General features: G+C 69.9%; 46 protein-coding genes and 2 pseudogenes (2 of these 48 running past the window's edge). 19 read left to right on the forward strand and 29 right to left on the reverse strand.

Annotation, left to right across the window (positions count from 1 at the left end; all coding sequences use genetic code 11):
• From AB0I98_RS07455 to AB0I98_RS07470, 4 genes are all read left to right on the forward strand, one after another.
• Positions 1-209 carry the final stretch of a fumarylacetoacetate hydrolase family protein gene (locus AB0I98_RS07455; protein WP_362936656.1) on the forward strand. 769 nt of this gene lie to the left of the window's left edge, so 209 of the gene's 978 nt are visible here — the last part of the coding sequence; the start codon falls outside the window, past its left edge; the stop codon is at positions 207-209.
• On the forward strand, positions 206-1,159 hold the full coding sequence (locus tag AB0I98_RS07460) for a VOC family protein (RefSeq protein ID WP_362936659.1): 954 nt from the start codon (positions 206-208) through the stop codon (positions 1,157-1,159). The genes AB0I98_RS07455 and AB0I98_RS07460 overlap by 4 nt, the downstream gene beginning before the upstream one ends.
• Before the next feature lie 85 nt (positions 1,160-1,244).
• Positions 1,245-2,537 (forward strand): histidinol dehydrogenase, encoded by a 1,293-nt coding sequence (hisD, locus tag AB0I98_RS07465; protein WP_362937142.1) that lies wholly within the window; start codon positions 1,245-1,247, stop codon positions 2,535-2,537.
• The gene (locus tag AB0I98_RS07470; protein ID WP_362936662.1) at positions 2,534-3,313 is read left to right on the forward strand and encodes an SDR family oxidoreductase; all 780 of its coding nucleotides are present in this window, start codon (positions 2,534-2,536) and stop codon (positions 3,311-3,313) included. Before hisD ends, AB0I98_RS07470 begins: the two co-directional genes overlap by 4 nt.
• A gap of 281 nt (positions 3,314-3,594) precedes the next feature.
• Here the strand turns inward: AB0I98_RS07470 and AB0I98_RS07475 are convergent, their stop codons facing one another.
• Entirely contained in the window at positions 3,595-4,893 is a 1,299-nt protein-coding gene (locus AB0I98_RS07475) for an IS701 family transposase (protein ID WP_362937145.1), read from the reverse strand.
• 656 nt (positions 4,894-5,549) lie between these two features.
• Between AB0I98_RS07475 and AB0I98_RS07480 the strand changes: the two genes are divergently transcribed.
• Complete coding sequence (locus AB0I98_RS07480) at positions 5,550-5,912, forward strand: hypothetical protein (RefSeq protein WP_362936665.1); 363 nt, start codon at positions 5,550-5,552, stop codon at positions 5,910-5,912.
• Positions 5,913-5,973: 61 nt separating this feature from the next.
• Here the strand turns inward: AB0I98_RS07480 and AB0I98_RS07485 are convergent, their stop codons facing one another.
• Both AB0I98_RS07485 and AB0I98_RS07490 read right to left on the reverse strand, forming a co-directional pair.
• Positions 5,974-6,543: a hypothetical protein gene (locus AB0I98_RS07485; RefSeq protein WP_362936668.1), complete on the reverse strand. Its 570-nt coding sequence runs from the start codon at positions 6,541-6,543 to the stop codon at positions 5,974-5,976.
• Between the two features lie 153 nt (positions 6,544-6,696).
• The gene (locus tag AB0I98_RS07490) at positions 6,697-7,437 is read right to left on the reverse strand and encodes a class I SAM-dependent methyltransferase (protein WP_362936671.1); all 741 of its coding nucleotides are present in this window, start codon (positions 7,435-7,437) and stop codon (positions 6,697-6,699) included.
• Between AB0I98_RS07490 and AB0I98_RS07495 the strand changes: the two genes are divergently transcribed.
• Positions 7,427-7,636, forward strand: coding sequence for a hypothetical protein (locus tag AB0I98_RS07495; RefSeq protein WP_362936674.1), 210 nt, complete (start codon positions 7,427-7,429; stop codon positions 7,634-7,636). The genes AB0I98_RS07490 and AB0I98_RS07495 overlap by 11 nt on opposite strands.
• A 645-nt stretch (positions 7,637-8,281) precedes the next feature.
• Here the strand turns inward: AB0I98_RS07495 and AB0I98_RS07500 are convergent.
• The 7 genes from AB0I98_RS07500 to AB0I98_RS07530 all read right to left on the reverse strand — a co-directional run bounded on the left by AB0I98_RS07500 (position 8,282) and on the right by AB0I98_RS07530 (position 17,536).
• Complete coding sequence (locus AB0I98_RS07500) at positions 8,282-9,913, reverse strand: MFS transporter (protein WP_362936677.1); 1,632 nt, start codon at positions 9,911-9,913, stop codon at positions 8,282-8,284.
• Between the two features lie 94 nt (positions 9,914-10,007).
• Positions 10,008-11,051 (reverse strand): NAD(P)/FAD-dependent oxidoreductase, encoded by a 1,044-nt coding sequence (locus AB0I98_RS07505; RefSeq protein ID WP_362936680.1) that lies wholly within the window; start codon positions 11,049-11,051, stop codon positions 10,008-10,010.
• An 801-nt stretch (positions 11,052-11,852) separates the two neighbouring features.
• Positions 11,853-12,368: a DUF302 domain-containing protein gene (locus AB0I98_RS07510; protein WP_362936683.1), complete on the reverse strand. Its 516-nt coding sequence runs from the start codon at positions 12,366-12,368 to the stop codon at positions 11,853-11,855.
• A 59-nt stretch (positions 12,369-12,427) separates the two neighbouring features.
• On the reverse strand, positions 12,428-13,306 hold the full coding sequence (locus AB0I98_RS07515) for an alpha/beta hydrolase (RefSeq protein WP_362936686.1): 879 nt from the start codon (positions 13,304-13,306) through the stop codon (positions 12,428-12,430).
• A 191-nt stretch (positions 13,307-13,497) separates the two neighbouring features.
• Positions 13,498-14,970: an ATP-binding protein gene (locus tag AB0I98_RS07520; protein WP_362936689.1), complete on the reverse strand. Its 1,473-nt coding sequence runs from the start codon at positions 14,968-14,970 to the stop codon at positions 13,498-13,500.
• Positions 14,967-16,607 (reverse strand): FAD-dependent oxidoreductase, encoded by a 1,641-nt coding sequence (locus tag AB0I98_RS07525; RefSeq protein WP_362936692.1) that lies wholly within the window; start codon positions 16,605-16,607, stop codon positions 14,967-14,969. The genes AB0I98_RS07520 and AB0I98_RS07525 overlap by 4 nt, the downstream gene beginning before the upstream one ends.
• A 113-nt stretch (positions 16,608-16,720) precedes the next feature.
• Positions 16,721-17,536: an oxidoreductase gene (locus tag AB0I98_RS07530; protein WP_362936695.1), complete on the reverse strand. Its 816-nt coding sequence runs from the start codon at positions 17,534-17,536 to the stop codon at positions 16,721-16,723.
• A 204-nt stretch (positions 17,537-17,740) separates the two neighbouring features.
• On the opposite strand from AB0I98_RS07530, the gene AB0I98_RS07535 reads away from it, so the two are divergent.
• Entirely contained in the window at positions 17,741-18,364 is a 624-nt protein-coding gene (locus AB0I98_RS07535; RefSeq protein ID WP_362936698.1) for a TetR/AcrR family transcriptional regulator, read from the forward strand.
• A gap of 155 nt (positions 18,365-18,519) precedes the next feature.
• On the opposite strand, the gene AB0I98_RS07540 is transcribed toward AB0I98_RS07535, so the two are convergent.
• A complete protein-coding gene (locus AB0I98_RS07540; RefSeq protein WP_362937148.1) occupies positions 18,520-18,720 on the reverse strand; it encodes a helix-turn-helix transcriptional regulator in 201 nt (66 codons plus the stop codon).
• A gap of 446 nt (positions 18,721-19,166) precedes the next feature.
• Here AB0I98_RS07540 and AB0I98_RS07545 point away from each other — a divergent pair.
• Positions 19,167-19,283, forward strand: a pseudogene (locus AB0I98_RS07545) (ABC transporter ATP-binding protein); the annotation flags it as partial.
• Positions 19,284-19,398: 115 nt separating this feature from the next.
• On the opposite strand, the gene AB0I98_RS07550 reads toward AB0I98_RS07545, so the two are convergent.
• The 4 genes from AB0I98_RS07550 to AB0I98_RS07565 form a co-directional block, all read right to left on the reverse strand.
• Entirely contained in the window at positions 19,399-19,797 is a 399-nt protein-coding gene (locus AB0I98_RS07550; protein WP_355737139.1) for a PIN domain-containing protein, read from the reverse strand.
• Positions 19,785-20,036 (reverse strand): type II toxin-antitoxin system Phd/YefM family antitoxin, encoded by a 252-nt coding sequence (locus AB0I98_RS07555; protein ID WP_079662466.1) that lies wholly within the window; start codon positions 20,034-20,036, stop codon positions 19,785-19,787. Before AB0I98_RS07555 ends, AB0I98_RS07550 begins: the two co-directional genes overlap by 13 nt.
• A 933-nt stretch (positions 20,037-20,969) precedes the next feature.
• Entirely contained in the window at positions 20,970-21,485 is a 516-nt protein-coding gene (locus AB0I98_RS07560; RefSeq protein ID WP_362936701.1) for a hypothetical protein, read from the reverse strand.
• 69 nt (positions 21,486-21,554) lie between these two features.
• Entirely contained in the window at positions 21,555-22,562 is a 1,008-nt protein-coding gene (locus tag AB0I98_RS07565; protein WP_362936704.1) for a hypothetical protein, read from the reverse strand.
• A 260-nt stretch (positions 22,563-22,822) separates the two neighbouring features.
• On the opposite strand from AB0I98_RS07565, the pseudogene pglW reads away from it, so the two are divergent.
• A pseudogene (pglW, locus tag AB0I98_RS07570) lies at positions 22,823-27,562 on the forward strand (BREX system serine/threonine kinase PglW).
• A gap of 78 nt (positions 27,563-27,640) precedes the next feature.
• Here pglW and AB0I98_RS07575 read toward each other — a convergent pair.
• On the reverse strand, positions 27,641-28,468 hold the full coding sequence (locus AB0I98_RS07575; protein ID WP_362936707.1) for a GntR family transcriptional regulator: 828 nt from the start codon (positions 28,466-28,468) through the stop codon (positions 27,641-27,643).
• A 166-nt stretch (positions 28,469-28,634) separates the two neighbouring features.
• On the opposite strand from AB0I98_RS07575, the gene AB0I98_RS07580 reads away from it, so the two are divergent.
• Both AB0I98_RS07580 and AB0I98_RS07585 read left to right on the forward strand, forming a co-directional pair.
• Positions 28,635-29,483: a (2Fe-2S)-binding protein gene (locus tag AB0I98_RS07580; protein WP_362936710.1), complete on the forward strand. Its 849-nt coding sequence runs from the start codon at positions 28,635-28,637 to the stop codon at positions 29,481-29,483.
• A 305-nt stretch (positions 29,484-29,788) separates the two neighbouring features.
• A complete protein-coding gene (locus tag AB0I98_RS07585) occupies positions 29,789-30,838 on the forward strand; it encodes a DUF2637 domain-containing protein (RefSeq protein WP_362936713.1) in 1,050 nt (349 codons plus the stop codon).
• A 65-nt stretch (positions 30,839-30,903) separates the two neighbouring features.
• Here the strand turns inward: AB0I98_RS07585 and AB0I98_RS07590 are convergent, their stop codons facing one another.
• Both AB0I98_RS07590 and AB0I98_RS07595 read right to left on the reverse strand, forming a co-directional pair.
• Complete coding sequence (locus AB0I98_RS07590; RefSeq protein WP_362937151.1) at positions 30,904-31,320, reverse strand: ATP-binding protein; 417 nt, start codon at positions 31,318-31,320, stop codon at positions 30,904-30,906.
• Positions 31,321-31,743: 423 nt separating this feature from the next.
• Positions 31,744-32,349 (reverse strand): hypothetical protein, encoded by a 606-nt coding sequence (locus AB0I98_RS07595; protein ID WP_362936716.1) that lies wholly within the window; start codon positions 32,347-32,349, stop codon positions 31,744-31,746.
• Positions 32,350-32,566: 217 nt separating this feature from the next.
• Between AB0I98_RS07595 and AB0I98_RS07600 the strand changes: the two genes are divergently transcribed.
• Positions 32,567-33,910 carry a helix-turn-helix transcriptional regulator gene (locus tag AB0I98_RS07600; protein ID WP_362936719.1) on the forward strand — a complete coding sequence of 448 codons (1,344 nt, stop codon included), beginning with the start codon at positions 32,567-32,569 and terminating at the stop codon, positions 33,908-33,910.
• Between the two features lie 30 nt (positions 33,911-33,940).
• Here AB0I98_RS07600 and AB0I98_RS07605 read toward each other — a convergent pair whose 3' ends face one another.
• The gene (locus AB0I98_RS07605; RefSeq protein ID WP_362936722.1) at positions 33,941-35,635 is read right to left on the reverse strand and encodes a protein phosphatase 2C domain-containing protein; all 1,695 of its coding nucleotides are present in this window, start codon (positions 35,633-35,635) and stop codon (positions 33,941-33,943) included.
• A 396-nt stretch (positions 35,636-36,031) separates the two neighbouring features.
• On the opposite strand from AB0I98_RS07605, the gene AB0I98_RS07610 reads away from it, so the two are divergent.
• The 3 genes from AB0I98_RS07610 (at position 36,032) to AB0I98_RS07620 (ending at position 39,488) form a co-directional block, all read left to right on the forward strand.
• Positions 36,032-36,514 carry a DUF456 domain-containing protein gene (locus AB0I98_RS07610; protein ID WP_362936725.1) on the forward strand — a complete coding sequence of 161 codons (483 nt, stop codon included), beginning with the start codon at positions 36,032-36,034 and terminating at the stop codon, positions 36,512-36,514.
• Between the two features lie 168 nt (positions 36,515-36,682).
• On the forward strand, positions 36,683-39,013 hold the full coding sequence (locus AB0I98_RS07615) for a glycoside hydrolase family 95-like protein (RefSeq protein WP_362936728.1): 2,331 nt from the start codon (positions 36,683-36,685) through the stop codon (positions 39,011-39,013).
• 103 nt (positions 39,014-39,116) lie between these two features.
• Positions 39,117-39,488 (forward strand): PPOX class F420-dependent oxidoreductase, encoded by a 372-nt coding sequence (locus tag AB0I98_RS07620; RefSeq protein WP_362936731.1) that lies wholly within the window; start codon positions 39,117-39,119, stop codon positions 39,486-39,488.
• A 66-nt stretch (positions 39,489-39,554) separates the two neighbouring features.
• On the opposite strand, the gene AB0I98_RS07625 is transcribed toward AB0I98_RS07620, so the two are convergent.
• The 4 genes from AB0I98_RS07625 to AB0I98_RS07640 form a co-directional block, all read right to left on the reverse strand.
• A complete protein-coding gene (locus AB0I98_RS07625; protein ID WP_362936734.1) occupies positions 39,555-40,034 on the reverse strand; it encodes a methylated-DNA--[protein]-cysteine S-methyltransferase in 480 nt (159 codons plus the stop codon).
• The gene (locus AB0I98_RS07630) at positions 40,031-41,407 is read right to left on the reverse strand and encodes an AlkA N-terminal domain-containing protein (RefSeq protein WP_362936737.1); all 1,377 of its coding nucleotides are present in this window, start codon (positions 41,405-41,407) and stop codon (positions 40,031-40,033) included. Before AB0I98_RS07630 ends, AB0I98_RS07625 begins: the two co-directional genes overlap by 4 nt.
• A gap of 67 nt (positions 41,408-41,474) precedes the next feature.
• Positions 41,475-42,566 carry a ribosome small subunit-dependent GTPase A gene (rsgA, locus tag AB0I98_RS07635; protein ID WP_362936740.1) on the reverse strand — a complete coding sequence of 364 codons (1,092 nt, stop codon included), beginning with the start codon at positions 42,564-42,566 and terminating at the stop codon, positions 41,475-41,477.
• Between the two features lie 261 nt (positions 42,567-42,827).
• A complete protein-coding gene (locus AB0I98_RS07640) occupies positions 42,828-44,300 on the reverse strand; it encodes an ATP-binding protein (protein WP_362936743.1) in 1,473 nt (490 codons plus the stop codon).
• Between the two features lie 254 nt (positions 44,301-44,554).
• Here AB0I98_RS07640 and AB0I98_RS07645 point away from each other — a divergent pair, with 254 nt between their 5' ends.
• The gene (locus tag AB0I98_RS07645) at positions 44,555-46,270 is read left to right on the forward strand and encodes a hypothetical protein (RefSeq protein WP_362936746.1); all 1,716 of its coding nucleotides are present in this window, start codon (positions 44,555-44,557) and stop codon (positions 46,268-46,270) included.
• A 15-nt stretch (positions 46,271-46,285) separates the two neighbouring features.
• Here AB0I98_RS07645 and AB0I98_RS07650 read toward each other — a convergent pair whose 3' ends face one another.
• From AB0I98_RS07650 to AB0I98_RS07675, 6 genes are all read right to left on the reverse strand, one after another.
• The gene (locus AB0I98_RS07650; protein WP_362936749.1) at positions 46,286-48,289 is read right to left on the reverse strand and encodes a hypothetical protein; all 2,004 of its coding nucleotides are present in this window, start codon (positions 48,287-48,289) and stop codon (positions 46,286-46,288) included.
• A 185-nt stretch (positions 48,290-48,474) separates the two neighbouring features.
• The gene (locus AB0I98_RS07655; protein WP_362936752.1) at positions 48,475-48,927 is read right to left on the reverse strand and encodes a hypothetical protein; all 453 of its coding nucleotides are present in this window, start codon (positions 48,925-48,927) and stop codon (positions 48,475-48,477) included.
• A 188-nt stretch (positions 48,928-49,115) separates the two neighbouring features.
• Complete coding sequence (locus tag AB0I98_RS07660) at positions 49,116-50,597, reverse strand: cellulose-binding domain-containing protein (protein ID WP_362936755.1); 1,482 nt, start codon at positions 50,595-50,597, stop codon at positions 49,116-49,118.
• Positions 50,598-50,742: 145 nt separating this feature from the next.
• A complete protein-coding gene (locus AB0I98_RS07665) occupies positions 50,743-51,468 on the reverse strand; it encodes a hypothetical protein (protein ID WP_362936757.1) in 726 nt (241 codons plus the stop codon).
• On the reverse strand, positions 51,465-52,028 hold the full coding sequence (locus tag AB0I98_RS07670) for a sigma-70 family RNA polymerase sigma factor (RefSeq protein ID WP_362936759.1): 564 nt from the start codon (positions 52,026-52,028) through the stop codon (positions 51,465-51,467). Before AB0I98_RS07670 ends, AB0I98_RS07665 begins: the two co-directional genes overlap by 4 nt.
• Before the next feature lie 63 nt (positions 52,029-52,091).
• The gene (locus AB0I98_RS07675) at positions 52,092-53,411 is read right to left on the reverse strand and encodes a radical SAM protein (protein WP_362936762.1); all 1,320 of its coding nucleotides are present in this window, start codon (positions 53,409-53,411) and stop codon (positions 52,092-52,094) included.
• A gap of 178 nt (positions 53,412-53,589) precedes the next feature.
• On the opposite strand from AB0I98_RS07675, the gene AB0I98_RS07680 reads away from it, so the two are divergent.
• The 3 genes from AB0I98_RS07680 to AB0I98_RS07690 all read left to right on the forward strand — a co-directional run.
• Positions 53,590-54,834 carry an FAD-binding protein gene (locus AB0I98_RS07680; protein ID WP_362936765.1) on the forward strand — a complete coding sequence of 415 codons (1,245 nt, stop codon included), beginning with the start codon at positions 53,590-53,592 and terminating at the stop codon, positions 54,832-54,834.
• A 125-nt stretch (positions 54,835-54,959) separates the two neighbouring features.
• Positions 54,960-56,207 carry an ROK family transcriptional regulator gene (locus tag AB0I98_RS07685; protein WP_362936768.1) on the forward strand — a complete coding sequence of 416 codons (1,248 nt, stop codon included), beginning with the start codon at positions 54,960-54,962 and terminating at the stop codon, positions 56,205-56,207.
• Between the two features lie 11 nt (positions 56,208-56,218).
• On the forward strand, positions 56,219-57,671 hold the 5' portion of the coding sequence (locus AB0I98_RS07690; protein WP_362936771.1) for a glycoside hydrolase. The gene runs 404 nt beyond the window's last position; 1,453 of the gene's 1,857 nt are visible here — the first part of the coding sequence; its start codon is at positions 56,219-56,221; the stop codon falls past the right edge of the window.

The following is a 57,671-nucleotide window of genomic DNA, read 5'->3' on the forward strand; positions in this document are numbered from 1 at the left end:
AGTCGACGAAGGACATGATCTTCGACATTCCCCGGCTCATCGCGTACGCCTCGACCACCAGCACACTGCGCCCCGGTGACCTGCTGCTCACCGGCTCACCCGCCGGCAACGGCGCCCACTGGGGCGTGTTCCTGTCGCCCGGCGACGTCCTTGAGGCCGAGGTCACCGGCCTCGGCCACCAGCGCAACACCGTCAGGAGCATCCGATGACCTCGACCTCTTCCGACGCCTTCCAGCCCATCACCCATCTGCGTCACTTCGACCTGGCCGTGCCCGACTTCGACCAGCAGCGCACCTTCTACTCCGAGGTGTGGGGACTGACCGAGATCGCAGGCGACAGCGGCATCGCGTTCTTCGCGGCCGAGGGCAGCCCCGAGCAGTACGTCGTCCGCATCCGCAAGGACCAGCGCAAGCGCATGGATCTGGTCGCCTTCGGTGCCGCGTCGGTGGCCGATGTCGACGAGCTGGCCGCGCGGCTGGGCACCGCGGACGTCCCGCTGGTCAGCGAACCGGGCGCCATGGACACACCGGGAGGCGGCTACGGCTTTCGGTTCTTCGACCCCGACGGCAGGGTCGTCGAGGTCTCCGCGGACGTGGAGAACAGGGTCCACCGCAAGATCGAGGAGAGGGAGGCGGTCCCGGTCCGGCTCTCGCACTGCGTGGTGAACTCCACCGATCCGGCGGGACTTCGAGACTTCTACGCCCGGCACCTGGGCTTCCGGCTCTCCGACACCCTGTTCTCGCAGCACATGGGTGACCTCATGTATTTCATGCGGTGCAACCCGCTGCACCACTCCTTCGCCATCGCGCGCGGCCCCCATGTCTCCCTGCACCACGCGTCGTTCGAGATGCGCGGAGTGGAGGAGTACATGCGCAGCACCGGACGGGCGCTGCGCGCCGGGACACGGCTGACCTGGGGGCCCGGCCGCCACCTGGCGGGCGACAACACCTTCGCCTACTTCCACGACCCGCACGGCAACACCGTCGAGTACACCACGGAACTCGCCGTCCTGGAGGAGGACCTGTGGCACCCCGGACGGCACGACGTGGACGATCCGCAGACGCAGGACCAGTGGGGCACCGCCGACCCGATGAGCGAGTCGGTGGCCAAGGAACAGTTCAACGACCCCGACGTGCTGTTCGAGGCCCCGCCCGTGTGACCGGGACATGATCAGCACCCGCCGCCCCCTCTGGCCAAACGCCCCCGAAGCATCCGAGAAAGGCGCCACCGTGGCGAAGACATTCCTGAAGACCGCCGTTTCCAAGGAACAGGTCGCCGTCGACCTGAACGCCGTGCGCGCCACGGTCACCGACGTCATCGCGGACATCCGCGAACGCGGCGACACGGCAGTGCGCGAGTACTCCGAGAAGTTCGACGGATGGAGCCCGGAGTCCTTCCGGCTGTCACCGGAGCAGATCGAGGAGATCGTCTCCTCGGTGCCCGCCCAGGTCATCGAGGACATCCACTTCGTGCAGGAGCAGGTGCGCACGTTCGCCCGCCACCAACTCGACTCCCTGGGCGAGTTCGAGGTGGAGACCCTGCCCGGCGTGAAGCTCGGCCAGAAGCACATCCCCGTCCAGGCCGCGGGCGCCTACATCCCCGGCGGCCGCTACCCGCTGACCGCCTCCGCCCACATGACCATCGTCACGGCGAAGGTCGCGGGCGTGCCCCGGGTCGTCGCCTGCACCCCGCCGATCCGCGGCGAGGTCCCCGCCGCGACCGTCGCCGCCGCGCACCTGGCGGGCGCCGACGAGATCTGGCTGCTCGGCGGTGTCCAGGCCGTCGCCGCGATGGCCGCCGGTACCGACACCATGCGACCGGTGGACCTGATCGCCGGGCCGGGCAACGCGTACGTCGCCGAGGCCAAGCGGCAGCTGTTCGGCGAGATCGGCATCGACCTGTTCGCCGGCCCCACCGAGATCCTGGTGCTGGCCGACGCCGATGCCGACCCGTTCGTCTGCGCCGTCGACCTGCTCTCCCAGGCCGAGCACGGCCCCGACTCCCCCGCCGTGCTGATCACCACCTCCCGCGAGGTGGGCGAGCGGACCATCGCCGAGGTGGAGCGGCTGCTGCCCGGCATGCCGACGAAGGACTTCGCGCAGCCGGCGTGGCGGGACCACGGCCAGGTGATCGTGGTGGACTCCGTGGACGAGCTGTACACGCTGGCCGACGAGTTCGCCTACGAGCACGTGGAGGTGCTCACCGCCGACCCGCGCGAGGCACTGGAGCGAATGACCCAGTACGGTGCGCTGTTCCTCGGCGAGGGCACCTGCGTGTCCTTCGGCGACAAGGTCATCGGCACCAACCACGTGCTGCCCACGCGCGGCGCCGCCCGCTACACCGGCGGTCTGTGGGTCGGCAAGTACCTCAAGACGGTGACCTACCAGGAGGTCACGGACACCGAGTCGCAGGCCCTGCTGGGCCGGCTCTGCGGCCGGGCCGCCCGGATCGAGCTGTTCGAGGGACACGCCCGGTCCGGCGACGTACGGGCCGCCAAGGCCGCGGGAGACGAACTGCCCTGGGCGGTGCGGGCATGACCACCCTGCCCCTGCGGGACCGTACGGCACTGGTCACCGGCGGAGGGGGCCCGCTCGGGCGGGCCTTCTCCCTCGCCCTCGCACAGGCCGGGGCCCGGGTGATCCTCGTCGGCCGCAACGCGCAGGCCCTCTCCGGTGCGGCTCGCCGTGTGGCCATGGAGGGTGGCACGGCCCGCACCGCGGTGTGCGACGTGTCGGACCCGGCGTCGGTCACGGCACTCACCGACACGCTCGCCGACGAGGACATCTCCGTCCTGGTCAACAACGCGGGCGTCGCGGGCCCGGTGAAGCCTCTCACCGAGGTCGAACCCGACGAGTGGGACGGGGTTTTCTCCGCGAACGTACGCGGCGTCTACCTGATGTGCCGGGCCTTCCTTCCCTCGATGATCGGGGCCGGCCGCGGTGACATCGTCAACATCGCCTCGGTCAGCGGCAAACGCCCCCTCCTCAACCGCACCCCCTACACGGCCTCCAAGATGGCCCTGCTGGGCCTGACCCGCACCCTCGCCGCTGAGGTCGGACCCCACGGTGTCGCCGTAAACTCCCTCTCTCCCGGCCCGGTGCGCGGCCCGCGCATGGACCGCAACTTCCGGCTGGAGGCCGAACTGACGGGCAGCACACCGGAAGAGGCCGAGCGGGCGTTCGCGTCCCGGGCGGCCCTGGGCAGACTGGTGGAGGAGGACGAAGTGGCGAAGGCCCTGGTGGCGATGCTCGCCATGCCCGGACTCTGCGGCGCGGACATCGACCTCTCGGCCGGCATGATCGCCCCCTCGTGACCCACGGCTCCGGCCCCGCCGTACGTACGTGGCCCCGTCCTGCCCGACGCGGAACGCATCGTCCTCAACCTGCACCGCGCCTACGCCGAGACCACCGGCCACCCCTTCGACCTGCCCCAGGCACTCACCGACGCGATCACCTACGACTCGCACCCCCTCCACACCCAGGTCTGACCGGCGTCGGCCTACCTCACGACGCGCGCATTGCCCCACCACCATTCGAGCCCCCTTCCCGAGCTGGCTGGCACCCCTCCGTCGTGCGGGCCTCAGGTGAGCGCCTATCAGGAATTAGTACTCCGGCGATTTGGTGAGCTATCCCGCGGTTCGCCGGCACTTCGTCGTCGGTAGTGGCTGCGTCGGGCTGCCGCCTGGTGGCGTCGGCGCCAGTTGGACCAGTGCAGCAGCCTGGCCACGGTCACGGCTGGTGGGGCGAAGACGGCGACGAGTAAGTGTCGGATCTCCGGGACGGTCAGCGTGATCGGATCGCGGCTGCGGATGAAGTGGTTCGTGTCTGCGGGCCGGTCGGGGGTCGCGCCGGCGGCGAGGGCGGTGAGGAAGGCCAGGGCGAGCATGGCGAGGGTGATGTGCCGGTGCCATGAGGTCCAGTGCCTGACCTGGTAGTGGTCGAGTCCGACCTGGCTCTTGGCGGCCTGGAAGCACTCCTCGACGCTCCAGCGGGCACCGGCGACCCGGACCAGTTCGGACAGGGGCACTTCGGTGGGTGACCAGCACAGGTAGAAGGCGAGTTCGCCGGTGGACCGGTTACGTCGGATGAGCAGGTGCCGATGACTGCTGGTGCCGATGTGGATCCAGGCCCAGTCGTAGTATCGCGGGCCTTTCGCGCCATTTCCGGCACTCTGACGGTGCCAGGCGGTGGCGGGCAGACGGCTGGCGACGGTATCGGCGCGGACGGGAGTACGGCCGTTGTTGATCTTCACCCGCATCGAGCAGGCGACGGCCAGGACGTAGCCGGTGCCGCGTGCCTCAAGGGCGGCGCGGAGCTGGGGGTCCTGCCCGTAGGCTTCGTCGCCGGTCACCCAGGAGGCGGTGATCCCGGCGTCCAGCGCAGCGGCGATCATCTCCGAGGCCAGACGGGGCTTGGTGGCGAACTGCACCGTCTCGGGTATCCCGGCCCCGGTGCGGCGTTCTGGGTCATTGGACCAGGAGTGTTCGGGGAGGTAGAGGCGCCGGTCGATCAGGGTCCGTCCCCGGCGGGTGGCCAGGGCGAGGAACACGCCGACCTGGGCGTTTTCGATGCGTCCCGCGGTGCCGGTGTACCGTCTTTGCACTCCTGCCGAAGACCGGCCCTTCTTCAGGAAGCCGGTCTCGTCGACAACGAGAACGCTGCCGTCAGTACCGAGGTGTTCGGCGGCGTAGGCGCGCAAGTCGTCGCGGACAGCATCGGCGTCCCAGCGGGCGTAGCGCAGCAGACGCTGCATCGGCCCAGGCCGCGTATGGCCCGCCTGCTCGGCCAGTTGCCAGCAGTTCTTGCGTTCGACGCTCGACAGCAGCCCGAGCAGGTAGGCGCGGGCCGCGGCCCGGGGCTCAACTCGCTTGAATTTGCCCGCGATCCGAGCCATGGCCTGGTCGAACATCGCCTGCCAGCGGGCAGGGTCTACGCTATGGCCTGCGGCCATTACACGATCTTCAGGAGTCCACACAACCCCCGATGATCACGCGGTGGCCGCCCCTGTTCCCAGCTGGGTCCGCGACAAGATCGCGAAGTGAGACTGGAGTACTAACGGCACCCCGAAGTCAGTATCTATCGCCGACCAGGAGCGCCCCGACATCGTCGGTCCCGCGTTCTCCGTCATCCAGTCCGCGGTCTGCGCGAGCGTCAGCTTCTCCTCGAGCAGACGCTTGGCCGCGGCCGCCAGATAGGCGGCCTCCTCCGGGACGGCTGTGCTTGCCCGATTGTCATCACAACAACAGGTCATGTCCCGTGAACGAGCTGCCGCCTGGGGCTGTGTGGCCGGGACCCCTCCCGCTCGGGTCCGCTACAAAACGAGTCATGAAACGATCCGTGCTTCTGGCCGCTGGCGCAGCCGTAGTCGTGTTGGCTATCGGCGGCTGCTCCGACAGCGGCGGTTCCGTTGACGACAACAGATCTGCGGCTGCCACATCGTCTGCCACATCCACGCCCACGTCGGGAGAACGATCGTCCGCCACGCCGAGTCCGAGCAGCCCGAGCCCTCCCCCGCGGGACGTCAGTGTTGAGGACCTTGCCGGTGGCTGGATGCCGGTAGGCACGAGCGACGGCGTCTACACCCTCATCATCGACAAGAACGGAGACGCCGACTCGGTCGGCAGCCCCGACCCCTACTCCCTTGGCGGGGAGAGTGAACTCTGCTTCGGCTCCCTCGATGGCAAGGGCAAGGGCCGAATCAGGCTGGAGCTGGACTGCCACAGCACCGCCGACCTCAAAGGTTCCGGAGACCCGTACAAGGGCACGGTCACGCTCGAGCCTCCCCAGTCGATCAGTTCCTTCATGGACTGCGACAAGGGCCCTGGCGTGTTGGTCATCACATGGGACGACGGAGACCAGGATGACCTGTGCTGGATCGGTGACGGTGAAGCCACCCCGGAGTCAGGGAGTTAGCTCAGCCCCTTCTCCTGTCGGCTGACGACGTCCAGCTCAGTCACGACGTTGCTTCCTTCGGTCAGGAGCCGAGACCATCGTCCGCCAACGCGGCCGACGCCTCGTTGAGAAATGACACGAGGTGATGGTGCACGGCCAACAGCGCATCCTCTGCCGCACGTTCGTGTTCCTCCGTGGCGGTTCCTTGCCGCAGAACCCGGATCCAGCGGTACACCTCGCCCCGGGAAACGAGCAGTGCGCCTTCCGCCTCGAACGCGGCCGCCGTAAGGGCAGATGGCCCTTCCACCGTCACCGCCGACTGCCGTAGCTGAAGTTCGCCGTGCAGCCGTTCACCGGCCCGCGCGTAAGCTTCGTCGGCGGCGTTCAGCAGCCTGCTTCGGTCCGGTTCCTCAGCCGCCGTCATCTCGGACGCGGACTTCGCCGCCTCCGAGTGGAGGGCGTGCACTTCCTGGAAGCATTGGGCGAACGCGACATATGCAGACCGCCGCGGCTCGCGCAGCAACCGCACGTGCTCGGCGCGCAGCTGTGTCCGAGCCTGTCCACGGCCCAATAGCCCGGTCGCCAGAGCGGCACCGCCGGTGCCCAGCGCCCCCACGGCCGCGCCGAGCAGCGCAGCCAGTCCCGCATCCATGACCCGGCAGCTTAGGGCCTGCTACGACGGCGGAACGAACGAAACGAACGGGACCGACGGCCCCCAGGATCGTCCGCCGCGACAACTGCACGCACCAGACCCCGCTCGGCCTGCCCGGCGAGGGGATGCCTTCACGTCTCGGCGCGGCGGAACTTACGGTTTGTGGGTTACCCAGAGCAGTTCCGCCGGCCAGCGGTGTGCCCAGTCGGGTGGGTCGGTTTCGTTGTAGCCGTTGGGTGCTCCGAGTTCGGGCCGCGGCTCGATGAGGTCGTCGATGATGAGACCCGCGCCGCGCAGGACCTTGACCCAATCGCCATAGGTGAGCTGATAGCTGGTCGCGCCGTCGTCTTCGGCGATGGTGTTCAGCCCGAAGTAGTTCTGCTGCAGCGTCGTGGTCACGCGGCCGGCGGCTTCGTCGTAGCAAGCTTCGAACCATGGGCTGGCGACGTTGAACACCAGGCGCCCACCTCGGCCCAAGACGCGTGCGGCCTGCGGGACGGCCAGGTGCGGGGGCGCCCAGCTGAGCCCACCGAAGTCGCAGAACACCAGGTCGAAGCTGTCGGCGGCGAAGGGGAGCTGTTCCGCGGCGCCTTGCACCAGCGGGTAGCGGGCCGCTCCCATCGCCCGGGCCGCTGCGGCGAGTTGGGCTTCGGACAGGTCGAGCCCGACCACGGTGGCGCCCTCGGCGGCGAGCGCCCTGGACCACTGGCCGGCGCCGCAGCCGAGTTCGAGGACGCGCTTGCCGGTGACGTCACCCAGGGCGTGCAGGTGCGCGTCGGGGATGGAGTACATGCCCCACAGCCGGGGTGTGGCGCCGATTTGCGGGTCGTGCTCGTGCTGGTAGGCGCTGCTGATCCGGTTCCAGAGCCGCCGGTTGGCGGGGATGCTGTCCACGTGCCGACTCCAGCACTGCCTGCCGGGGGCGGTCAACACGATCAGGGCACTGGCCGGCCCACCCGCCCTCCTGCTGGAGTGGACGGCACGGCAGGACAAGGAACGGGAGACCCTCAGTACCCAGGGCAAGTGGATCGAGACCGGCCGCGTCTTCCGGGGTCTGCACGTCGTCAAGGACGACGAACAGAGCGCGGCGTAGCCGCACCATGCCAGGAGGTCCCCGGGGACCATACCGGGTTTCCCCCGACGTTCCCCCGGCCGAGTACAAAACGGACGAAACGACGAGCCGCGGTCCCTGAAGCAGGTCCAGGTGCCGCAGTCTTGATCTACGTGATTCGAGTTCCCGCAGGCCACATCGTTTCTGCGCGAAGTGTGCGAGGTGGGGCGGGTGGGACTCGAACCCACGGCCGACGGATTATGAGTCCTTTGAGGATCTTGGCGACCCTTGTCGATCAATGCTCATCTTGGCCGTTTTCCCAGGTCAGGCGGGTTTCGGTACCTCACTCCTTCTCGGCCCTTGTCTGTCTTTTCCGATCCTTGTGTCCAACCTGCGTCCAGAATGCGTTCTGGACGGACACGTGAAGCCGGCTTCCGAGGCGATCGCTCCAGCTCGGCAATGGGCCTTGGACGCGCGAGCAGCGGATTCGCCTTCCACCGCGCATACCCCGCGCCGGCCCCGAGGGGTATCCGTGGCCGTGGACCGTGGACCACGCCCGCGCCCTGCGCGTCTCGCGCCGCCGGGCTCCTGGCCGACGCGCCTGGCGGGTGATCCGGCGGAGGCGGTGCCACTCGCTCCGGCGGGCGGGCGCGTCCCCGTCGATCCGGTGGACGCCCCGCCGGCGATCTAGCGGGGGGACCCGGTGTGCTCCCGCACAGTCGCCGCCTCGCTCGCCGTCGTCCCGGCCCCCGGCTCGGCGCTCTTCTTCGCGAACCCGCGCCGGCCCGGCAGGACCGCGAGGACGATCAGGGTTCCGGCGGCCATGATGATCCCGCCGATGAAGCTGGTCTGGGCGACTCCGTGGGCGAATGCCTGGTGGACGGCGTCCACGGCGGCCTGGGCCTGCTGGGGCCCGACGGAGGGATCCTGCGCGACCCGCTCCGCGACGGCCAGGCCGGCGCCGACCGAGTCCTTGGCGGTCTCCATCGCCTCCGCCGGGAGCCGGTTGCCCACCAGGTCGGTCAGTTCGTCCCGGTAGGCCGTGCCCAGCAGCGAGCCCAGCACCGCGATGCCCAGCGCCCCGCCCAGCTCCAGCGCGGTGTCGTTGACACCGCCGCCGACGCCCAGCTCGGACTCGGGGAAGGAACCCATGATCGTGTCGGTCGCCGGGGAGATGGCCAGTCCGAGCGCGAGGCCCAGCATCATCAGCGGCACCAGGAAGTCCCCGTACGTCGACCCCTTGTCGATCTGGGTGAGCAGGAACATGCCCGCCGTGCCGATGGCCATGCCGGTCACGGCCATCACCCTCACCCCCAGCTTCGGGGCGAGCACCCCGGTCACCGCGGACCCGAGGAACACCGCACCGCCCAGCGGCAGCAGCCGTACACCCGTCTCCAGGGCGCCGTAGCCGAGGACGAACTGCAGGAACTGCGTCGCGTAGTAGATCACGGCGAACATGCCGAAGAAGAAGAACATCACCGCGAGCATCGAGCCGCTGAAGGGCCGCAGCGCGAACTTCCGGACGTCCAGCATCGGGTGCGGGTGCCGCAGCTCCCAGGCGACGAAGGCGACCAGACCGACGCCGGCGACCACGGCGGCGGCGACGGGGCCGACGCCCCAGCCGGAGTGCGGGCCCTCGATGGCGGCGTAGATCAGGGAGCCGACGGTGACGATCGACAGCAGACCACCGACGTAGTCGATCCGGCCCATGCCCTCCGCCTTGGACGGCGGTACCAGGGCGAGCGCGCCGACCACGGCGAGGAGGGCGATCGGCACGTTGATCAGGAAGGTCGAGCCCCAGGCGTGGTCCTCGAGCAGCCAGCCGGAGACCAGCGGGCCGACGGCTACGGCTACCCCGGAGGTCGCGGCCCAGGCGGTGATGGCCTTGGCCCGCTCGCTCCGGGGGAAGGTCGCGACCACCAGGGACAGCGTGGCCGGCATCACGACCGCGGCACCGATACCCATGATCGCGCGGGCCGCAATGACCAGCGAGGTCTCGTCGACCAGGCTCCCCATCACCGAACCGGCGGCGAAGATCAGCAGACCCAGCACCAGCGCGCCGCGCCGGCTGTACTTGTCGCCGATCGCGCCCAGCACCAGCATCAGCGCCGCGTACGGAACGGTGTAGCTGTCGACGACCCACTGCAGATCACTGCTGCTCAGGCCCAGGTCGGTGGTCATGTCGGGGGCGGCGACGATCAGCGACGTGTTCGCCATCACCGTGATCAGCAGGCTCAGGCACAGCACGAGCAGCGCCCACCAGCGCCGCGCGTACGGCCCGGGCATCTTCTCCACGGGGGTATTTGCAAGGAAGGGCATCAGTAGCTCCTGAGAGGGACGGGGCGGACGAGCGGAATCACTTGACTGCCCGTGCGACGAGCGGATGACGGGCTGAGATCTCCGGGCTTCAAGATCACGCTGTGGCCCCTTGTCGGCTTCCCTCGGCGATCCCCTGGAGGGCCGCATCGGTGTCCGCGATGGCCAGCACCTTGTTGATGTCGATGCCGGCCAGCGCGCCGGCCGCTGCGGAGGCCCCGACCTGGGCAACCGGATCGGTGACGTTGCCGGCCACCCACACACCCGGCACCTCGGTGGTGCCGTCGACACCGGAGGCGAAAGTGCGGCCCGTCGGCAGGTCCCGCACCGGCAGGCCCAGACCTTCCAGGCCATGGGTGCGGGCCTGCATCTGCGGGGCGACCGCGAGGACGCGGCGGGCCACGACCTGGCCGTCGGCCAGGCGCACCCCGGCAAGGGCACCGTCCTCGTCGTCGACGACCTCGGTGACCGGGGTGTCGATGACACGGATGCCGCGGGCGGCGAAGCGGGCGCGGCTGTCCTCGTCCAGGTCGGTGCCGTGGGTGAAGTAGGTCAGGTCCTCGGTCAGCTGACGGAACAGAAACGCGTGGCCGATGGATGCCGGGCCGGTGGCGAGGATGCCGATGGGCTCATCGCGCACCTCCCAGCCGTGGCAGTACGGGCAGTGCACCACACTGTGTCCCCAGTGCTCGGCGAGCCCGGGCACCTCGGGCAGCACATCCTTCAGGCCGGTGGCCACCAGGACGCGGCGGGCGGTGACGCTGCGGCCGTCGGCCAGGGTGACGGTGAACCGCAGGTCCCCGTCCGCCGACGGGGCGGCGGACTCGGCCGAGACCACCTCACCGAACACGACGCGTCCGCCGTACTGGCGCACCTGCTCCCGGCCCCGTCGAAGGATCTCGGACGGCGGGGTGCCGTCCAGGGCGATGAGGCCGTGCACGGCCTCCGCGGGCGCGTTGCGCGGGGAACCGCTGTCGATCACGACGACCGAGCGGCGGGAGCGGGCGAGGATCAGTGCACCGTTCAGCCCCGCGGCGCCCCCGCCGATCACCACCGCGTCGACGGCCCCCTCGGGCAGAGCGTCGCTCGCGTACGGAGGAGTCGCCGCAGCCACGGCCTCCTGCCTTTCCTGATCAGTCATGGTTCGGTCAATCCTTCGAGTTCTGGGTGGTTGGAGGGGGCAGCCGTTCAGGAAGCACAGGACGCGGGCGGCGACCGTCTTGGGCTGTTGTGAAGAGTCCGGCCCCGGTTTGCTGGGGTCGTTCGTGATGTACAGATCCAGTACGTCGATGAACGCCGTCGCCAGGATCGCGAGGATCAGACCGTGCCTTGTCGGCCTGGAGGGCATCGCAACGCCAGGCGTGCACGCAGCCTGTCCGGTGAGCTCAGGACCGTTGTGTACTGAACAGTCAGAAACCTAAGCGGTTCTGTACTAAGTTGTCAAGTACGGCAGGTCGACCCTCGCTCACCACAACGGCAGCAGCAATGCACCGATCAGGGCGGGGCCCGCGAAGGCGGCGTTCACGTACATCACCCACCGCCACGACGCCGTTCGGTGAGCATGCCGCCGGGCAGCAGCCCGAACCGCTCGACGGCTTCGGGCCCGTGGCCGCCTCCGAGGACCTTGCCAGTCACGCAGCGCAGCCAGCCCCTGCACCGCGTGCCATTCAGCCCGGCGTCAGCGAAGGCGACATGGCCGAACTCGGCGCCCCGCCCCAGGTCAGTTCGCCTGAGCCGTGTGCTCGGACAACGGGCCCGCACGGCTGTGGGGGGACCCCCGCAGCAATGGGGCGGTCCTACCCGAGCAGGCTGCGCCGGCGGCGATGCCTCTCATCGGAGGGGCGGTCCGGCAAGACCGTCCCTGACGGGCCACCAGCCCACTACACTCCCGACGATGCCTCTGACCAGGTCAGACAGCGAAACGGCGCTGGAGTGCCAAGGGTCAGGCCGTGATCAGCTCCGGTGGTACCGGCAGTGTCATGAGGCGGAGCAGTTCAGCGACTTTGGCGTCGAGTTGTGCTCCGACCTCGGCAATCCGGGGATCGCCGAAGCCGGCGAATTTGCTCGACGGTTGGTCGATGCTGAACTGCACGCGGCCGGAGGCGGTCTCGTAGATCGCGGTGCGCAGCGGGGCGTACAAGATGATGCCGGGGTCGTGCCGGAACATGGTTTCCGCGATGACGTTGTTTCCCATCATGTAGGTGACGGCGCGGTGTTGATGTCCCGAAAGCCGCATCACCGGCATAGGGTCCAGGGTCCAGAAGACGGCGAAGGAATGGGGTGTGCGGTCGGCGGTGTATGCCTGCACCCGTGCGAGGTCAACTGTTGCGATCACTTCGACGAGTTCGGAGAAATCGATGGCGGGTACCAGCGATTCGTAGCGCCGGCGGACGTCATCGAAGGAGTCGTCGGTGTCGATGACAAGGCGGTTGACGAGGTGGGGGACGGCCTGAGTCATGGCACTTCCTCATGTCCTGACGGAGATGGGCGGCGGGTACCGATAGCTGCCGGGTCAGGTCAGGCCGCGTCGAGCAGGATCCGCGCCATCTCGTCGGGACGCTCCAAGGCGGAGAAGTGGCCGGTGCGGGGCACGGTGATGCGGTGGACGTCCGCCAGCGCGTTGGCCACTCGGTCTCGTTCGGCGGGCCGGGACCAGTCGTTCTCGCTGTAGACGAGGGTGACGGGTGCCGACACGCGCGGGTAGCGTTCGCGGGCCCGGTCGAATCCCTTGAGGCTGCGGAAGATACCTCGGGACACCTTGTCGTAGCCCTTGCGGCGGCCGCTCCTCAGCAGCTCGGTGATGAAGTCCTCGGGCAGCTTGGTCTTGTCGACGTAGCCGCCCTGCAGAATTGCGCGAAAGACGGGCCGCGGCTCTTGGGTGGCGAAGAAGGGGCCCAGCACGGGCATCCGCACGCTGGAGATGATGAGGCGGGCGATCCAGTTTCCCCGCTCCCCGCCCTGGGGGTAGTCGTAGCTGTTGAACGCCACGACCCGGCTGACCCGGTCTTTGAGGTCGATGGATGCCGACAGGGACAGGGCGCCGCCGAGTGATTCGCCCGACAGGGTGACGTCGTGCAGGTCCAGTCCGCGGACGAATTCGACGACCGCGGCCCGCAGCTGCGGCTCCTCGTACTGTGCGCCGGGGACGATGTCGGACCATCCCATCCCGGGCAGATCCAGCGCGTAGACCGTGTAGTGGTCCCACAACAGCGGGGTCACCCGCTGGAAGTAGTCGAGCTGGCCGCGCACGGTGTGCATCAGAACGAGGGCGGGGCCGGTGCCCACGGTGTAGTAGCGCAGCCGCGAGCCGTCGGCTCGGGTGAAGAACCGCACCTCGCCGCGGCCGTTGCTCCAGGTTCTCGCGTACGTCGCGTCGGGAGACTCGTCGCGTTCCATGGTTCTGTCCTCTTCGGTGAGGAGAATGCCGCAATACGGGCATTCAATTTATTTCTCTGGTCTGTGAAGTTGATCAGGTGCAAAGAGGTTCGGTCGCCCGAAGTGTCCTGTCTCAGAGAGCACCGCCTGCGCTCTGGAGTCGACGTCCTGGCCGACGTCACCCCCGCTGCGGTCGATGCCGGTGCCCTTGGTCACGAGGGCTCCTGGGCCGGGTCGGGGACGGTGTCGGGGTCGGTGGCGGTGAGGGGGAGCAGCACCTGGAAGCGGGTGTCGCCGGGTACGGACTCGACCTTCAGGTCACCGTGGTGCTTGTTGACGACGATCCGCCAGGAGATGTCGAGCCCCAGCCCGGTGCCCTCGCCCACCGGTTTGGTGGTGAAGAACGGGTCGAAGATCCGGCCGCGGATCTCGGCCGGCACTCCCGGGCCCGTGTCGCGGAACTCCACCAGCAGCCGGTCGTGCACCACAGCGGTGCGTACGGTCAACGTCCCTTCGCCGCCCGCGCCCTTGATGGCGAAGACCGCGTTGTCGATCAGGTTGGTCCACACCTGGTTCAGTTCGGCCGGGTAGGCCGGAATCCTCGGCACCGAACGGTCGTACTCCTTCACGACCTTGACCTGTGGACCGATCTTGCCCGACAGCATCAGCAGCGTGCTGTCGAGGAGTTCGTGGACATCGGCGACCTGGTAGGGCGCGCGGTCCAGCTGCGAGTACTGCTTGGCGGCGTCGACGAGGTGCGAGATACGGGTGGTGGAGTCCTCGATCTCGGACATCAACAACTCGGCCTCGACCGTGTAGGTGAGCCACCCGATGGCACTCGGCAAGATTTCCTGCTCGTCGACGGCCGCCGCGATCTGCTCCAGCCAGTCGACGTCGAGACCGCCCTGCACGACGGCCGGCGCGATCTGCCAGCCGTTCTGGACACCGTGGTCGTCCAGCCAGTCGGCGAGTTCGTCCTCCCGGTCGGACGCTTCGAGCGGGCTCAGTGCCGGCGCCTTGGAGACCCGTTCGGCCGTACGCTCCTGGAGGTCGACCAGGGCCTTCAGGGCGTCGCCGTGGTAGGGGCCCGAGGCGATGACGCCGAGCTTGTTGCGCATGTGCGCGACCCGGTCCCTGAGCGACGAGGTGGCCCGTACGGCCGCCGCGGCTGGGTTGTTGAGCTCATGGGTGAGACCTGCGGACAACGAGCCCAGCGCCAGCAGTCGTTCGCGCTGCCCGACGGCACGCTGAAAGGTCTGCGAACCGAGGAAGAGCCCCTCCAGGAGATGGATGGCCATCGGAAACCACTCGTGCATGAAGTTCGCGAACGATTCGGCGGGCAGCACGAAGAACCGCGTCGGCTCCGACACTCGCAGCGAGTTCATGTACCGCTGCGGTTTCCCGTCCCCGACGTACGCCATCACGGCCCCCGCGTACACCCCTGGCTGGGACGTGCGGCTCACCTCGATGTCGTCGCTGCCCACCCGGCGTGACATGACGACCGCGCCCTCGATCATCACGTAGAAGCAACTCGCCGGGTCACCTTCGGCGAACACCGGCCCCGGGTCGAACAGTTCGATCCGACCCTCGCTGCACAGCCTGCCGAGCTGCTCGGAGCTCAGCTTCTCGAACAGGAACAGCGAACTGATCTCCGCCGCACTGCACGGCATCACCCGCCCGCTCACGACTGCTCCAGATACCGGTGTACGAGCATCACGGCCATGGCTCCCTCTCCGACGGCGGACGCGACCCGCTTGGCGGACTCCGCGCGCGCGTCCCCGGCGACGAACACGCCGGGGATGTTGGTCTCCAGGTGGTACGGCGGCCGGTCCAACTCCCAGCCCACCGGCGGCCGCCCGTCGGCGGTCAGGTCGGGTCCGGCGAGGATGAACCCGCGCTCGTCCCGCGACACCGTGCCGTCCAGCCAGTCGGTCAGCGGGGCCGCGCCGATGAACACGAACAGCCACTGCGCGTCGACGAGTTCGGTCTGACCGCTCGTCGTGTCGCGCAGCATCAGCTGTTCCAGTTGGTTTTCGCCGTGCGCGGCCTCGACGACCGTGTGGGCCCGTACGAAGATGTTCGGCGACTCGGCGATCTGCTGGATCAGGTAGTGCGACATCGACGCGGTGAGGTCCGCGCCGCGCACCAGCAGGGTGACCGACTTGGCGCCCCGCGACAGGTACATCGCCGCCTGCCCGGCCGAGTTGGCGCCGCCGACGATGTACACGTCGTGGCCCTGGCAGGCGGCGGCCTCGGTGAGCGCGGACCCGTAGAACACCCCGCGGCCCGACAACTCGTCGGCACCCGGCGCCTCCAGCTGCCGGTACGACACACCGGTCGCCAGGATCACGCTGTGCGCCGCGATCTGCGACCCGTCCGCGAACCGTACGAGCCGGGCCGCCCCGCTGCTCTCCAGACCGGTCACCTCCCGCGCGGAGAGGATCTCGGCGCCGAACTTCGTGGCCTGGCGTCGCGCCCGGTCGGTGAGCTGGCCGCCGGACACCCCGTCCGGGAAGCCCAGGTAGTTCTCGATCCGTGAACTCTGACCGGCCTGCCCGCCGGTCGCCGACCGCTCCACGAGCACCGTACGCAGACCCTCCGAGGCCCCGTACACGGCCGCGCCGAGCCCGGCCGGGCCGCCGCCGATGACGACCAGGTCGTAGAAGTCGGCCGTGGGTGTCGTCGCCAGCCCCACGTGTGCGGCCAGGTCGGGCACCTCCGGCTCGACGAGCGCCGTACCGTCCGCCGTGATCACCACCGGCAGCCGCTGCCCGTCCTGCCCCGCGGCCGCCAGCAGCCGCTGCCCCTCGGGCTCGTCGGTGGAGTACCAGCGGTACGGCACCTGGTTGCGGGCCAGGAACTCCCGTACGTCCGACGAGCGCGCCGACCACCGGTGACCGACGACCTTGGTGCTCGGCATCGGCCGGAAGTCACTGCACCGCCACGCCTCGAGCAGGTCGTCGAGCACCGGGTAGAGCTTCTCCTCCGGCGGGTCCCACGGCTTGAGGAGGTAGTGGTCGAGGTCGACGACGTTGATCGCGTCGATCGCCGCGTTCGAGTCCGCGTACGCGGTCAGCAGCACGCGCCGGGCGCCCGGATAGACGTCCAGGGCCTGTTCGAGGAACTCGATTCCGTTCATCTGGGGCATCCGGTGGTCGGCCAGGATCACCGCCACGAGGTCGCCGCGCAGCTTCAGCTCCCGCAGCGCCTCCAGCGCGGACTCGCCGGACTCCGCCCGCACGATCCGGTACGAGGCGCCGTAGTGCCGCCGCAGGTCACGGGCGACGGCCCGGGACACCCCGGGATCGTCGTCCACGGTCATGATGACGGTCCGCGCAGCGTCCAACAGCGGTCGGACGGGAGATGCCGATGCTGGCTTCGGTGTCTCTGGTTTGGACATGTGCGTCTCCTCGGGCGCCGCCCCTTACTGCGGGGTCAGCCGGCCAGTCGGTTGAGCTTGCGGATCTGTCCGTCGAAGGCGCGCGAGGGCACGATCCGGCGCAGGACGCTGACGCGTGCGGCCATCGCGCCGGCGGTGTACCGGAGCTTGGGCTTGGAATCGGTGGCGGCCGCGACGATCACCTTCGCGACGACGTCCGGGCCGTCGGCGTTGCGCACGGCCGTGGCCAGCACGTCTCGGGAGACCTCCCGCTGTGCGGCGTAGATCGGCAGAGGCGAGTCGGGTGCCATGCTGCTCGCCTCGAAACTCGTGCTTGTGTAGGCCGGCTCGACCAGCAGCATCCGGACGCCGTGCTCGCGAAGCTCGTGGTCGACGGACTCGGCGTAGCCCTCGACCGCATGCTTGGTGGCGGCGTAGACGGCCATGAAGGGGGCTGGGATCAGACCCAGTACCGAGGAGACGTTGACCACGCGGCCACTGCCCTGGGCGCGCATGTGGGGCATCACTGCGTTGGTCATCCGGATGAGGCCGAAGACGTTGATGTCGAAGACCTCCTTGGCCTGGTCGATCGAGCTCTCCTCGCCGGCGCCGACCGCGCCCACGCCCGCGTTGTTGACCAGGACGTCGATCCGGCCGAACCGATCGATCACCTCCCCGACCAGCGAGCGGACCGACTCGTCGCTGGCCACGTCGAGATCGAGGAACGTCACCCCGGCGAGCGGCTCGGCGTTCGCCGCGTTGCGGCTCGTGCCGACCACCGCGAAGCCGGCGCCCACGAGGGCAAGCGCCGCCGCCCGCCCGATCCCGGAGGAGGCGCCCGTCACGAGGGCCACTCGTGGAGCTGTCTGCATGGTGGTTCCTTCGGTTGTGGGCATGGCTTCGTCGGGCGCTGCGCGGGATCGCCCGCGCTGAGGCCGACACGGTCCGCACCGGTCCTGCAAGCCCGGACCAAGCCTGTCCGGCGAGCTCAGGACGGTTGTTTACTGAACAGTCCGAAACCTAGGCAGTTCTGTACTAACTTGTCAAGAAGGGCGGGTCGGCTTTACCGTCTTTGTATGGCCAGACCACGCAGCTTCGACCGCGACCACGTCCTCCATGCCGCCGAGCGACAGTTCCGCACCTCGGGCTACAACGGCACGAGCGTCGACGACATCAGTGCCGCCACCGGCCTGGGCCGCGGCAGTCTCTACGGCGCGTTCGACGGCAAGCACGGCGTGCTGCTGGAGGCGATGGCCGGCTACTTCGCCCGGCTGGCGCAGGGTCCGCGCAAGATGCTCGCCGGACCGGACGAGGGCGCCCTGGAACGACTGCACGCATACCTGCTCCGCGCCGTCCACGGGGTGCCACTCGCCGCCGACGTACCCCCCGCCTCTGACCGCGCGGGGGCGGCCTGCTTCGCCGCCAAGATGGCCCTGGAGATCGGCGCCTCCGACCCCGAGGTGAAACGCCTGGCCAACGACTGCTTCTCCGTTGTCGCGGCGGCGGTGGCCGAGTGCGTGCGAGCGGCGCAGCGCAACGGCGACATCGACCCCGACGCGGATCCCGACGACCTCGCGTACCTACTGCTGACGATCATTCGCGGGAGCGATGTCGTGGGCGCGTACGGCCACGGCCCCGACCGCCTGACCTCGGTAGCGGAGAGCGCGTTCGCCTTGCTGCCTCGCCCGCGCCACCCCTGAGAAGGGCACGGCCGGCCTCGTTGCACAGGCATCTGACCGTGAGCGTGGCTGCTGGCTCCTGACAAACGCACGGGTCGGTCGCGGGACGACCAGTGCGGGTGGCGGTAAGGCGGGCCCTCGGGCGATGGCTGGGCGCCCATCGGCCCGGGGGGCCACTACGCCCACCCTGGGGAAGCAACGTCTATCGACGTGCGGGCGACCACCGCCTCGAAGCAGGGGTGCGCTCCCAGCTTGCGCAGCGCGCTGCGCAGATACGACTTGACCGTTTCGGGCAGCAGCGAGAGCTTGCGACCGGCTTCGGCGTTGCTGCAGCCCAGTGCCACCTGCGCCAGGACGTCGCGTTCCCGGGGTGCCAGGGGCGGGCCCGGTACCGAGGCCGTGGCGGAGGTTGAGCCAGTCGGCTGGCCATGCCGAGCAGCCGACCACGCAGATCACCTTCGGGGACATGCTGGACCAAGCTCCGTAACTCGGCATGAACCTGGCGGAGTTCTTCGAGCAGCACTGCTCGCCGACGGCGCGGCGTACAGCAGGCGCAGGCGGCGGTGGACCTCGTCACGGATGACCGGCTCGGCGGCCAGTCGCCGGTAAGCGCCCGCGACCGCTTCGGCCGCCCGGTCCGCGAGCAGGGCCGGGCCGGCACGACAGGTTCCGTAGAGCACCGCGCCGGAGACCGGTGGCCTTCTCCCATCGGTCTCCGACAAAGCCGTTTTCCCCACGAAGTCAGAGACGGTCAACGAGGACGTCGGCGGAGGAGGAGACACCGACCCGGCCCGAGGGTCGGGAACGCGGAGAGTGGACGGGCTACCGGCGATCCACCGGCGCGGGACTCCTCGCCGTAGGACATGACCGTACGCTCCTGAACCGCTGGTGTGAGCGCACGCTCCATTGGGAGACACTCGGCGCGGCGAGCAGCCCCTGACCGAAGAGTCGCGCGTACGGGGGTTTGCGGACCGACATTCCTGCCCGACGTCCCTTGGCCCTCGCGAGGCTGCCCGGAACGGCCTCGAAACCCTCGGCCGTCTGCCAACGGCCTGTCACACCTGACGTACCCGAACTCCGGGAAGGTCGTCGAAGCGGGCTCGCTTGTCGTAGGTGACCACGGTGCGCGCGGTGGTCAGCGCGGTGGCCGCGATGATCAGGTCGTGGGCCCCTCGGGGCTGGCCAGCCCTGCGGACATGCGCGAGCAGCCGCGCGTGCGCGCGGGCCACGTCCACGGTGTACTCCTCGACCGGGATGGTGGCGAGGACGGTGTCGACGAAGGACTGGCGGGCAACCCGATTAGTGTCGTCCGCCAGTTCCACCCCCTGGAGCAGTTCCGCCGCTGTGATGGCGGCGATCGCCGGATCGTCGTCGTCGGCCAGCGCCTGATCGAGGGAGACCTTCCGGCGCTCGATCGCGATCAGCACGCCGGTGTCCAGGATCAGTCGCTCCACGGATCGTCCAGCGTCAACAGATCACGGGTGGCCGTCACGTCGTCCTCGAAGGCGTCGTCAAGGGTGCCGACATGACGCAGGAGAGCGTCCTTCACCGCGCGTCCCGTGGCCTTGGGCGCGGGAGCCAGCACGGCCAAACGCTTGCCTCCACGGGTGATCACAATAGTTTCCCCGCGTTCCGCACTGTCCAGCACGGAGGCGAAGTTCCGTGATGCTTCGGTAGCGGTCATCGTCTTCATGACCTGATTTTCTCAGAGAATCTGATACCCGACAAGACGCGTTTTCGCCCCGCTCACCGCATCCCACGCTACGGCATCATCGCAGGGCACAGCACTTGCAGCAGCCCAGTTCAGGGGCCAGCACAAGGGTGGCGAAGGGGTTTCTCCTCCCGACCCACGCTGCGGCACCCCTTCGCGGTGACCGCCTTCCGGGCCGCCCATGTCCTCACCCGTCGCCTCAAGACCTCCCTCGCTGACCGGGTGCCCCACTGCACTGAACGGCCATGATCATGGGACTCGTCGGCTGCCTCGCCGTCTCACAGCGGCGCACGCACCCCGGCATGAGACAAGGGCGCGCTGGGCCGTTTCCAGTACGGGCCGTTTTCCCCGCAATCACCTGAGCCAACGCACGGCACTTGCGATTCCTCGCGTCCAGCCAGCGTCCAGAATCAGGCGTCCAACCCCTCGAAAACGTCGGCCACGGAGGCGTGCCCAACACCCAGGCCACCACATCAGAGCAGGCCAGAACGATTCGAACTAACGCCTACGGCTCCAGAGTTGAAGTCACGAGCAGCGGATTCCGCCCCGGGGCCCAAACCCCTGAATCCGCACCCCTGCTGAGACGTTTCCGCAGGTCAGCGACCTGCACAGTGGGGCGGGTGGGACTCGAACCCACGGCCGACGGATTATGAGTCCTTTGAGGATCTTGGCGACCCTTGTCGATCAATGCCCATCTTGGCCGTTTTCCCAGGTCAGACGCGGTTTGGCGCCTCAGTCCTTCTCGGCCCCTGTCAGTCTTTTCCGATCCTTGTGTCCAACCTGCGTCCAGAACGCGTCCTGGAAGGACAAGCCCGGCCGACCCAGGGGCCGTCTACCTCAACTGGGAGACCGACTCCGAAACGGTGCACAGCGGATTCCCCTTCCGGATGCGCAGAGGCTCCGCCACTACACCTCTCACACTCCCGGCCGCCGCACCGGCACCGACGGCGACGTCGGGGCCGGTCCCGACGGAGTGAGCGTGACATCCGCGAGATCGATATCGCCCCCCGCGATGACTTTGCCGAAGAGCCACACCAGCCGCGTCGCCCGCGCCACCCCCAGAGCTATGGCCACCTCGGCTAACCAGTGCGCCCCGCCTGGGTCCCGCTGCGTCGTGTCGAGGATGATGGCCAGCAGGCACAGCCCTGAGATCACCAGCGTCGCGCTGAGGATGCTCATCCAATTCCGGCGGAACTGCGGCCCCTGTACAGGATGTGTGCGCAGCGTGCGCATCCGTTGCCCGGTGGATGCGGCATACAGTGTGACGGCCGCGGTGATGAAGCTGCCGACGACGGCGGCGACGGTCGCCGTCGCGGTGTAGGCAGCGATCCTCTGGTCTCTGTCGGGCCAGGCAAGCACATCCCCACCACCTGCGAACTGCACAACCGCCACATGCGCTCCGGTGACCGTCAGCGCGAGGACCCAGTCCACCGCCGGCCTCCCAACCCATCGTCGCCACAGCCAATCCAGCACGTCGGCCCCCAACTCCTACGCTGCCGCTCAGGTTAACGGCCGGTGCTGGCAGGCCTCCTGGAGCGCACGTTCATGCGTACGGGCCGCAGCGAAGATCGCGTCGACCGCGTAACGCAGATCGACCGACCGGCCGTCGGTGAACGCGATCGGCACGTCGCACTGTGCCGTGATGCGGTGAGCCAGGAAGTCAAGCGGCTCGTACTCAAGGGACTGCCGGTGCGGGTCCCGTATGGCGACCTGGCCGTTGACCGAGCGCACGACACCTGACTCGTCCATCCATTCATCGAGATCGGGAATGAACTGCAGTACATCGCTGCGCAGTTGGGTCGCGGCACGATTCCTGCGGAGCTTGCTCAGCCGCCCGCCGCGCCTGGGAACCTTCAAAGAGAGGGTGATGGAGGTGTCGGGATGACGCTGCCCGAAGCTCCGCAGTGAGTCGGCGAGTTCGCCTCGTGCACTCAAGGAACTGACCGAGTCCGCCGGGGCACCTTCGAGTTGCACAGTGAACTCCGAAACCGCCTCGATTCGGTTGAGTTTCTCACGGGCTCGTGTGTGGATGACCGGCCTGAGTACGACCTCACCGCACGGGAGCCCGATCCCGTTCAGCCACTTGGTGATCGCGCTAACGCGCGGCGCGGAGAAACCGCCGTGCAGGGCACCGATGATGTTTCCGAACGGCAGGAAACACAGGGTGGTCACGTGGACAACATCCGTACCAGCCGCGAGCTGCAGAGCTTCAATAGTGCCGTTGTTGTGGTCGAGTTGATGCGGCACCTCACCGGTGATTTTGGCCAACTGCAGATGGTCGGCCGCAGCGGCCGTATCCACGATCCCTACCAACTGATCGTCCGCGCTGCGCACGATCCGATCGTGCGGCTCCGAGGCTGCGACACGGTCGAGGAAGTCCCTCCAGGGTTGGGGCTCCATGCGGGGTTGGCCGTCTTTGGCTTCCACCACCTCGAGGAAAAACACGGTTCGTCGGCGTACCGCCCCGGCCATATCCGCCTCTCCCGCCTGCGGTTCATTGAGTGCCACAGATCGTAGGCGGGTGCGCCATGCGCATGGCATACCAGCCACAGAATGGCCGAATCGCGACATTGTGCGATACCCCCTCCCACCTGGCAAGATGTCACATTCGCTTGTCTGACCACATGACCATGTCACGATTCACCGCATCTCATCATGCTCCCCACGGATCACATCGATAGGCGCGTGGATCGAGCAGACGAAAGGTGCGGTGAACGGCGGTGGCGGCAGCAGCCGGCCAGGTGCCCCCCAGGCCCGGTCCACCTAAGGTGAAACGCTGGTATCAGACACGGCCGTCACCGTTCCCATGGGAGCAGGCGGCCCTCGATCACCTCAAGCAGCGGATGCCGGTCACCGCACCGCACTACGCTTGGGCGACCTTCTCCTTCACCGCCATGAGCGGCCGTATCAATGAGTGCGATCTCTTCATCGCTGTCCCCCGCGGCCTGTACCTGGTCGAGCTGAAGGGACACCCGGGCCGAGTCGTCAACAGCGGCGACACCTGGAGCTTCCACGCACCCGACGGCCGGATCCGGACGATCCGCAATCCGTTACACCTCACCGACTTGAAGTCCAAGGAACTCAAGTCCCGCCTCCAGGAGGCCGCCCGCGAGATCTGTCCCGGAGAACGGATCCCGCGCATCGACCCGGCCGTCTTCCTCTCCGATCCGCTGCTCGACAGCGAGCTGGACACAGTGCAGCGCACTCATGCGTACGGACGTGACGGCTCCAGGACGGGGCTGCCCGGCATCTGGGACGACTTCCTGAGCATCCCGCCGGAGCGCGAGAACTTGCGAATCACCGAGAACTTCGCCCAGCACCTCCCCGCTTTAATGAAGAAGATCGGAGTGCGAGCCTCCACGGCCCACCTCGACTTCGGCGACGGCTGGAAGCTCTCCTCCCGCCCCCTGGACGCGGGCCCCACCTGGGAGGACCGGCTCGCGGAACGCAAGGAGATGATCCACGAAGAGGGCCGGGTCCGGGTCTACCTCGTCGAGCAGTTGGCGAGCGAGGAACAGCGCCGCTCCGCCACCCGGGCCGCAGAACGCGAGTACCAGGTGCTCCAGGGCATCACTCACCGCGGCATCGCCCAGGCCGTCACCTTGCGCCAGCACCAGGGCGGTCCGGCGATCCTGTTCCGCCACAGTGAGAGCGATCTCCGTCTGGACAACTACCTTGCTGTGTACGGCGCGAAGCTGACCGACGCGGTACGCCGCGACATGGTCCGCCAGCTCGCCGAGGCCGTCCGCTACGCCCACCGCCGCTCGCTCTACCACCGCGCGCTGGCTGCCCGCTCGGTGTACGTCAGCGCACGAGGGAACGGCAGCAACCCCGTGCTACGGATCATCGACTGGCAGGCGTCCGCACGCGACTTCGACACCACCTCGCTGCGCTCGCTCGGCGAGTCCTCCTTCACCGGGGAGCACATCGAGGACGCCGCCCAGTGCTACCTCGCGCCCGAGACCGATGCCGACTTTCCCGACCCCGTGGACCTGGACGTCTTCGGCCTCGGAGCGGTCGCCCATCACATCCTGACGGGGATGCCGCCCGCCGAAACCCGCACCGCGCTCAAGGAACGACTCCAAGCCGACGGCGGACTGCACATGTACGCGGTCAGCGACGCCGTCGACTCCGGCCTCGACGAGTTGGTGTACGCCGCCACCCGGGCCTCGGTCGACGAACGTCTCGACTCCGCAGACGCCTTCCTCGCCCGGCTCGACGAAGCCGAGCAGGCCCGTGCCGCCCAGGCCATCGCCGTGGAGGCCGACCCTCTCGACGCCACACCCGGACAGGCCGTCGACGGCGACTGGACAGTGGAGCGGGTGCTGGGAACGGGCTCCACCGCGCGCGCCCTGTACGTGACCCGCGTCAGCGAGGACGAACGTGGGCGGAGAGTGGAGGAGGAACGGGTCCTCAAGGTCGCTCTGGACGCGGAGAAAAACGAGCGTCTGGCCTCCGAGGCCGCAGCCCTGCAGCAGGTCAGCAGCGGCCGCATCGTCAAACTGTACGAGGGTCCTCGCACCCTCGCCGGCCGAACCGTACTGGCCCTGGAATACGCGGGCCCCGAGACGCTGGGCCAGCGGCTGCGCAGCCACGGGCCGCTGGGCTACGAGGAGTTGGCAACCTGTGGCGAGGATCTCTTCACGGCGCTGGACGACTTGGCCGCCAGGGGCATGCGCCACCGCGACCTCAAACCCGACAATCTCGGGATCAAGGTCAGGGAGGATGGCGAGCAGCAGCTGATGCTGTTCGACTTCTCTCTGGCGGCCGTCTCCGACCGGGACATCAAGGCAGGCACCCGCGGCTACCTCGACCCGTTCCTGGGTGACGCACGACGGCCTGTGTACGACGACTACGCGGAGCGGTACGCGGCCGCCGTCGTCCTGCACGAGCTGGCCGCCGCCGAGCGGCCCACGTGGGGCAATGGCACCGACGACCCACTGACCGCCATGAAGGACGAAACCCCGCTCCTCGCCTCCGATGCCTTCGTAGCCGTACTGCGTCCGGGGCTTGAGACGTTCTTCGAGCGGGCCCTGCACCGGGACGTCAACCGCCGCTTCGAAACACTGCGGCAGATGCGGGACGCCTGGCGGGCGATCTTCACCGACGCCGACCGCACCCAGCCGCCTCCGGCCACGGACACCGTGTCGCTCCTGGGGGGCGGCGGCCTGCCTGAGGGGTTGCCCGAGGACGACATCCGCGATCTGTACGCGGACAAGGCGAAGCTCTCCACCACGCTCAGGGACGCGGGGCTGACCGAGCGGGCGGCGGCGGTAGCCGAGGAACTCGGCGCGGTGACGGTCGGCGAGCTGCTCGACATACCACTGCCTCGCTTCCGCAACAAACGCGGGATCGGCGCGGTCGTGAAGAAGGAGCTCAACCGGCGGCACCGGCAGTGGGCAGCGGCGCTCCGTCCGAGGAAGTCCAAGGCCGCGACTGCCGTGCCGGTAAAGCCGGTTGAGGCTCTCGGGCCGGTCACAGACGGCAAACTCGGCGCGCAGTACGAGGCCCGGCAGAACGTGGAGCGGCTCGCGGCCCTCCTCAACCCGGAGCCGACAGGCCGCAGGGACAACAAGCGGCCGCAAGTGGTCGCGGCTTGGCTCGGGCTCGACGGCAACTCGGAAATCGGAACCTGGCCGACCAACCGGCAGGTCGCGGAGGCGGTCAAAGCCTCTGAGTACACGGTCTCCAAGCACCTCGGCTCGGCCATCGGCGACTGGGCCGAGGCAGGCTGGATGGACATCCTGTGCAGTGAACTGGTCGACGCTGTTCGGGACGCCGGCCGCGTGATGACCGCTCGCGAACTGGCCCGGGTACTCGCCGCCAGTCATGGCTCGGAGAGCACGACCAGCGAGGGCACGGAGGCCGCCGCGCTCGCCGTCGTACGGGCAGCGGTCACCGCCGAGACGCTGCTCACCGGTCGCGACGAGGAGCACGAGCCCCGACTCGCACAGTTTCGGCGCCGGGGGCGGCTGATCGTCGCCCTGGAGTCGCTGGACGGGTCCGACGACCCGACATCAGATGAACTCGCCGCGTACGCCATAGCGTTGGGCGACGCGGCCGAGAAGATCGCCGCTGGCAATCCCCTTCCCGACCGGAGCGCGGCGCTGCGTGACCTGCGTGCCGTGGCCACGCCCGAGGGCATGGACCCGCTGCCCGACGCCCGGTTGGTCACACTCGCCGCGGCGGCGTCGGTGAAGGCAGCCGCTTCCCCGCGCCTTGAGGTGTACCCCAAGACGCTGGAGCTGTGGCGGGCCCTGCAGATCTCGCAGGCCGCGGCGGGTGTACGCCGCGAGGTCGGCATCAGCCTGGACGGGCTGCTGGCCCGGCTGCGTTCGCGCTTCCCCGAGATGGCGCTCGGCAAGCCCACGTATGTCGAGGTCGAGGACGCGCTGAAGAAGGCCGGCTTCCCGCTGACGTACGAGACGACCGAGCAGCGTTTCAAGCCGCCGATGCCGGTCGCCCCGGTGGGCGGCGGCAGCAGCTGGCTGTACTCGTCCACGGGCACGACGACGGCGTCCTCCCGCACACAGACGGCGAGGGCGGGGGCCGGGCGGGATCCGGTGGCCCTGCTCACCTCGAAACTCAACTCCGCAGTACGGGACGGCGGTTTCCTCGCGCTGAACGTAGCGGTCAAGCGGATGCGGGGCGAGAACGGATCGGTGCCGGAGGCGATCGCGAGAGCGTTCCCGGTGGTGTCGGTGAATCTGGCGCGGGTCTTCCTGGAGGAGTTCCGGGCGCTGGCCACTGAGCACGGCACGGACTGGTCCAAGGTGCTGGGCGCGGACACCCGGTACACCAGGAGCGGTGAACTGCCGGGTGGGTTGAGGTCGTTCGTGGTGCGGATATGGCCTCGGGTCGCGGAGCGATTGGAGGAGGCGGCCGATCGGGAGCCGGGGACGGTGCTGTTCATCCACACGGCCGGACTGCTCGCCCACTACTACGAGGCGGGCGGCCACGAGTTGTTGGTGCGGCTCCAGCGGGAGGCCCGCAAACCGGGCGGCCGACCGCACGGACTGTGGCTGCTCACCCCCTCGCACAACGCGCACGGCGCACCGGAGCTGGACGGACGAACAGTGGAGGTGACGGGCGGCGACGCGGAACGCGTGGTGCTGACCGAGGACTTCCTGAAGGACTTGGCTGCACATCGAGGGGGAATGACGCAGTGAGCGCGCGCCGCGTACCGCCGGGCCCACGCGGGCGCCACGGCCCACTCCGACCCGCTCCTGCTGTCGTTCACCTGGCGCCATCTGGCCGGACTCGCCCTGCGGGACGGAGAGTTGGCGGAGGCGCGGCATGGCTTCACCGAATCCCTGCGCATCCGGGAGGAGTTGGGCTATCTCGTGGGTACGGCGCCGGCGCTGGTGTCCCTGGCCGACGCGGAGGTGGAGCCGGAGGCTTCGCGTCTGCGGGAGGAGGCCCGTCGGCTGTTCCGGTTGCTGGGGGGCGTACCGACGTGGCTGGCACGGGAGTTGGCGCCTCCTGCGCCACCGGCGGCGACGGCCTGAGCGGGGTCACTGCTTGAGTGGGGTCACGGCCTGAGCGGGGCCGCGGGTTGAGTGCGGCCACGGCCTGAGTGGGGCCGCTCAGCTCGCCCCCGCGAAGTGCTCCCCCGCCAGCGCCCGCACCCCGTCCAGGTCCCGCGAGATCAACGCGTCCAGCAGTGCCGTGTGCTGCGCCGCGTCCGCGAGCAGCTCCGCGCGCCCGCGTCCGGCGGGGCCGCCCACCAGGGGCCACTGGGCCCGGCGGTGGAGGTCCTCGGCGAGGTGCACGAGCTGCTCGTTGCCGGACAGGGCGAGCAGCCCGCGGTGAAAGGCCCGGTCCGACTCGGCGTACGTCACCCGGCAGCCGGTGCCGGCCGCTCGTACCGTCGCGTCGGCGAGGGGGCGCAGATCCGCCCAGCGTTCGACGGGCACCGTCCGCGCCAGTCGCAGCATCACGGGAACCTCGATCAGGGACCGGACCTCGGCCAGCTCGGCCAGCTCTCGGGCGCCGCGCTCGATGACGCGGAAGCCACGGTTGGGCACGACCTCGACGGCGCCCTCCAGGGCCAGTTGCTGCATCGCCTCCCGCACGGGCGTCGCCGAGACCCCGAAGCGGTCGCCGAGCGCGGGCGCCGAGTACAGCTCGCCCGGGGTCAGTTCGCCCGAGACCAGCGCGGTGCGCAGGGCGTCGAGGATCTGTCCGCGCACGGAGGACCGCTGGACGGTGGGGCGGGGACGCGGAATCGGCGTCTCGCTGTGGGTGTGCTCACCCCGGACGCCGTCGGCTCCCGGCCCGGGCGCGGTTGCCGCGTCCCGGCCCCGGTCCACGTCGGCCGCCCGCGGCTGGGGCGGCACCCGCGGTCCGCCGGCCGGCATCCGCGCCCGCTCCGGATGCCCCGTCTCCGTGGAGCCCTGCGTGCCCTGCCTCACGGGGTCCTCCTCCGGCCTTGTCGGTACTTGGGGTCATTACGGCGGGTTGTTACTCGTCCGTCAAGCACCATAGGGCCAGAAGCGGCCGGTTCACATCTCAATGATGTTGGGTAAGGTAAGGCTTACCTCTAGCCAGCCCGGAATGACACCAGATCGGCGGTCCCGTATGCCCGTGCCCCGCTCGGCCCTCGCGGACGCCTACACGCGTCTGGCCGAGGTCCTCCCGGGGCTGCCGATCACCCAGCTCGCCGCCGGGGAGCAGGTCCCCCGGGACGGCGGCTGGATCGCCGCCGACGCGCTCGCGGAGGGCGGAGCCGGGCTGGACGCGTTCCTGGCCTGGGACGACGCACAGGTTCTTCGCGACTACGGACAGCGCGCGCGACCGGATGTCGTCGCCAGCTTCGGCCTGCACCGGTACGCCTGGCCGGCCTGTCTGCTGATCACCGTGCCGTGGTTCCTGAGCCGCCGGGTGCCCCGCTTCCACGTGACGGACGTCTCGTACGACCGGACGGTCCCGGACCTGGACATCGGCCGCCTGGCCGTCCGCGCCCACAGCTTCGCCTGTCTGCCCGGCGACCCCGCCGCCGCCCTGCCCGGCGCCCGTGTCGTCGCCGACGAGGAGGCGCTGCGCGGCGAAGTGCGGGAGGCCGTCGCCGAGCATCTGGAACCCGTGCTCGCGGCATTCGGTCCGCGGATGCGGCGGCGCGGGCGGGCACTGTGGGGCATGGCGACCGACGAGATCGTCGAGGGGCTCTGGTACGTCGCCGAGGTGCTCGGCGAGCAGGAGCGGGCGAGGCGTGAGCTGGAGCTGCTGCTGCCGGGGGCGACCAAGCCGTACGTGGGCTCCGCCGCCTTCCGTGAACTGACCGGGCCGGGCGGCGAACCACTCCCCACCCGGGACCGGGCGAGCTGCTGCATGTTCTACACGCTGGACCCCGAGGACGCCTGCGCCACCTGCCCGCGCACCTGCGACGCGGACCGCGTCGTCAAGCTCCTGGCCGAAGCGGCCAGTTGAGGACCCCTCAGACAACCGCACCCCCACCCACCCCGTAAGATCAACTGCGGACTCGGCAGCCCCACGGTTACAGGCGATTCACAATTTCCTCACTTCTCGCGGGAACTTTCCGTCGAACCATCCGTACGGGTAGTCTTATTCGAACTCAACTCCCGCCCCTCACGCGGCAGTTCGAGCAGAACGCCGCCCTGGGCATCCCCTTGCACTTCCTTGGCGGCCTCTTGCCCCGAAACCCCCTGAGGGGCGGTCGAATTGGGCCACCATGGCGGGCGTTACACGCCCTATCCCAATGCAAGGGACCCCAGATGAGATTGACCGACATATCGCTGAACTGGCTGCTTCCGGGCGCCGTACTGCTCCTGGGCATGCTGGCGGCGGTAGCGGTGCTCGCGCGCGGCAAGCGCTCCTCGGGGAAGGATGCGAGCGCGGACGATTCGTGGGAGCGAGCCGAGGAGCGCCGCAGACGCAAGGAGGCCATCTATGGCACCGCCTCCTATGTCCTGCTGTTCTGCTGTGCGGCGGTCGCCGCCGCCCTCTCCTTCCACGGCCTGGTCGGCTTCGGCCAGCAGAACCTGAACCTGTCCGGCGGCTGGGAGTACCTGGTCCCGTTCGGCCTGGACGGTGCGGCCATGTTCTGCTCGGTGCTCGCGGTGCGCGAGGCCAGCCATGGTGAGGCGGCGCTCGGCTCCCGGATACTCGTGTGGACGTTCGCCGGCGCCGCGGCCTGGTTCAACTGGGTGCACGCGCCCAGGGGGCTGGGCCACGACGGTGCCCCCCAGTTCTTCGCGGGCATGTCCCTGTCGGCGGCCGTCCTCTTCGACCGGGCGCTGAAGCAGACCCGCAAGGCCGCGCTGCGCGAGCAGGGCCTGGTGCCGCGTCCGCTGCCGCAGATCCGTGTCGTCCGCTGGCTGCGGGCGCCCCGCGAGACCTACAGGGCCTGGTCGCTGATGCTCCTCGAGGGCGTACGCAGCCTGGACGAGGCCGTCGACGAGGTGCGCGAGGACAAGCGACAGAAGGAAGCGGCCCGACTGCGCCGGCGCGAGCAGGAGCGGGTCGAGCGGGCCCAGCTCAAGGCGATCAGCCGGGGGCACCGCGGCTTCGTCGGACGCGGCCCCGGCCCCGGGCGGCCGATGGAGATGCCGGCCCTCGAGCGCGACTCCGATCGAGTCACCGCGGAGCCTGCCATATCCACCTCGGAGCCACTGCCCGTACGCTCACGGCCCTCCCTTCAGCCCGTCCGCCAGAGCTCTGACCCGATCACCGTCGACCTCACCGCCGAGGACGACACGATGGCGCTGCCGCGCCTCGACTCCCTGGAGCGCAAGCTCAAGGATCTGGAGCAGCAGTTCGGCTAGGAAGGCCAGGGACGAACGCAGTCGACGTCAGGGGGTACGGCCCGGGGCCGTACCCCCTTTCGCGGTCACGCGGCCCCCGCGTCGAGTTCGAACCACACCGCCTTCCCCACCCCGTGCGGCCGTACGCCCCAGGCGTCCGCAAGCGACTGCACCAGGGCCAGGCCCCTGCCGTGCGTACCGTCGTCGGCGTTCGGTACGCACAGCCGGGGCCTGCGGGCGACGAAGTCCCGTACCTCCACCCGCAGTCCACGGGGTCCTACGACGGCCGTCAGGACCGCGTCGTTGTCGGTGTGGACGATGGCGTTGGTGACGAGTTCGCTGGTGAGCAGTTCCGCTATCTCGGACCGCCCGGGCTTGCCCCAGTGCCGTAACAGCTCGCGCAGTGCCCTGCGTGCCTCCGGGACCGCCTTGAGGTCCGCGCGTCCGAGTCTGCGCCGCAGTTGCGGCGGCTGCGCCGTGGCGCCGTCGGCCTCTTCCTCCACCATGTGAGCCGAGAAGGTCCCGATCGCCGTGGGACCGCCCCCTCGTGCCTGCCTTTTCATGACCCCCGCCTGCGTGCCGATGTCGGTTCCCCTCTGCCTCGAACACGTTCACGGGGATCCATGCCCGTTGGCTCACTCGACAGTCATGTGGAATCGTCAACGACCGGCTGTTCGGCCATGCGTACGACAGCCGCCGCGCTGTCGATGAACCCTGGTGGAGGCCGCCTCGGGACAGGCCGGGTCGCCGTTCCTACGCCGCACGCCGTACGGGGACGCGGCTGCAGGGGATCGGCCCAACTGCCCATGGCCCGCTGCCGATCCCGCCGTACGCGACGAAGCCGTGGGGCAGTTGGGTCCGACCAGTTCCCCCGGCCCGTGAAGCTGGCCGGAAATCGCCGCTTTCAGACCTTGTTCAGTGGAGGTTCAGTGGAGCTTGGCGACAGCCGTGGTCGTCGTCTTCTTGAAGGCCCTCACCGGCGCGTCGTCGAAGTCGCCGAGCTGCGACCACTCCACGACCGTGACGGTGCGTCCGTCCCGGCCGACCGACAGGAGGTGGATGTCCGTCGCGCCCCAGGAGGCGGCGGTGTGCAGGCCGTGCACGCGGGCGCCCTCCTCGACGGGCAGGGTGCCGTAGTCCTTGTGCGTGGCCTCGATCTCCGGGTCCCGCTCGATGCGGGCGGGGCAGGTCCGTATCTCCTTGTTGAGCCGGGTGGCGAGGGCCTTGGCCTTGGCGGGCGTGCCCGTGACGATGTTCAACTGCCGGGCGCTCGCGTCCAGTTCGGTGTGGAAGGCACGGTAGCGGGAGTCGTAGCCCGGCAGCGCGTCCGCCAGGCACTGCAGCAGTTCCTCCGGGACGCCGTCGGTGATGGCGCCCGCGGTCCAGGAGGAGGACGGGTGCGGCGGCAGGTCGGCGGCCGAGAGGAACCCCGTGCGGGGTGTCGCGCCGGCCGGTGCGGTGAGTACGGAACCGAGCGTGAGGCCCGTGAGGGCGAGTAGGGTGAGCGCGCCTGCGCGGGTCTGCTTGAGCATGGGTGTCCCCGTGGTGAGTGTGTGAACGACAGGAGCCGCCCGCGACTCCGGGTGGTCGGCCCGGTCCTGGTCGGTGCGGCCTCCAGAGCATCAGCGGTCACGGCGGGCGGGCGCAACCTCCGGCGCACCGTCGGCGACGGTGGAACCGTCCCAGCCCGTCCGACGTGCAGATACAGGGGGTGCCTGGGATGGCGTCCCAGGAGGGGGATACGGGGGAATGGTGCCGGAAGAGGACGACGTCGCGCGGTTCGCGGCGCTGCTGCGGCAGTTGAAGGACCGTACGGACCGCAGTTACGGGGCGCTGGCCCGCCGCCTGCACATGAACACCTCGACCCTGCACCGCTATTGCGCGGGCGAAGCGGTCCCTGTCGACTTCGCCCCCGTGGAACGCTTCGCCGCGCTGTGCGGGGCGTCCGCGGAGGAGCGGTTGGAACTGCACCGGCTGTGGCTGGCGGCGGTGGCGGCGCGACAGCGGCCGGCAGGGAAGCCGGAGATGACGCAGGTGGCGGGCGACGTTACGGGAGCCGCGGCAGCCGGTGCTACGGGAGCTGCGGCGGCCGGCGCTACGGGAGTCGCCGTGGCCGCTGCTCCCCGCGCCACTCCCTGGTACCGCCGACGCCGCCTCACCGTCACCACGGCTGCCGTGGCCGCCGTGCTGCTGGCCACGCTGGGCACTCTGTCGGCGCTGCCGGACGGGAGTTCCTCGGTGGAGTCCGAAGGCAGGCTCGCCGATCCCACCCCAACGACGACGTCCGGCGCACCGAAGAGCGCCTCGCCCAAGTCGCCCAGCCCCTCCTCCTCTTCCGGATCCGCCACACCGTCACCGTCGGTCAGTGGCAAGGCGGCCACGTCGGCGCCGCCCACCGGCGGCGGTGGCACTGCCTCCGGCAACGGGCAGTCCGGCGGCAGTTCCTCCGGCGGTGCGGAGACGCCGCCCGGGACGGCCGACGTGCCGCTCACCTGGACCGCCGACTCCCATGAGTGGGCGCTCGGCTGCAGTCATGACTATGTCATCGACAAGCCGCCGCAGCAGGTGCCTCCGCCGCCTCCGCCGCAGGACGCCGCGAACTGGGCCAGGGCGCTGGGGGCGGTGCACGGGCGGGAGCAGTTGGTGGAGATCTCCGTGCAGGGGCGCTCCAAGACCGCCGTGGTGCTGGAGGCGCTCCGCGTCCGGGTGGTGGGCCGCGGCGAGCCGGTCGCCGGGAAGGCGTACTCGATGGACCAGGGCTGCGGCGGATCGCTGTCGCCGCGCTACTTCGCCGTCGACCTGGACATCAACCGGCCCATCGCCCGCCCGGTAGACGGCGGCGACGAGAACGGCCCGATCCCGGCCGTGCGCATGCCCTACCGGGTCTCCTCCGAGGACCCGGAGGTGCTGCTGGTCACCGCGACGACGAAGACCTGCGACTGCCGCTGGTTCCTGGAGCTCGACTGGTCCTCGCAAGGGCGCTCCGGAACGGTCCGTATCGACGACCACGGCCGCCCGTTCCGCACGAGCAGCATCGAGGGCCTGTCCCGGTACTCGTACTACCAGCTCCAGTGGAGCCCCTGGACCGAGTGAGCAACGCCCTTACGGGCGCGGCACGTTGGGTCACGCCTCCCAAACGGCGGCGGCCGTACGGTCGTCGGCGTATCCCTTGACCCGGGTCTGGGTGTCGGCGAGGAACGCGGCGAGGCCGGGTGGGGTGGGGCCCGACCATCGGCCGGTCAGGTACTTGCACAACTCCGGTTCGCCGCGCAGGGGTTCGGCCAGGCCGCCGGTGCACATCAGGAGCGTGTCACCCGGGCGGGCGACGGAGGCGCGGAAGCGGAAGGGTTCGCGGGGCGGCTCGGGGGCGGGCTCGTACGGGCTCGGGGGCGTCGGGATGCCCAGGTCCATGGTGAGCCGGTCACCCTCGGGCGTCTCGTGCGGGAGCGAGCCGAAGCCGACGACGGGTTCGCCGGTGATGTCGCCGACCGACGGCTCGATGTCGTGCCACTCGCCGTCCCTGAGCCGGAACAGTCCGCCCGCGCCGACGCCGAAGAACACGCGGGTACGGCACTCGGGGTCGGCGGGCAGCAGCAGACAGCGCAGGGTGGCCGCGTACTCCTCCGGGTCGATGCCCTGCTCGGCCGCGCTGGCGCGGAGCTTGCCGAGACTGCGGTCGGTGAGCCGGTGCAGCCCCGACTTCAGATCACCGCGCCGGGCCGCCCGGATGTCCTCGCTGAGCCGCGCATGACTGCGGCCCACGGCCCGCCCGATCCAGTGACAGGCCTCGGCCGCCGCCCGGTGCGCCCCCGGCGTCGCCCGTGCCCCGGTCGCCATCGCCACAAGGATCAACGCGTCCTCCCCGCCGCCGAACCGCGCGGTCAGCAACGAGTCCCGACGCGGCTCACCCCGGTACCGCGCGGAGTCCCCCCGCACCGAAACAGCCCGCAACGAACACGTCCCGTACTGGGCTCCGTCGAGCACGGTGTCAGCGACCAGATCATCGAGATCGTCCGGGTCGGCGGGGGGCAGCGCGGTGGGTTCGGCGTCGTAGGTGGGGGGTCCGGAGCCGACGTAGTCGAGGTGGGGGGGTGGGGCGGTGGGGATGTCGATGCGGGTGGGGGTGGGGGTGACATGGGGGGCGGGCGAGGACGTGGTGGGGGGTTCGGGGGGCGGCGGTGCCGAAGAGGGCTCGGCGGCCGGGCGTGTGGGTGGCGGCTTGGAAAGGGCCTCCGTGCCGTGGCGGGGGGTGGGGCGGGCGGGTTCGGTGGCCGGGGTCGGTCGGGTGGGAGACGGGGGGACGCTTTTCGTGCCGTTCGGGGTGGGCGGGGCGTCCTGCGTGGGCGGCGGTCCGTCATCCGGTGTCGGGGACGTCGGAGTCGTCGTCGCCGGGGTCTCCGTCGAGGTGCGGGCGGCGCCGGTCGTCGAAGGTGGCTGGTCGGTGAAGCCGGGTGGCATGGGGCCGGGTGGGAAGCTCGCCGGGGATGGAGGTGCGGTGGGCGGGGGTTCCCCGGGGGCGCGGTGCCGTCCTGTGCCCTCTGTGGGGGCGGCCTCGGCACGCGGCGGGGGCACTCTGGCCCCCGGCGTCGGCTGCGGCTGCCCCGGCGAGGGACCCGCTCCCGGCGTCTGGGCAGCGTGCCCGTCCTCCACCGCCGAAGCCGACGTACTCCCCTCCCCCACCGCCCCCGCCGCCGAAGCGAACCGGTCGTCCAGTGAGTCGGGCGCGGCCGTGGGGCCCGTGTCGTCGGTGGAGTCGTCGTACAGCTGCCTCCACCAGTCGTCCTCGTGACCGGTGGGACTTCCCCCCTGCTGGCTCATGCCCCCAATTGTCCACCGCACGGGCCGGATGAAAACGGGGCATCCGGAAAATCCACCGCCGGTCGTGATGCTCAGGGAAGTCGCCGGGCGATCCCACCCCCCACGGGAGAACCGCCCGGCGACGCCGGAGTGACCCGGGCCCGCGATCCCCTGCACGCGCGGGCAGGCGTCGTAGGACCGGGTCACGATCTGGGTGACCGAATCGCCGTTCGCATCCGTCATCCGCACCCCTGAGTGTGACCTGCTCCCCTGTCGCCCTGCTGTGCTTCACCACCGCTTTCCAGCCACCGCCGCCGTGCTGCGGGCGCACGCCCGGGTCCAGGTCTCCTCGCCGTCGTACGACTGGTCCAGCCCCACTGGCCTGCGCTTTCTCCTCCACTCCGGCACCCTGGACAGATGGGAGTCCTGGACCTCCTGCTGGTCGGCGTGGTCATCGTGCTCGGCCTGTGCGGAGTGCTGGTGCCCGGCGTGCCGGGGTCGTGGCTCGTGTGGGCCGCGGTCATGTGGTGGGCGCTGCAGGATCCGCAGCCCGTCGCCTGGTGGGTGCTCGTGGGCGCCACCGTCGCGCTGCTCCTCTCCCAGGTGGTCCGCTGGACCCTGCCGCCCCGGCGTCTGCGCGCGAGCGGCGCCACGCCCCGGATGGGGGTGTACGCCGGTGCGGGAGCGTTCCTCGGCTTCATCCTGATCCCCGTACTGGGCGCCATCCCCGGCTTCATGGGCGGCATCTACCTGTACGAGCGCCTCCGGCTGGGCCGCCACGGCGAGGCGAGGGCGGCGTTGCGTACGGCCATGCGCAACGGGGGCTCCAGTGTGCTGGCGGAGCTGTTCACATGCCTGGTGATCTTCGGGGCGTGGCTGGGGGCGGTGCTCTGGGGCTGACGCCCTGGATCTCCGCTGCTTTGTGGATCTCCGCTGCTTTCGATTGATCGGACCTCTCCCGCCATATTGACGGCCTGCCACCCCATCCCTACGTTGCACTCCGGGATAGCTCCGATGAATCGTCAGAGCCGCAGAGCCGCAGAGTCACAAGCCGCCGGGAGTGACGCCATGCCGAAACCGTCCAGACGAACCGTCCTCGCCACCGGATCCGCCCTCAGCGGCGCGCTCCTCACCACGGGCCTGCCTGCACAGGCGACCGCGGCAGATCACGACCACGGCCACGGCCACAGCCACACCTCCGACCCCTGGCGCACCGTCCTCGACGACGCGGACCTGGTCTGGCAGCGGATGCCGGCCACCTGGTACGAGGGCCCGTATCTGGGCAACGGCTTCCTCGGCTCGGGCATCTACGCCGAGCCGGGCGCCGAGACCCGCGCCGTCCGCTTCAACGTCCAGCACTCCGAGGTGCAGGACCACCGCCCCGAGTTCGGCTCGCTGTTCGGGCTGGCCCGGCTGCCGATCGGCCACTTCACCCTGGAGCCGGTGGGCACGATCACCGGCCTGGACTGGCGGCTGGGGCTGCGCGACGCCGAGCTGACCGGCACCCTCACCACCGACCGGGGCACGCTCAGGCTCCGCGCCCTGGTGCACTCCAGCCGCTCGGTGCTCGCCGTGGAGGTGACGCCCAGCGCGGGTGAGCGGGACTTCCGCTGGGTGTTCCATCCGGCGGACGCGATCAGCCCGCGCGCCGCGTTCAGGCCGCTCCCGGACGGCTATCAGGGCAACCCGCCCGCCGAGGTCGCCGACCACGCCGGCGTCTCGGCCGCCGTGCAGCCGCTGCTGGCGGGTGGGCAGCATGTGACGGCGTGGCGGGAGCGGGAGCGGGGCGCGACCAGGACGCTGTACGTCCATGTCGCGCACTCGTATCCGCGGATCACGGCGCTGGACCGGGCGCTGAAGGCGGTGCGCGAAGCCTCCGCGCTGCCGTACGCGGCGCTGGCGGTGACCCACCGGGCCTGGTGGCACGCGTTCTACCGCAAGAGCTTCCTCTCCGTCCCCGACGCCCGCATCCAGCGCTTCTACTGGATCCAGCTGTACAAGACGGCGTCCGCCGCCCGCCGTGACGCGCCGGTGATGGCGACGTGCGGCCCCTGGCTGGAGTCGACGCCCTGGCCCAACACCTGGTGGAACCTCAACGTGCAACTGGAGTACTGGCTGATCCACGGGGCCAACCACCTCGAACTCGACGCGGTGACCAGGGCGTTGAGCGAGTTCCGGGACAACCTCACCAAGGAGATGGCCCCGCAGTACCGCGCCGACTCCCTCGGCATCCCCCGCACCACCGACCCCCACCTGATCAACGGCGCCGCGGGCACCCTCACCGGCTACGGCGTCGGCATCCCCGGCCAGGACCCGCCGACCCCCGAGGTCGGCAACCTCACCTGGGCCCTGCACAACGTCTGGCTCAGCTACCGCCACACGATGGACGAACGCATCCTGCGCGACGTCCTCTACCCCCTCCTCCGCAAGGCGATCAACTACTACCTGCACTTCCTGGAGCCGGGCCCGGACGGCAAGCTGCACCTCCCCGCCACCTTCTCCCCCGAGTACGGCGGCAACTCGCGCGACTGCAACTACGACCTGATGCTGCTGACCTGGGGTTGCCGCACCCTCCTGGACACGGCCGAACTGCTCGGCATCGACGACGAGTTGGCGCCGCGCTGGCGTGAGGTGCTGGCCAAGCGGGCGCCGTATCCGACCGACGCGAACGGCTTCATGATCGGCGCGGACATCCCGTTCGCGAAGTCGCACCGCCACTACTCGCATCTTCTCGCGGTGTACCCGCTGTACGAGCTGACCGGCCGCACGGCGGACGAACGGGCCCTGATCGAGAAGTCGTTGGCCCACTGGGTCGGCTTCGAAGGCGCCCTGCAGGGCTACACCTTCACCGGCGCCGCCTCCATGTCCGCGCTGCTCGGCAAGGGCGAGGACGCGCTGAAATACCTCGGCGAGCTGATGACCCGCTTCATCCAGCCCAACACCATGTACAAGGAGTCCGGCCCGGTCATCGAGACCCCGCTGTCGGCGGCCCAGTCCCTGCACGACATGGTCTGCCAGTCCTGGGGCGGCACGATCCGCGTCTTCCCGGCCCTCCCGGCCGCCTGGGCCGACCTGACGGTCCACGACTTCCGCACGCAGGGCGCCTTCCTGCTGTCGGCAGTCCGCAAGGGCGGGGCCACCCGCTGGGTCCGGCTCGTCAGCGAGGCGGGCGCGCCCTGCGTCGTACGGCACGGCATCCCGGGACCGATCGAGGTACGGGACGGACGTGGCCGCCCGCTCCGGTACACGGACGCCGGTGACGGCGCGATCCGCATCGCCCTCCGGAAAGGCGAGTCGGCGCTGATCACGCGCCGCGGCGACCGGCCCGACCTCACCGTCACACCCGTACGGCCCAACGAGGACGCGCCCCGATGGGGGCTGCCCGGCACGGAAGGATGACCGGCCGCGGGCCTGCTCCGGCCGCCACCGACGTGGAGTAGGCCCGCGGTCCTAGGCCGACGATCCGATGCGCCCGCCACATACGACGTGCTTGTCTGCTGCCATGGCGGAATTCACCGAAACCGAACGCGCGTACCTGAAGACCCAGCGGCTGGGACGGCTGGCCACCGTCGACCCGTACGGCCAGCCGCAGGCCAACCCGGTCGGGATCTTCCCCCAGGACGACGGAACGATCCTGATCGGCGGCCGGGCGATGGGCACCACCAAGAAGTGGCGCAACCTTCAGAAGAACCCGAAGGTCGCCCTGGTCGTCGACGACATGATCAGCGCCCGCCCCTGGCGGGTCCGAGGCGTCGACATCCGCGGAGAAGCCGAACTCCTGGTCGGCCCACACGACTTGGGCCCTCACTTCAGCGAGGAGGTCATCCGCATCCGTCCGCGGAGGATCCACAGCTGGGGCTTGGAAGAAGCCTGATCCACAGCGCCCCGAAGGGGCGCGGGGAACTGCGCGACCAGCCACAACGGCGCGCCGCAGAGAACCTCAGAGCGCACCCTCCAGCCCAAGCAGCTCCACCTTCCGCTCAAGACCCCCCGCATACCCCGTCAAAGAACCATCCGCACCGATCACCCGATGACAGGGACGCAGCACAAGCAACGGATTCGCCCCGATCGCACCACCCACCGCCCGCACGGCAGCCCGAGACGCCCCGATACGCGCCGCGATCTCGCCATACGTCGTGGTCGCGCCATACGGCACGGAGTCGAGCGCAGCCCAAACCCGCTCCCGAAATGCCGTGCCCTCGGCGCGCAACGGCAACCGGAACTCCTTCAGATCGCCGACGAAGTACGCGGCGAGTTGGCGCTCCGCCTCCCGGAAGGGCCCGGGATCGGACCGCCAGCCGTCCTGGACGGTGCGGCCGCCCTTCTGCCCCGGCATGGAGAGGGAGGTGAGGGTGCCATCGAGGTCGGCGGTGAGGAGGAGGGGACCGAGAGGGCTGTCCAGAGTGGTCCAGTACGTCATCGTTGCTCCAACTCCCCTGCTGCACGCAGGTGTTGTAGTGCGTAGGAGCGCCAGGGGCGCCAGCTGTCGGGGACGTCCGTGCCGGGCACGGCCACGTCCGGGTCGCCGAGGGCACGGGTACGGATGATCGCCACCGTGCGGGCGTCCATCCCGGGCAGGGCGAGCAGCGCGTCCTGCGCGTCGTCCCGGTCGGCGCCCGGGTCAAGTCGTACGGAGGCGTCGGCGAGGGCGGCGGTGAGCGCGCCCAGGGGGCCGTCCGGCTCGGCCTCCGCGAGGACCGCGGGCTCGGGGAAGACGTGGGTGAGGCTGCCGCAGGGCGCGTCGAGGGCCTTGCCGTAGCGCCGTACAAGCTGCTCGGCCGCCGTACGCCCCACCAGCGCCCGTACCGCCAGTTCCTCCGGGTCGGCGGCGCCCGGCGACCGTATTCCGGGCCGGGCGGCGACCAGCGGGGCGAGCCGCGGGTCGGCGCCGAGCCGCTCGTCCACGGCGTACGGATCGGCGTCCAGGTCGAACAGCCGCCGCAGCCGCTGCACGGCCGTCGTCAGATCGCGCAGGTCGGTGAGGTGCAGCCGCGCGTCCAGCCAGCCGCCGGACCCGGGCTGCGGCGATCCCGGCCGCTCCTCGACGGCGACGATTCCGGTGCCGTAGGGGAGGCGGAGGGTGCGGCGGTACGTCCGCCGCCCGCGCGGTCCGCCGATGTCCTCGACGCCGGGGACGGCCTCGTCCGCCAGCTGATCGAAGACGGCACCTGCCTGGTACGGGCCGCGGTGCGCGAGCCGTAGCGGCACACCGGCCGCCGGGGTGGCCGTACGGCCCTTCGGCGCGGCACCCCTGAGTCCGGTGGGCGTCGAGGCGTAGACCGCCTTGATGGTGTCGTTGAACTGCCGGACGCTGGCGAACCCGGATGCGAACGCGATCTCCGTGACCGGCAGTGAGGTGGTCTGGAGCAGGACGCGTGCGGTGTGCGAGCGCTGGGCGCGGGCCAGTGCGACCGGCCCGGCGCCGAGCTCGGCGGTGAGCTGCCGCTGGACCTGCCGCGCGCTGTATCCCAGCCGTGCGGCGAGCCCGGCGACACCCTCCCGGTCGACCACGCCGTCCCCGATCAGCCGCATGGCCCGGCCCACGACGTCCGCGCGCACGTTCCACTCGGCCGACCCCGGCACCGCGTCCGGCCGGCACCGCCGGCAGGCCCGGAAACCCGAGCCCTGCGCGGCGGCGGCGGTCGTGAAGAAGCGGACGTTGCGGCGCTTGGGGGTGACGGCGGGGCAGCTCGGGCGGCAGTAGATACCGGTCGTCTCGACGCCGAAGAAGAACTCGCCGTCGAACCGCGCGTCCCGGCTGCGCACCGCTTCGTACCTGGTCTCTTCGTCCATCACGTGTTCCAGTTTCCGCCAGGCGGGACGTCACGGCTGGCGGAAATCGGACATGGGGGTGGGTGGGCTACTGCCACCGCCCCCGCTTGGCCTCCATCGCCGCCCTGCCCTCCGCCCCCTTCCGCTTCCAGTCCTTCCTGATCTCCGCCCTGAGCCGCGCGTCCGTCTTGGCCACGATCCGCTGGTTCTCCCGCAGCAACTTGCGGTAGCTCTCCAGCCGTCGTACCGGCAGCTCACCGGAGTCGATCGCGGCCAGCACCGCGCACCCGGGCTCGGCCTCGTGGGCACAGTCGTGGAACCGGCACCGCTCGGCCAGCTCCTCGATCTCGGAGAAGACCTGCCCGACACCGGTCTCGGCGTCCCAGAGCCCGACGCCCCGCAGCCCCGGCGTGTCGATCAGTACGCCACCGCCGGGCATGAGCAGCAGATTGCGCGTGGTCGTCGTGTGCCGGCCCTTGCCGTCGACGTCCCGGGTGGCCTGTACGTCCATGACGTCCTCGCCGAGCAGCGCGTTCGCGAGGGTCGACTTGCCCGCGCCGGACTGCCCGAGCAGCACGGACGTACCACCGGAGACCACCGCGGCGAGGACATCGAGCCCGGCGCCGTCGACGGCGCTGACCGGCAGCACCGGCACACCGGGCGCCGTGGTCTCCACGTCCTCGACGAGATGCGCGAGCGTGGCCGCGTCCGGGACCAGGTCGGCCTTGGTGAGCGCCACGACCGGCTGCGCGCCGGACTCCCAGGCCAGGGCCAGGAAGCGTTCGATCCGGCCGAGATCGACCTCGACGGCCAGGGACACGGCGACGATCGCGTGGTCCACGTTGGCCGCGAGGATCTGCCCCTCGGACCGCTTGGAGGAGGTGGAGCGCACGAAGGCGGTACGGCGCGGCAGATACGTCCGTACGTAACGTGGGTTGCCCGCGGGTTCGACCACGGCCCAGTCGCCGGTGCACAGGACCCGCAGCGGATCGTTCGGGGTGACGAACGCGGTGTCGGCGCGCACGAGTCCCTCGGCGGTGATCAGGTCGCACTGTCCTCGGTCGACCCTCAGCACCCGTCCGGGCAGCAGCCCTTCGGACACGTAGGGGGTGAATTGGTCCGCCCACGCCTCGTCCCAGCCGTAGGGAGCGAGAGCGGAGAAAGCAGAGGTGGTAGTCAAGGGTGACCCTTCGAAGGGCGGCCCCGGCCCTGCGCGCGCTCAGGCGCGATGCGAGGAGAAGGAAGGTCAGCCGGTGGCCACGGAGGTGGAGTTGATGGACTTCTGGATGCGGGCAACGCCCATCTCAACGACAGCCATCGGTCACACCTCCCAGCCAAACCACGTCACCTGCGGCAACCCTCAGCCACCGCTCGATCAGAACCGACCTTAGGGCTACACGGGCCCGCGACGCCATCGAATTACGGCGACGTTCGGAACGGGTCATGCCATGCCGTAAAGCGCCTCCAGGTCGACCAGTTGGACACCAAGGTCAGCATGTGCGGCCGCGTGTGCCTTGTCGTTGAAGCCTGCGCCGCTGAGACACATGAGTCGGGTGCTGGTGGTGTCGTAGCGCCCCGCCTGGGCGATGAGGTCGCGGATGTGCTGGAGGCGCTCGATGTGGGCGATGCCCATGGTGTCGTTCCATTTGGCCTCGCCGATGGCGAGGAGCGGTGGCCTGGAGCCGTCGGCGATGCCGATGACCGCCACATCCACCTCGTGTCCGACACGGGCCTTGGGATCGTGCACCACTCCGTGTCCGACCCGGGCGGGCAGACCGCCGATCAGTTCCGGGTCGGCGTGGTGCAGCGCCCAGTCGCGGCAGACTTGTTCGAAATGAGGGCCAAGGACGTTGCTGGTGAAGCGGCGACGACTGGCCTGCCAGACCCGTGCCGCACTGCCGGGGCGTTCCAACTGGTCCCAGACCGGCCGCATGATGGCGTGATAGAAGCCGATCAGCGGCTCGGCGATGCGGTAGGTGGGGCGGTTGTCGCGGAAGGCGTCGGCATCCCGGTGCAACAGGCCGGCGTCTTCGAGGACGTTGATGGGGTGTGCGATGTCGGTGGCCTTGCGTTCCAGATACCCGGCCATACCCCCGCGGGTGGCATTGCCGTCGGCCACTGCGGCCAGCACGGAGAGGTACAGGGCGGTGTCACGCAGGTCGGGCTCTTCCGCGAGCAGATAGCGGGCCTCGCGGAAAAGGGGTGTCTCTGGGTTGAGGACGGTGCGAACGACCCAGTCGTCGAAGTCGTCGGCTCCGTTCGGGGTGTCGCCGCGGGCGAATTCCCGTCGATACGCAGGTGTACCGCCCACGATCGCGTTGACCTGCAGGGCCAGGCGTGGGTCTGTGATGTCCCAGAATTCCGCGGCCATGCGGTGGTCGAGAGGGCGGACAACCAGCTCCAGCCCTGCACGGCCTCGCAGAGGTGCGTTGCCGGCCAGCAGCCTGCCCATGAACGACAGCGCCGAGCCACACAGCAGTAGCCGGGTGCGGGAGCCGCTGCGCTGGTCGCGCAGGGTCCGCAGCGCCTCCTGGATGATCGAGGGGAGCTCCGGATTCGCCTTGGCGAGGTACGGGAACTCGTCGATCACCACCGGCACGGGCCGCTCCGTGCCCAGCGCGAGGAGCGCGTCGACGGCCTCGGCCCAGTCGGAGAAGTGGTACGGACTGGCAGGGCGCACATGCGCGGTGAGCGCAGTGCTGATGCGCCGCAAAGATTCAGCATCGGCGGCCTCAGTCGCCCCGAAGTAGAACCCGCCTGCGGCACGGCAGGCCGCGTCGAGCAAGAAGGTCTTGCCCTGTCGGCGCCGCCCAGAGACCACCCCGAGCGTCGCGCCGGGCTGTTCATCTTCGATGAACCGGGTCAGCGCCGACCATTCGTAGTCGCGGTCGAACATCTCGACGGGCTTGTCCATGGCCTCTCCGAGGCAGATTACAGAAGTACACTTCTATAAACCGTACCCCTATATCGGCGGGCTCTGCATCAGCGCGACAAGTCCAAGGGCATCGAGAGCCTTCCGCCAGTGACCCGAACGACCGCCGGTACGGTGTCTTCACTGACCTGTCCACATGCCAGGCTGAAGGATTGCGCAGCGACTTGAAAACCGATAGTGGATCATGGCCGCGAGCCGCGTAAGCAGCGGACCGTGCGTTTGGCGCTGGGGTGGCCATGCCCGGTAGTCGGCATCTTCGCGTCCCCGTCGGACACGACGCCGAACGGTGGAGCACACTTCGTAGCGAGAAAACCCTGGTCGTCGCCGCGCGTACGGTGACTTCCACCGCACGGGTACTGGAGTGTCTGCCCCCGCTGCTGCGCGGCGACCGCCGCGTGAGCGTCGTCTTCGCCTACGACCCCACATCCGCCTTCAACGACGGTGTCCTCGACCTGTTGCACGACTCCGGATGCCGAGTCATGCCGTGGGACCAGCTGGCCCACATCGCTCCGGACCTGATTCTCTCCGCGAGCGAGAACATCGACGTCCCCGAGGGTTCGTGCCCAGTCCTGGTTCTGCCGCACGGTGTCGGATTCCAGAAACTCGTGCCGGACTCTCGTTCCCCTCACCGGCGGCTGTCCGGCGCCGCCCCCGACTCCTTGCTGGAGACGGGACGCGCCTGGCTGGCCTTGTCCCACCCCGGCCAGGAGGAGCAGCTGCTCGTCTCGCATCCGAAGGCCGCGGGCCGCACTCTGCTCGTGGGGGACGCGAGCTTCGACGAGCTCCGCATCGGCCTACGGCACGTGGCGGCGTTCCGGCGCGCGTTGGGCGTGGCCGATGGACAACGGCTGGTGGTGCTCAGCTCCACCTGGGGACCCACCTCGCTGCTCGGGCAGGCACCGGACCTTCCGGAGCGGCTGCTGGCCGAACTCCCGTACGACGAGTACCGGGTGGCCGCGATCTTCCATCCCAACGTCTGGTCGGCGCACGGTGCCTGGCAGATCCGTGCCCTCCAGGCCGCCGCGCTGGAGGCGGGACTGATAGTGGCCCCGCCTGTGCATGCTTGGCAGTCGGTGCTGTTGGCTGCCTCCGTGGTCATCGGCGACCACGGTTCCGTGACCCTGTACGGGGCATCGCTCGACAAGCCCGTCCTTCTCGGGGCGTTCGGAGCCGATGCTGTGGCAGGCACGGCCATCGACGCCCTTGGCGCATCGGCGCCTCGACTGGATCTACGTGGCCGACTGCTCCCTCAGATCGAAGAGGTGGTCCGCTCCCACGCGCCACGGCGGTACGCCGCTGTTCGAGAGCAGGCCTTCGCGGAGCCGGGACAGGCTCTGTCCCGGCTCCGTGCGGCGCTGTATCACCTGATGAAGCTCCCTGAACCGCCGACCGCATCGCCGCGTTCCCTCACACCACGCAAGTTCGAGCAGGCGCCCGCACCGGTCACGTCGTGGTTGGTGACAACGGCGGTCGAGCCTGCCGAATCCGGCGGAACAGACGCGACCGTCCTCGTCCGCCGCAGCCCCGCAGCCGTGTGCGATGACGTCACCGAGACGACGGATACCTTCATCCATCTCAGCTGCGACGACGAGGAGCGGGACGCGCAGCTGATGGAGAGCGCGTCTGTACTGATCCACCACGGTCCGATGGCGTCATCCGTCTCCGCGCTGCAGTGGGCACGCGACACACTGAACCGGTTTCCCGGCAGCCTCCTGACCGCCGCAGCGGTCCGCGGAGGAGGCTGCCTGGTCGGCCTGCGGGACGGCCGTGCCGTGGAGGCCACGAGCACAGGACAACTGACCGATCCGTGCCTGTTGGCGGCAACTGTCTACACCTGTCTGCGCGCAGGGATGCCGCTGGACGACAGCATCGTCACACTACGTCTCGGCGACCTTCGCGAGGAGGACGTGGCTCTTCGTCTCCGACCGGGGTGGAACGCCGGCTGCAGGTGAGCCGGCTCCGGGAACTCACTGGGCGTCGTCCTGGTCACCGAGGCGCTCACGCAACTGATCCGCGACCGGATTGCCCTCGCCCGTGTAGATCTCCAGGGCTCGGGCCAGATGGTGCCTTACCTCCGTCGGGCTTTTGCCTGTCCGGTCCTTGATGTCGGCCAGGGCGACGTGGGCCTGCGCCTCGTAGTGCACGGCCTCCCGTGCGCGCAGACTCTCGACCGCCTCGGTGAGCTCGGCGATCGCCTCGACCGTCCGGCCCATGTGATCGTGGGCGATGCCGAGCGCGATCGTGGCTCGCGCCGCCATCCGCGCGTCCCGGCAGTTCACCAATGCCTGGCGGGCCTCCCGCAGAGTGTCGAGCGCCACGGCGTGGTCTCCATGAGCGTCCTGGGCGCAGCCGAGGAAGTAGGCGGCGATGGCCGCGCCACGCCGCTCCCCCGCCTCGACGTTGAGTTCGATGGACCGCTGGTAGGCGGCCATGGCCCGGGTGAGATCGAAACGCTCCCAGTACCGGCCGACGAACTCCTGAACCGAGGCCTGCACCACGACATGCCCGGACACCTCGGCGCAGGCGACCGCGCGCTCCAGTTCCCCGCGCGCCTCGTCGAACCTCTCGAGGTCCATCAGTGGCCGCGATCGCATGCTCCGCAGCCGGGCTTCGGCAGCGGGCATCACGCACTCGGCCGCCGCTGCCGCTCCCAGTTCGAGCGACTCGCTCCAGACGGCCAGATGGCGATGGTGCAGGAACAACACAGTGAAGGCCTCGGCCAGTGGCCACACCTCGGTGGCCAGGCCGTGGTTCGCGGCCTCGCGCAACACGGCGAGGACGGTACGGTGTTCGGCTTCCAGCCACTCCACCGGAGCCGGGCCGTCATCGGGCGCAAAGGGATCTTCGGCCTCACGCAGCAGATCCGTCAGATCGGCGATGCGCAGCCGGTCCTGGCGAACAGCCCGGTCGGCGAACGCGGTCAGGACGAGAAAGTGCCGGACAATCCGGTGGATCACGTCGTGCCGCGCCCCGGGTGGCTCGTCCGCCTCGGCCCGCTGCCGTGCGTGCAGCCGTACGAGATCGTGGAAGCGGTAGCGGCCGTCCGTCGCGGTCGCCTCGATCAGACGGGCCGTCTCAAGAGTGCGAAGCAGCGACTGGGCCATCGTCGTGTCCACGTCGGCCGCGACTGCTGCGGTGCCGGCGTCGAAGTCACGCCCAGGGATCCAGGCCGCCCTGCGGTACATCGCGGCCACGTCCGTCGGAAGGTCCCGGTAAGTGAGATCGAAGACGGCAGACACCGAACGCTCCTCTCCCACTGACATCCCTGCCAGCCGACGTGACTCGTCCGCCAGTTCCTCGGCCAACCGGGTCACGCTCAGTCCTGTGGTGGTCTGCAGACGGGCCGCCAGCACGCTCAGGGCTTCCGGCAGGCCACAGCAGAATTCGACGAGGCGTTCGGCCGCCGGCCGGTCCGCGTCCACGGTCTTCGCGCCACACCATTCGGACAGCAGATGCAACCCGCTTGCCCTGTCGAGGGGCTTGAGCTCCAGCAGCTTGGCGCCCGTCATGACGAGTTCGCCCAGCCTGGCGCTGCTGGTGGCCAGGAGGACGCTTCCGGGCCCTTTGGGGATCAGGGACCTGACCTGGGCGGGGTGGCTCACGTTCTCGAAGACGACCAGGAGCCGCCGTCGTGCGGAATGCGTCCGGAACATCGCGATCCGCCCATCCAGCGAAGCCGGAATGGCCGCGTCGCCGATGCCGATCGCCTTGAGGCAGTGCCGGGCGGCCTCGGAGACGTCTGCCCCGCCCGACCTGCCGCTCAAGGTGTCGAAGTCGACGTAGATCTGGCCGCCCGGGAACAGATCGCGGCCCAGTTCCGCCCAGTAACAGACGATCGACGTCTTACCGACGCCGCGGAGTCCGTACACGAGCCCGAGGCCCACGCGGCGCGCCGCCTCCGCGTGCCGAACGCCGAACCAGTCGTCCAGCCGGGCCATGTCCTCCGTGCGATTGACGAAGTCGAAGAGCACCGGGGGTACTTCATCCGGCCACACCTCCGGCCCCGGCTCAGGCGACGGCTGGACGTGGAACGTGATGCCACCATGAATGTGCTGCGCCTGGACACTGGGCCCATGGACGATGCCCGACAGGTCGTTACTGACATGGGCCGTCCCCGAAGCGGGGGCGTCGGGCGAGTTCCCCGGCTCGTTTCTCCTCATTCGCTCGGCGCAGCGCGGCCCGAGGAGCGGGGTGGCTCGCTCGAGAACGTCAGTCCGGAGAACTGCTGCCCCTGAAAGGCCGGTCCGTTCACCGTGCCACTGATGGTGTTGTGGACCGAGACGGACGGCGCATGGCTCCGCTGCGGGTCACATTCGTCCAGCAATTCTCGCAGCTCTCGCGCCGCGGAGGGGTCCGCCCGCAGCACACGGCGCAACCGCAGCCGCCACTCCTCCTCGACGTCCGCGACAGCGTCCTCGTCACCCGCCGCACGGGCGACGAGCAGTTCGTCCCGGGACGCCCGCAACTCCTCGTCCGCCGAGGTCCCTTCATCGCCACCGGCGAACAGGCGAGCGACTCGCTCCCTCATCTGCTCCCAAGCGTCCGAGACCATCAACGTCACTACAGTGGTCGCGCCCGACGCCGCGAGTGCCGCCAACTCTGCTTCCATCGAACCCCCTTGAACGCGCAGTCCTTTTCTACCTCATGGCAAGGCGCGGGACAGATCGGCATGCGGCACCCTCAACCCGATCGCGTGAGGGGCGCCCGCCTACGACAGCGTGAAGTACCCAGCACTGTCCAGGTGCCGAGACCTGCCGGCAGAACACGTCGCAGCTCTCGGCACCGGCGGCCCCGGCGTCAGGCCTTCGTGCAGTCGTGGCCGTTGAGGGTGAAGTCGTACCCGGGGGAGTTCTTGCCGCGCCAGGAGGAGAGGAAGCCGAAGGCGAGGGAGCCGTCGGCGGGGACGGTCTTGTTGTAGTCGGCGGCGGTGGCGGTGACGCGGGAGCCGTCCTGGGCGAAGCTCGCGTCCCACATCTGGCCGACCTGCTGGCCGTCCTTGAAGGACCAGGCGACGCGCCAGTTGTCCAGGGCCGAGGTGGTGGTGATGGTGACGGTGGCCTGGAAGCCGTCGGGCCACTGGTTGACCAGGTCGTAGGCGACCTCGCAGGTGGCCGGGTCGCTCGTCCCGGGGTCCGGGTCGCCGCCGCGGGCGGTGGACGAGGTGGTGCCCTGGGGTTCCGGGTCGGGCCCCTTGTCGTCGGAAAGGTCCGAGGAACCGGTCGCCGACGGCTCGGGCGAGACCGTCGCCGAGGGCCGCCCGCTGGTGGACGGTTCGGAGACGCTGGGGACGGCCACCGGCTGGCGGTCGGAACCGTCGGTGGGTCCCGCGGCGCCGTCGTCGGTGGTGCCGCCGGGCATCATCGACACGGCGAGTGCCAGCAGGGAGACGATGACGGCGGCGACGAGGAGACCGCCCCGCACGACGCGCGCCTTGTGCGCACCGGGGTTCGGGGGCGCGTCCGCGTCCGCGGAGTCCGGGCGCCCGGCACCGAGTCGTACCTCGGCGGCTCTGCGGCGGCGCTCCAGATAGGCGAGGCCGCCCCAGCCGATCACCCCGCCGGCGAGTGCGGCGGGCAGTCCTCCGCCGTGCAGCCGCAGACAGGCGGCGGCTTCCGCGCACTCCACGCACCGGGCGAGGTGGCGGGAGAGGTCCTCCGGGGTGTCGGCGAGGGGGGAGCGGGTGACCGCGTCGAGCAGCCGGGCGTAGCTGCGGCACTGCGCGGCCATCGGTGTGTCGAGGTGGGCGCGGTGGCAGCGGTCCCGGAACAGGACCCGCACCTGGTCGAGTTCGTCGGAGACCGACGCCGGGTCGAGGCCGAGCCGGCGGGCCACGACGGACATCGGCAGGGCCTCCACCTCGGCCAGCCACAGCAGCGCCGCGTCCGGTTCCTGCATGTCACGCAGGCCGCGCAGCGCGAGCGGGCGGTGCAGCGGAGGTCCGGTGTAGCGTTCGGCCTTGTCCGAGTTGAGCCACAGCCGCAGCTCCGGGTCGAGCTTGTGGCCCTGGCCGTCGGTCTCCCAGGCCGCCGCGGTGGTCCGAACGGCCGTCAGCAGTAAGGGAATCCGCGGCAGCCGGGCCGGGCGGCGGCCGGCGTTCCTGGGCGTGCCGCTCTCACCGGCGCGGGCCTCGCGTATGCCGAGCGCGAAGGCCTCGGTGGCCAGCCGGGTGGCCGCGACGGATCCGGCCGTGCACAGGTCGGCGTACGAGAGCACCGCGTCCCAGCACTCGGAGAACAGCGCGGCCTCGGTGGCGTCCTGAGGGGTCGGCAGGTCGGGCATGGGTCTCCTGCATCCACGAGCGAGGTCAACTCACTATATTGGCAACGGAGTTGGGGGAAACCTCGCGGCAGACCACGAGCCTTTCACGTTCTCGACACAACTGACAAGCGCGCTATTCAAATCCGGCGCCCGCCCCGTCCCCGGATCAGCGGCGCGGCTGCTCCACCGCCACGACCCGTCCGCCGGCGTCGAGATACTCCGTCCTGTACTGCTCCACCCACTCTTCGCTGCTACGAGAGTCATACGGAAGGAACGCCAAGAAGTATCGATCCCGGCCGACATTGATGTGATTCAGTGTCCGGCCGCCCTCCCAGGTGACCTTCACCGCGACCGCCCCTCGAGGCGCACGGCCGTAGACCGTGACCCAGTCGGTCAGCCCGTTCGTGTCCACGGTGGCCCAGTTCGTCCGCTGGACGGCGTAGTCACCGCCCCGGCTGCACTCCGACCAGCCCTGCTCCAAGCGCTTCCCGTCACGGTCGAGGACCCGGAGGTACTTGCAGGTCCCGCCAGACCGGTTCGGTGCCGACCAGTACTGCATCCGCACGCCGTCCGGCGCGGTGCCCGCGAACAGCATGGTCGCCCGGTCGGTGTCCGGTTCCAGACCCTCTGAACCCGGCCCGCCGCTCGCCCGGTTGAGCCCCCAGCCCACATCGTCGGGGATCACGCCCGTGGCCTCGGCGGCCAGCCCGCCGGCACCCAGGGCGGCGACGACCGCGACGCCGATCACCCAGCGGCGCCGGTGCGTCCGCGGGCGCTCCTCGGCGAGGATGCGGGCCAGCGCCGTCCGGTCCGGGGGGCATTCCGCGGTCACCGGGTTCGCCGGGCCCAGCAGCTGACGTACCCGCTCCTCGCTCTCGGCCGTGTTCGTCATGCCCGCTCCCCCTTCAGCCCGGCCAGCTCTCCGCTTGCTCTCGGTTCCTCCCTGCGCGCCAACTCCCGTTCCAGGCGCTGCCGGGCGCGATGCAGCCGTACGGCGAAGGTGCGTGCCGAGCAGCCGACGACCTGGGCCGCGGCGGCGGTGTCGAGGCCGTCCCAGGCGATGAGCCGCAGGGTTTCCTGATCGCTGTCCGACAGCGCGGCGAGCGCCTGGCGCAGATGCAGGGCCTCGACCACTCCCCCTGCGTGGTCGGGTGCCGTCGGCGCCGCGGGGGCGACGCGGCCCAGGCGTGCGGTCAGCCGGCCGCCGCGGCGCTGTCCGCGCAGCTGGTTGGCGAGGACGTTGCGGGCCACGGCGTAGAGCCACGGCAGTTCCTCATCGTGCCCGCGAGGCACTTTGTCGATACGTCGCCAGGTGACGAGGAACGTCTCGGCTGCCACGTCCTGCGCGGTCTCCGCATCCGCCACGCGACGCCGGGCGAAGTTCAGCACCCGCCCGTAGTACGCCGCGTAGAGCGTGCGGAGTCTTTCCTCAGGTGTTCCGTCGTCCGGCACACCCGCCCCCTTCCGTCCGCCGTCCGTTGAGACACCTCTCTATGTCCGGCGGCACGGCGGGAGTTACACCTCGACCGGCTCCTGCGCCGAAAGGCTGTCCATGAAGGAGCTGACGGAGAACACCGCGCGGCCGGGTCCGGGCGGGCCGTATCCGGGCGGCGAGGACAGGCCGAACTCGTCCATGGTGGCGCGGTAGGCCTCCAGGAGCCGGATGTGGTACTCCAGCGGGGCGCCCTGCGGGTTGGCCTTGCCGAGCGGGGTCGTCGGCTCGGGGCACCAGGTGGTGAACCGGGGTGTGATGCCCTGCGACATGAAGAAGCGCAGGCCCTCGGTGGTCGACGCGATCGCCTCGTCGACCGTCGTGAACCCGAACGGCTCGGCCATCTCCACGCCCGCCACGAAGTTGGGGATCACATTGCGGGCGCCGAAGACCTCCGCTGAGTCGAGGATCCGCTTGTGCCACTCGTCGCGGCCGACATAGCGCTCCTTGCCCGGGCAGTACATCTTGAAGAGGTACTCGTCCCACACCTCGTAGTTCGGGTGGTAGATCTGCACGCCGTAGTCCTTGAACCGCTGGACGTCGTCACGCGGCAGCGCCTGCGCCACCACCTTGCCGATCCAGCGGCCCGGGAAGCGCTCCTCGATGGCCTTGGCGTAGTGGCCGTAGAAGTCGGCCTCGTCGCGGCCGGAGACCGTCTTGGTGATCGCGCCGCCGGTGAGCGTGTAGGCGGTGGACGCCTTCGCGGTGTCGTAGCGGTCGATGATCTCCAGCGCCTCCAGGACCTCCTCCACGTCCTTGACGCCCGTGTACGGCCGCCCGGCCGCCTTGTGCTGGCGCCAGTTGTGGTTGATGTCGCAGTACTGGCACTCCTCCTTGGCGCCGAAGTACTGGCAGACCCGGAAGACGGTGAGATAGATCAGGTAGCCCCACTGGATGGTCGGGGCGACCTCCATCACGGACTTCCCGTTGGACAGGGTGTGCCGGTAGTACTCCGGCATGGGCGGCACCCCGACGTCGGAGATCCGCTTCCCGTCGAGGTAGAGCCCGAGCATCCCGTCCTCGTCGGCGGCCACGCGGTACGGCGACGACGGGTTCACCCGCACCGAGACCACGGTCCGCCGCAGGTCGTACGGCCCTCCGGTGAGGATGATCTCCTCCGGCGGGCGGCGCAGCGCGGCCTCGCCCAGCTCGGGCAGGGTGCCGTGGTCGAAGGAGAAGATGAAGTACGACTTCGGCTTGACCTCGCCGCCTTCGTTGTCGCTGAGGGCCGACGGGTCGAAAGCAACCCCGCCCCGGAGCAGATCCTCTTTGAAGACGGCCTCCCGCGGCACATGCGGAAAGCGCTCCATCAGATCCTCGACCAGCGCGGTACGGCTGCCCATCCCGTGTCTCCTCCCGGCTCAGGCGTTCGACTCCTCACGGTATGCCCCCGTGCGAGCGGAGGTGGGGGCGGGGGGCCCTGTGTTTCCGGTCAGGGTAGTTTCCACCTGGGGATTCCCGGTTTTCGCATTCCTGGTTCCGGGATTCCTGGTTCTCGTATTCCTCGGGAGGGGCGACCGCATGGCCGAGACCGTGACCAACTGGGCGGGCAACATCACGTACACCGCCAAGGAGCTGCACCGCCCGCACTCGCTGGACGCACTGCGCGCGCTCGTGACGGGCAGTGACCGGGTGCGGGTGCTGGGCAGCGGGCACTCTTTCAACGAGATCGCCGAGCCGGGCGTCGAGGGGGCGCTGGTGTCGCTGGGCGGCCTGCCCGTCGAGGTCGAGGTCGACGCGGCGGCGCGCACGGTGCGGGTCGGCGGCGGGGTCCGGTACTCCGAGCTGGCCCGCCAGGTGCACGAGCGGGGTTTCGCGCTGCCGAACATGGCGTCCCTGCCGCACATCTCGGTGGCCGGTTCGGTGGCGACCGGTACGCATGGGTCGGGCATCCGCAACGGGTCGCTCGCCGCGCCGGTGCGTGAGGTGGAGATCGTCACGGCGGACGGGTCGACCGTCGTCATCGGGCGGGACGACGAACGGTTCGGCGGGGCGGTGACCTCGCTCGGCGCGCTCGGTGTCGTCACCGCGCTCACCCTCGACCTGGAGCCGTCCTACGACGTCGAGCAGCACCTGTTCACCGAACTGCCGCTGGCCGGGCTGGACTTCGACACGCTCGAGACGGTGCTGGCGGCGGCGTACAGCGTCAGCCTCTTCACCGACTGGCGCGAGCCCGGCTTCCGGCAGGTGTGGCTGAAGCGGCGCACCGACCAGCCGCTGCCCGACTTCCCGTGGGCCGCGCCCGCCACCGAGAAGCTGCACCCCGTGCCGGGCATGCCCGCGGTCAACTGCACGGAGCAGTTCGGCGTGCCGGGGCCGTGGCATGAGCGGCTGCCGCACTTCCGGGCCGAGTTCACGCCCAGCAGCGGCGCCGAGCTGCAGTCGGAGTACCTGCTGCCACGCTCGTACGCCCTCGACATGCTGCACGCGCTGGACGCGATCCGTACGACGCTTGCTCCCGTCCTGCAGACCTGCGAGGTGCGGACGGTCGCCGCGGACACGCAGTGGCTGAGCCCGGCGTACGGGCGGGACACCGTGGCCGTGCACTTCACCTGGGTCGAGGACACGGACGCGGTGCTGCCGGTGGTGCGGCGGGTGGAGGAGGCGCTGGACGGGCTCGACGCACGGCCGCACTGGGGGAAGGTGTTCTCCGCACTCCCGTTGGGCCGGTATCCGCGGCTCGGCGACTTCCGGGCGCTGGCCCAAGTACTCGACCCCGGCGGCAAATTCGCCAACGCCTTCGTGCGGGACATCCTGGCCGGCTGAACCGCGCGGGACTTTCTATACCCCCTTTCCTAACCCCTTGTCGAAAGTCCTCGCAGCCCATAGCCTTGCGCCGCGCCGGTGCCGACGTAGACCCCGGCCTGGCTGGGAAGGGATGGGCTGCTCCGGTGAAGCGCACCTCACGTGACATCCGCACCGCGAACCGCTACGAGGTGCTGCGCCAGATCATCGCCGAGTCGCCCACCTCCCGGCAGGAGCTGGCCGCCGCCACGGGACTGAGCCTGGCCACGGTCGCCACGCTCGTCGGGGAGCTGCTCGACCTCCGCATGATCACGGAGGTCGGGTTCGAGGACTCGGCGGGGGGCAGGCCCCGGGGACTCGTGGCCGTCAACGCGTCGGGGGGCGCGTTGATCGGTGTCGACATCGCGGAGACGTACGTCCATGTCGAGCTGTTCGACCTCGGGCTGAACGTGCTCGCCCGCGCCGACGAGGACATGCGCCCCGGTGAGAGCCTCCCGGAGCAGGTCGTCGCCCATGTCGCCGCGGCCGTCGGTTCGGTGGTCGCGCAGGCCGGGATCGAGGGCGCGCGCGTGCTCGGCGTCGGGGTGAGCGTGCCGGGGCAGGTGGACCGCGACACCGGGACCTCCGAGTACGCGCCCAACTGGGACTGGCACGATGTGCCGCTGCTCGATCTGCTGTCCGAGGTCATCGCCTACCCCCTCCATCTGGACAATCCGCTGCGTGCCGGCGCGGTCGCCGAAATGTGGTTCGGGGCGGCGCGCGGGCGCGGGGACACGGTGGTGGTCAACCTCGGAACAGGGGTCGGCGCCGGGCTCGCGCTCGGCGGCGGGCTGTACCGGGGGGTGAGCAACAGCGCCGGCGAGTGGGGCCACACCACGCTCGTCCTGGACGGACGACTGTGCCGCTGCGGCAACCACGGTTGTGTGGAGGCCTACGTCGGCGCGGCCGGGATCATGCTGAACCTGCGGGAGTTGAGCCCGCAGAGCCCGCTGCTGCACCCGGACGACCAGACGGCCACCATCGACGCGCTGGCCCGCGGCGTGGCCGCGAACGACCCCGTGGCCCTGAAGGTCGTACGGGAAACTGCCCGCTATATCGGCGCCGGCATCGCCAACCTGGTCAACGTCCTCAACCCCGAAGTGGTCGTGCTCAGCAGCTGGGTCGCCCGCACGCTCGGCGAACCGCTGCTGCACGAAGTGCGCGAGGCCGTGGCCCGGCACGCGCTCAAGCGGCCCCTGGCCGCCACCGAGATCGTCCTCTCCCCCATCCCCACCGACCCGGCGTGCCTGGGCGCGGCCACGTTCGCACTCGAAGGCGCACTGCAGTCCCTGGGACAGAGGACCGCTACAAAGCGCACCACCCCCGCAAGGAGCCGTACCGCACCACCTTCATGACGACGGAAGGGATGCACGTGACTCACCCCCGCACCACTCACCCCCGCAAGAGATCGGCCCTCCTGACAGCCGCAGCCGCACTCGCTGTCGCCGGCCCTCTCATATCCGCCCCGCCCGCGAGCGCCGCCGACCCGGTGGCCGCGGAAGTCTCTCCCTACGCCGCCCAGACCATCGACAACATCGGTGCGTCCGGCGCCTGGTGGGTCAACGACCTGAAGAACTTCGACCCCAAGGTCCAGGCCCGGGTGGCGAAGCTGCTCTTCTCGTCGCAGGGCCTCGACCTCAGCAACTACCGCTACAACATCGGCGGTGGCGGCACGGCGGTCACCACCCCGTCCCGCGCCCCGGAGGACTTCCGGAACGACGACGGGACGTACGACTGGAGCAAGGACAAGGGCGGCCGTACGTTCCTGTCCTACGCCGCGAAGTACGGCGTCGAGAACCTCGTCGCCTTCGTGAACAGCGCGCCCGCCGAGTGGAAGACCAACGGCAAGAGCTGCGGCGGCTATCTGAAGGCGGAGAACGAGCAGGACTTCGCGAAATACATCGCCGATGTCACCGACCACTTCGCCAAGCGGGGCCAGCGGTTCGACCACATCAGCCCCTTCAACGAGCCGACGAACAGCTTCGACTCCTGCGGCCAGGAGGGCATGCTCGTCGACGTCGACCAGCGCGACGACATCGTGCGGGCGCTCGGCGCCGAGCAGGACGCACGGCGCCAGAAGACCGGCATCATCGCCGACGAGTCCACCAGCACGGTCAAGTTCAACGACGAGGTCCCCCGCTGGATTTCACAGCCGGGCACGGCCCAGTACGTCGACAAGCTCGCCCACCACACCTACGACAACCCCAGCGACGCCAACCGCGCGAAGGTCTACGAGACCGCCAAGAACGCCGGCATCGAGTCCTGGTCCACCGAGGTCTGCTGCTTCGGCAAGGGCGGCACCGGCTGGGCGCAGGAGTACGACCCGACGATCGACGGCGGTCTGAACCTCTCCCGGATCATCTACAAGGACTTCGCGACCGCGCACGACTCGGCGTTCCACTGGTGGGTCGCCCTGTCGGAGATGATCGGCACCGACCCGTACGCGAAGAACGACTCCGGCTGGAACGACGGCCTGATCTACTACGACCCCGATTACGCCACGAACGGCAACCAGACCCTGTACTTCACCAAGCGCTACTACGCGCTCGGCCAGTACAGCAAGTTCGTCAAGCCGGGCTCGGTCGCACACAACGTGACGGGCGTGCCGGACGGCGTCGAGGTGTCGACGTACGACCGCGACGGCAAGTGGGTCGTGGTGGTCAACAACCACAATGCGACGGACAGTTCGCTGAAGTTGCACTTCAACAGCAAGACACCGGTGCGGGCTTCGCAGGCCGTGCGGACGTCGGCGGACGAGAACTGGGCGAAGGTGGCCAAGCCGGCAGTGCGCGGCTCGACCGTCTCCGCCTCGCTCCCCG

Source organism: Streptomyces sp. NPDC050211, from assembly GCF_040656035.1.
Lineage (GTDB): Bacteria > Actinomycetota > Actinomycetes > Streptomycetales > Streptomycetaceae > Streptomyces.

What these genes read in the sequence shown, in the direction of transcription:
- AB0I98_RS07460 (WP_362936659.1), top strand. Translation starts at nt 206, where the DNA reads ATGACCTCGACCTCTTCCGACGCCTTCCAGCCCATCACCCATCTGCGT.
- AB0I98_RS07470 (WP_362936662.1), top strand. Translation starts at nt 2,534, where the DNA reads ATGACCACCCTGCCCCTGCGGGACCGTACGGCACTGGTCACCGGCGGA.
- AB0I98_RS07475 (WP_362937145.1), bottom strand. Translation starts at nt 4,893, where the DNA reads ATGGCTCGGATCGCGGGCAAATTCAAGCGAGTTGAGCCCCGGGCCGCG.
- AB0I98_RS07480 (WP_362936665.1), top strand. Translation starts at nt 5,550, where the DNA reads ATGCCGGTAGGCACGAGCGACGGCGTCTACACCCTCATCATCGACAAG.
- AB0I98_RS07485 (WP_362936668.1), bottom strand. Translation starts at nt 6,543, where the DNA reads ATGGATGCGGGACTGGCTGCGCTGCTCGGCGCGGCCGTGGGGGCGCTG.
- AB0I98_RS07495 (WP_362936674.1), top strand. Translation starts at nt 7,427, where the DNA reads ATGCTGTCCACGTGCCGACTCCAGCACTGCCTGCCGGGGGCGGTCAAC.
- AB0I98_RS07500 (WP_362936677.1), bottom strand. Translation starts at nt 9,913, where the DNA reads ATGCCCTTCCTTGCAAATACCCCCGTGGAGAAGATGCCCGGGCCGTAC.
- AB0I98_RS07505 (WP_362936680.1), bottom strand. Translation starts at nt 11,051, where the DNA reads ATGACTGATCAGGAAAGGCAGGAGGCCGTGGCTGCGGCGACTCCTCCG.
- AB0I98_RS07510 (WP_362936683.1), bottom strand. Translation starts at nt 12,368, where the DNA reads ATGACTCAGGCCGTCCCCCACCTCGTCAACCGCCTTGTCATCGACACC.
- AB0I98_RS07515 (WP_362936686.1), bottom strand. Translation starts at nt 13,306, where the DNA reads ATGGAACGCGACGAGTCTCCCGACGCGACGTACGCGAGAACCTGGAGC.
- AB0I98_RS07525 (WP_362936692.1), bottom strand. Translation starts at nt 16,607, where the DNA reads ATGACCGTGGACGACGATCCCGGGGTGTCCCGGGCCGTCGCCCGTGAC.
- AB0I98_RS07530 (WP_362936695.1), bottom strand. Translation starts at nt 17,536, where the DNA reads ATGCAGACAGCTCCACGAGTGGCCCTCGTGACGGGCGCCTCCTCCGGG.
- AB0I98_RS07535 (WP_362936698.1), top strand. Translation starts at nt 17,741, where the DNA reads ATGGCCAGACCACGCAGCTTCGACCGCGACCACGTCCTCCATGCCGCC.
- AB0I98_RS07555 (WP_079662466.1), bottom strand. Translation starts at nt 20,036, where the DNA reads ATGAAGACGATGACCGCTACCGAAGCATCACGGAACTTCGCCTCCGTG.
- AB0I98_RS07580 (WP_362936710.1), top strand. Translation starts at nt 28,635, where the DNA reads ATGCCCGTGCCCCGCTCGGCCCTCGCGGACGCCTACACGCGTCTGGCC.
- AB0I98_RS07585 (WP_362936713.1), top strand. Translation starts at nt 29,789, where the DNA reads ATGAGATTGACCGACATATCGCTGAACTGGCTGCTTCCGGGCGCCGTA.
- AB0I98_RS07595 (WP_362936716.1), bottom strand. Translation starts at nt 32,349, where the DNA reads ATGCTCAAGCAGACCCGCGCAGGCGCGCTCACCCTACTCGCCCTCACG.
- AB0I98_RS07600 (WP_362936719.1), top strand. Translation starts at nt 32,567, where the DNA reads ATGGTGCCGGAAGAGGACGACGTCGCGCGGTTCGCGGCGCTGCTGCGG.
- AB0I98_RS07605 (WP_362936722.1), bottom strand. Translation starts at nt 35,635, where the DNA reads ATGAGCCAGCAGGGGGGAAGTCCCACCGGTCACGAGGACGACTGGTGG.
- AB0I98_RS07610 (WP_362936725.1), top strand. Translation starts at nt 36,032, where the DNA reads ATGGGAGTCCTGGACCTCCTGCTGGTCGGCGTGGTCATCGTGCTCGGC.
- AB0I98_RS07615 (WP_362936728.1), top strand. Translation starts at nt 36,683, where the DNA reads ATGCCGAAACCGTCCAGACGAACCGTCCTCGCCACCGGATCCGCCCTC.
- AB0I98_RS07620 (WP_362936731.1), top strand. Translation starts at nt 39,117, where the DNA reads ATGGCGGAATTCACCGAAACCGAACGCGCGTACCTGAAGACCCAGCGG.
- AB0I98_RS07625 (WP_362936734.1), bottom strand. Translation starts at nt 40,034, where the DNA reads ATGACGTACTGGACCACTCTGGACAGCCCTCTCGGTCCCCTCCTCCTC.
- AB0I98_RS07630 (WP_362936737.1), bottom strand. Translation starts at nt 41,407, where the DNA reads ATGGACGAAGAGACCAGGTACGAAGCGGTGCGCAGCCGGGACGCGCGG.
- AB0I98_RS07640 (WP_362936743.1), bottom strand. Translation starts at nt 44,300, where the DNA reads ATGGACAAGCCCGTCGAGATGTTCGACCGCGACTACGAATGGTCGGCG.
- AB0I98_RS07645 (WP_362936746.1), top strand. Translation starts at nt 44,555, where the DNA reads ATGCCCGGTAGTCGGCATCTTCGCGTCCCCGTCGGACACGACGCCGAA.
- AB0I98_RS07655 (WP_362936752.1), bottom strand. Translation starts at nt 48,927, where the DNA reads ATGGAAGCAGAGTTGGCGGCACTCGCGGCGTCGGGCGCGACCACTGTA.
- AB0I98_RS07660 (WP_362936755.1), bottom strand. Translation starts at nt 50,597, where the DNA reads ATGCCCGACCTGCCGACCCCTCAGGACGCCACCGAGGCCGCGCTGTTC.
- AB0I98_RS07665 (WP_362936757.1), bottom strand. Translation starts at nt 51,468, where the DNA reads ATGACGAACACGGCCGAGAGCGAGGAGCGGGTACGTCAGCTGCTGGGC.
- AB0I98_RS07675 (WP_362936762.1), bottom strand. Translation starts at nt 53,411, where the DNA reads ATGGGCAGCCGTACCGCGCTGGTCGAGGATCTGATGGAGCGCTTTCCG.
- AB0I98_RS07680 (WP_362936765.1), top strand. Translation starts at nt 53,590, where the DNA reads ATGGCCGAGACCGTGACCAACTGGGCGGGCAACATCACGTACACCGCC.